This window comes from Paraburkholderia translucens (assembly GCF_020881035.1).
GTDB lineage: Bacteria > Pseudomonadota > Gammaproteobacteria > Burkholderiales > Burkholderiaceae > Paraburkholderia > Paraburkholderia translucens.
Genome location: NZ_JAJITC010000023.1, coordinates 1 through 53,352, shown reverse-complemented (window position 1 = coordinate 53,352; position 53,352 = coordinate 1). Strand labels below are relative to the sequence as shown.

The following is a 53,352-nucleotide window of genomic DNA, read 5'->3' as shown; positions in this document are numbered from 1 at the left end:
CATCGCGCCCACCATCAACACATCGCCGTGAGCGAAGTTGATGATGCCCAGAATGCCGTAAACCATCGTGTAGCCCAGTGCGATGATGGCGTAGACACTGCCAAGCACCAGTCCATTCAGGATCTGCTGGATGAAGATATCCATTTATTGCTCCTTAGCCCGTGCGACTGGATTCGCGTTTTTCATCTGCCGGTAGGCGGGGATGCGCTACGAATCTCAACGGCACTGCGGGTACTGATGTAAAAGACCGATAAGGGTTATCCGCTTCCGGCTCGCCCTGACGACCGTGATGCGGTCGCAGGCTCCCCTTGGACGGATGCAAAAACGGCACCGTTGGATGGTGTCGGTGCCGTCAGCCCGAATATCCCGTCATCACATCTTTACGACGTCGAGCACTGCCTTCTTGCCGTCCTTGAAGTCGTAGAGCGTGATGGCGCCCTCTTTCAAATCACCCTTGTCGTCGAACGCGATGTGGCCGATTACCCCGTTGTAATCGGTCGAAGGCATCGCAGCCAGCACCTTGGGCGCCTCGATCGAATTGGCGCGCTTCATTGCATCGACGATCACGTACACAGCGTCATACGTGAACGGCGCGTAAATCTGCACCGGCGTGTGGAAGCGGTCCTCGTACTTCTTTTCGAAGTCCGCTCCATTGGTCATTTTCGAAAGCGCCAGCCCTGCTTCCGAACAGACCAGGTTTTGCACGGCGGTACCCGCCAGCTCACCTACCTTGTCGGTACACACACCGTCGCCGCCAAGGATTTTTGCCCTGATGCCGAGCGCCGCCGCCTGCTTCGTAAACGGCCCGCCCGTCGCGTCCATGCCGCCGAACATGATGACGTCCGGCTGAACACTCTTGATCTTCGTGAGAATGGCCCGGAAATCCGTGGCCTTGTCGTTCGTCGCCTCCCGCGCGATGATCTTCGCGCCGCTCGCCCCGGCGGTCTTCGCGAACTCGTCCGCGAGACCCTTGCCGTAGGCAGTCGCATCGTCCACGACCGCAATGCGTTTGGCGCCCAGCGCCTTGGTCGCGTAATTGGCGAGCGCCGGACCCTGCTGCGCGTCGGTGGCGACCACCCGATAGGTGGTCTTGAACCCTTGCTGCGTATACGCAGGATTGGTCGACGACGGCGAAATCTCCACGATGCTCGCGTCGCTGTAGATCTTCGACGCCGGAATCGAGACTCCGGAGTTCAGGTGCCCGATCACCGCGGCCACGTGATCGTCGACCAGCTTCTGCGCAACGGCGGTGCCGGTCTTCGGGTCCGCCGCATCGTCCTGTGCGTCGAGCTGCAGCTGGATCTTGCGACCGTCGATCGTCAGACCCTGCGCATTGATTTCCTCGACAGCGAGGCGCGCCCCATTTTCGTTGTCCTTGCCCAGATGCGCGATGCCGCCCGTCAACGGAGCCGCATGACCAATCTTCACGATAGTCGCTTCGCTCGCCGCGGCGACCGCAGCGGCCGAAGCCGCCGTTCCCGCTTCGCCACTCGGGTTCTTGCCGCACGCGGTCAGCATCGCAACCGTGGCCGCGATGGACACGGCGTAAGCAAATTTGACTCGCATCAAGTAAGGTCTCCTGCGCCTTGCAAAATCCACTGTTCAGGACCTCAGGGCCTTGAGAACGCGCGCATTGTAACTCCAATTATGCGGGTGGCAATATTGTTGAACCGGTGGGGTTTTCCTGCATTGCAACCTCGTTTTGAAAGCCAAAACCAGCAAAAAGCGCAACCCGGTTGCGATTCATTTCTGTGCATCAGTTGCACCGACGCAGAGCCCGCCTGGCTAAGGCGTCGTGGGCGACCGACCCGAGCGCCGGATGGGCTGGGGCTTTGCGTTCGCTATAACCTTTTGGCTGCACGTCGGGAGTTCGCACAAATTCAGCGCACGATTAATTCTTCGCTCGCATTCGGCCGGCTCAAAACGGGGACGCTTCACGCGAAATTCAATAAGGAACCGGATCGCAATTCAAAATAATTTCGCGCGAGCACCGGAATTCGACGAATTCCGCTGTTGGGGCACTTAATTCACGCGGCGGCTGAACCGGCCCGATGCATAAAAAAAGCGCGCCCTCGGGCGCGCCTTCCTTTCAACCTGGCTAACGGATCGTCAGGCGGGCAAACCGAGCCCGCGCGGCAGCGGAAACGCGATGTTTTCCTCGATGCCCTCGAGCGCGCGCACATTGCGCACGCCTAGTTCGCGCAGGCGCGCAATTACCGCCTGTGCCAGCACTTCCGGCGCCGACGCGCCGGCAGTCACGCCGATGCGACGCTTGCCCTCGACCCAGACCGGATCGATCTGATCGGGGGAATCGACCATATAGGCCGGAACGCCGAGCTTTTCGGCAAGCTCGCGCAAGCGGTTCGAATTGGAACTATTGGGACTGCCCACGACGACCACCACGTCGCACTTCGGCGCCATGAACTTCACGGCGTCCTGTCGGTTCTGCGTGGCGTAGCAAATGTCCTGCTTCTTCGGCTCACGGATGGACGGGTACTTGGTCTTCAGCGCACCTATGATCTCGGCGGCGTCGTCGACCGACAGCGTGGTTTGCGTGACGAACGCGATCCGCTCGGGATCGTCGAGCTGCAACGCCTGCACGTCCTCGATGTCCTCGACCAGATGCATGCCCTCGGCCGCCTGCCCCATCGTGCCTTCGACTTCCGGGTGGCCCTTGTGGCCGATCATGACGATATCGAAACCATCCTGGCGCATCTTCGCGACTTCGATATGCACCTTGGTCACGAGCGGGCAGGTGGCGTCGTACACTCGCAGCCCGCGCGACTCCGCCTCCGAGCGCACCGCCTTCGACACGCCGTGCGCGCTGAAGATCACCGTGTTGCCCGCCGGCACTTCATCCAGGTTCTCGATGAAGATCGCCCCCTTCTTGCGCAGATCTTCGACCACATAGGCGTTATGGACGATTTCGTGACGCACGTAGATCGGCGAGCCATACAGCTTGATGGCCCGCTCGACGATCTCGATCGCCCGGTCGACGCCGGCGCAGAACCCGCGTGGCTGGGCCAGCAGGATCTCCGCTTCGGCGAGAGTCGTATCCGTGATGCTCATGTTTACAGAATCCCGATGATTTTCACTTCGAACGCCAGCGCCTGGCCGGCAAGCGGGTGATTGAAATCGAACAGGGCCGACGTTTCGCCGACTTCCTTCAGCACGCCGGCATAGCGCCCGCCACCCGGCGCGTTGAATTCGACCAGATCACCCGGCGAAAAATCCTCGCCGATCATGCTGTTCTCCCGCAGCGTGGCGAGGGACACGCGCTGGATCAGGTCCGGGTTGCGCGGACCGAACGCCTGCCCGGGCGGTAGCTGAAAGGTCGAATGGTGGCCGGCCTTCAAACCCAGCAAAATATCTTCCAGCGGCGGCGCCAGTTGACCGGCGCCGAGCAGCAGCGTGGCCGGCTTGTCGTTGAACGTGTTGATCACTTCGGCGCCATCGGCAAGGGAGAGCCGGTAATGCAGCGTGACGTGTGAACCGGGTTTCACCTCGGAAATATCGATGATGCTCATGCAATGCTCGCTCAGTCGAAGCGCGCTGCACGCGTGCGCCGAGGGCGCAGTCGACGCGTGTGGCAAACCGTGGGCGTGCCGTGCGCAAAGTGTCTATTGTAAGCCACCTAGCGAGCGCCGGCTTGAGTCCGTCGCGCGCGAGGACGGCACGGCCCGTGCGGCGCGTTGCGCCGCCAACCTTACGCGGAGGACTCAACATATATGGCTGATTTCGCCAGCACAATCGACGAAGGCACTGCAGCAACGGCGCGACCGGCGGCAAGGGCACGCGCCAGTGACGGCGCAAAAGCGGCCGCGCACGGGTCGGCCAGGCCCTCCTCGGAAGCCGCCGGTTCAAACGCCCGCGGCCGGCGGCAACTGGTCCGCGGCAAATGGCTGCGGCGCGACATGCCGCGCGAGCGGCTGATCAACCAGGGGCCCGGCGTGCTGTCGGACACCGAAATGATCGCGCTCGTGCTCGGCTCCGGCCTGCCCGGCCACGACGTGTTCAGCGTGGCACGGGCGCTGCTCGAGCGCTTCGGCTCGCTGCGCGCGATGCTCGACGCGACTTACGAGGACTTCGACGGCGTCCGCGGCATGGGTCCAGCGAAGAAGGCGCAATTGCTCGCGATCATGGAAATGGCGCGCCGCTCGCTCGTCGACAGGATGCGCAAGCGCCCGTTGATGAATTCGCCTGAAGCGGTCGAAAGCTATCTGCGCCTTCTGATCGGCGGACAGCCACAGGAGGTATTCGTGTCGCTGTTTCTCGACGCCCGGCATCGACTCATCCGCTGCGAGGAGAGCGCACGCGGCTCACTCACGCGTATGGCCGTCTATCCGCGCGAGATCGTGCGGCGGGCGCTCGCCGCGAACGCGGCCAGCCTGATCGTCGCGCACAATCATCCGTCCGGCGCCGTAGAGCCGAGCGCAAGCGACTGTCACCTCACGCAGACGCTGCGCGACGCGCTCGCGCTCGTCGACGTGCAGTTGATCGATCACCTGGTGATCGGCGCAGACAGCGTATACTCCTTCGCCCGCGCCGGTTGGCCAAGGCTCGCGCGCAAGCCCGATCGGGCGTGGGAAGCGGAAAGCCCGCCGCACGGCACCGTCCCCGGCGTCACAAATAAGGTTTGATTTTGCGGCTTTTTTTCTGCTAGAATCCCGGTTTGCCTATTTCCAACCCCCTGTTCCGAAGCCACCAAGGCGTTCCGCAAAGGTCAGGCGGCTGTGGTAGCGAGTGCATCGATTCAACGTCGGCGCAGCTTCGTGCACCTTCAGCGCGGCTCTTTTCGGGAAACTTTCACGGCGTTCGAACTCAGAATTAGCGTATTAGGAGTGCTCTCATGGCACGCGTATGCCAAGTAACTGGGAAAGCGCCGATGAGCGGCAACAACGTTTCCCACGCGAACAACAAGACCAAGCGCCGGTTCCTGCCGAACCTGCAAAACCGCCGTATCTGGGTGGAAAGCGAAAACCGTTGGGTGCGTCTGCGCGTTTCGAACGCCGGCCTGCGCCTCATCGACAAGAACGGTATCGACGCTGTGCTCGCAGACCTGCGCGCACGCGGTGAAGCCTAAGGAGTAAATCATGGCGAAAGGCGCACGCGACAAGATCAAGCTGGAATCGACCGCAGGCACGGGTCACTTCTACACGACCACGAAGAACAAACGCAACATGCCGGAAAAGATGCTGATCAAGAAATTTGATCCGGTCATCCGCAAGCACGTTGACTACAAGGAAACCAAGATCAAGTAATCTTGGCTGTCCAGCCTGACGAAGGCAAAAACACGAAAAGCCTCGCATCCCTGCGAGGCTTTTTTGTTTTTGCGCGGACCTCGCGGTATCACTGCAACGCACGCGAATCGCCCGATTCCGTTTGGCCAGCTTTCGCCAAAGCGTCACGGCGCGTATCCTTTATCGTTTTCGCGGCGCGCGGATCGCGCGCCGTCATCGCAAAACGAAAGAGGGAGATGTGGGCAATGGAATTCGATGTGGCGATTGTCGGTAGCGGTCTCGCCGGTTTGAGCGTCGCGCTCAACCTCGCGCAGACGCGGCGAGTTGCTGTGATCGCCAAACGGTCGCTGACCGAGGGCGCGAGCGACTGGGCACAAGGCGGCATCGCTGCGGTGCTCGATTCAGCAGACAGCGTCGAGAATCATGTGCGCGACACGCTGATCGCGGGTGGCGGCCTGTGCGACGAGGCCGCGACGCGCTATATCGTAGAGCGTGGGCGCGCCGCGATCGAATGGCTGATCGAACAGGGCGTGCCGTTCACGAAGGACGACGATGCCGAATTGGGCTTCCATCTGACGCGCGAAGGCGGTCATAGCCATCGCAGGATCATTCATGCAGCCGATGCGACCGGCCACGCGGTCGTCGCGACGCTCAACGAGCAGGTGCGCCATCATCCGAACATCACGCTGTTCGAAGACCATCACGCGATCGACCTCATCACGTCCGAGCGCCTCGGCCTGCCCGGGCGCCGCTGCCATGGCTTGTATGCGCTCGATTTGCAAAGCGGCCGCACCATCACGATCGAAGCGCCGCATACAGTGCTCGCAACCGGCGGCGCCGGCAAGGTCTATCTGTACACGACGAACCCGGACACCGCGACCGGCGACGGCATCGCAATGGCGTGGCGCGCAGGCTGCCGCGTGTCGAACATGGAATTCATCCAGTTCCATCCGACCTGCCTGTTCCACCCGTACGCGAAGTCGTTCCTGATTTCAGAGGCCGTACGCGGCGAAGGCGGCATCCTGAAGCTGCCCGACGGCACGCGCTTCATGCCCAATCACGACGAGCGCGCCGAGCTCGCGCCGCGCGATATCGTCGCGCGGGCGATCGACTTCGAGATCAAGAAACGGGGCATCGATTGCGTGTATCTCGACATCAGCCACCAGCCAGCCCAGTTTCTGCAAGAGCATTTCCCGACGATCCTCGCCCGCTGCCTCGAGTTCGGAATCGACATCACGAAAGAGCCGATTCCGGTCGTGCCGGCCGCGCATTACACATGTGGCGGGGTCGTCACCGATCTGGCGGGTCGCACCGATCTAGCGGGCCTCTATGCGGTCGGCGAGACATCCTGCACGGGGCTGCACGGCGCGAATCGGCTCGCCAGCAATTCCCTGCTCGAATGCCTCGTGATTGGCCGCTCGGCCGCCGAGGCGATCGAAGCGGAGGGCTTCACCGCGGCCGTCCACGCGCCGTTGCCGGACTGGGACGAAAGCCGCGTGTCCGATCCGGACGAGGAAGTCGTGGTCGCGCACAACTGGGATGAACTGCGCCGGCTGATGTGGAACTACGTCGGTATCGTGCGTACCGACAAGCGGCTCGAGCGCGCGAAGCATCGGCTCGCGCTGCTGCGCGACGAGATCCACGAGTACTACGCGAACTTCAAGGTGAGTCGCGATTTGCTGGAGCTGCGCAACCTGGTCGACGTGGCGTCGCTGATCGTCGAAGGCGCGCGGTCGCGGCGGGAAAGCCGCGGCCTGCACTTCAGCCGCGACTGGCCGGATGCATTGCCCAAGGCGCTGCCGACAGTTCTGTCGCCGAAGTATGTGCGCAGGCCGAATGCCTGACGGCATTGCGCCGAAACACGCACGGAAACGGCGCGGCAAACGACAAGGCCATTGCCGGAAAACTCCGGCAATGGCCTTGTTCAGTGATCACGAGCGCTGGCTGATGCGCCAATTGCGCGCGGCTCAAACGATCCGCATCGAGTAGTCGGTCGCGCGTACGTCCTTGGTCAGCGCGCCGATCGACACGCGATCCACGCCCGTCTCCGCGATGGTACGCACGGTCTCGAAGTTCACGCCGCCGGACACCTCGAGCACCGCGCGCCCCGCCGTGCTACGGACCGCATCGCGCATCATGTCGAACGAGAAGTTGTCGAGCAAAATCGACTGGGCGCCATGCGCGAGCGCGATTTCCAATTGCTCGAGCGTTTCAACCTCGATCTGGATCGGTACGCCCGCATCCAGCGCAAGCGCCGCGTCCATTGCCGCACCTACGCCGCCGGCAGCGGCAATGTGGTTTTCCTTGATCAGAATGCCGTCGTACAGCGCGAGCCGCTGATTCGCACCGCCGCCCACGCGCACCGCGTACTTCTGCGCCAGCCGCAAACCCGGCAGCGTCTTGCGCGTATCGAGAACGCGCGTGCGCGTGTGAGCGATTGCGTCGACATAGCGGCGCGTTGCGCTCGCCACGCCGGACAGCAACTGCAGGAAATTCATCGCGTTGCGCTCGGCAGTGAGCAGTGCGCGCGCCGGCCCGCGCAGATCGCACACCGTCGTGTCGGCGCCCATGCGCTCGCCCTCACGGTAACGCCATTGAACTTCGATGCGCGGATCGACTGAGCGCATCACTGCATCGAACCACGGCACGCCGCACAGCACCGCGTCCTCGCGCACGATGATGCGCGCGTTGCGCACCTCATCCGCAGGCACGAGACGGCCCGTCTGGTCGCCGCTGCCGATGTCTTCGGTGAGCGCATCGGCGACGTTGCGCGCGAGCGCCGCGTCGAACGCCGCGCCGTATTGCGCGCGAATCTCCGCGAAAAGCGGTGACACTGCGTCGGACCCTTCGCGCGCCGATGCCTGCTCGAGCGCCTTCTCCACTACCGTCATTACGCAGCCCCCACGTTCGAATACAGTTGCGCGTCACGCGCAAGGTCGCCGCTTGCCTGCACGCGCTTCTTGTGACGTGCCGCGAAGTCGAGCATGCGATCGATCGGTAGACGCGCGCGCGCGCCGATCGCGCGATCGACGGAAATCTCGTTGTGGCCGCGCTCGAGCACGTCAGCCAGACTCGCCAGGCCGTTCATCGCCATCCACGGACAATGCGCGCAGCTCTTGCAGGTCGCGCTGTTGCCGGCCGTCGGCGCGGCGATCAGCGTCTTGCCGGGCGCGGCGAGTTGCATCTTGTGGAGGATCCCGAGGTCGGTCGCAACGATGAAATGCGTCGCATCGAGCTTCTGCGCGGCAGCGATCAGTTGCGTGGTCGAGCCGACCACATCCGCCTGCGCTACCACGCTGGCCGGCGACTCCGGATGCACGAGCACCTTCGCGCCGGGATACTCGGCGCGCAGCAGATCGAGCTCGATGCCCTTGAACTCGTCGTGCACGAGGCACGAGCCCTGCCACATCAGCATGTCCGCGCCGGTCTTGCCCTGAATGTAGCTGCCGAGATGACGGTCCGGCGCCCAGATGATCTTCTCGCCGCGCGCATGCAGATCGGCAACGATCTCCAGCCCGATCGACGACGTCACCATCCAGTCAGCCCGCGCCTTCACGGCTGCGCTCGTGTTCGCGTACACGACCACGGTGCGGTCTGGGTGCGCGTCGCAGAATGCCGAGAACTCGTCGATCGGACAGCCAAGGTCGAGCGAACAGGTCGCATCCAGATCCGGCATCAGGATGCGCTTGTCGGGACTGAGAATTTTCGCGGTCTCACCCATGAAGCGCACGCCCGCGACCACCAGCGTCTGGGCGTCGTGATCACGCCCGAAACGCGCCATTTCCAGCGAATCGGCCACGCAGCCGCCGGTTTCGTCGGCGAGTTCCTGCAATTCTGCGTCGACATAATAGTGCGCGACGAGCACCGCTTTCTCGCGCTCGAGCAACGCGCGAATGCGCGCCTTCAGCGCCCGCTTCTCTTCCGCCGACGGCGTCTGAGGCACCTTCGCCCACGCCTGTCCGATCCCGCAGGTCGTGCCCTGCGCCTGAGGCCGATCGTATTCGACGGTCCTGATCGCCTGCTGCTCCATCATGTCCTCTGCCCTCACCTTGCCGCCGCGGCTTGCCACTCGCGCTGTCGATGCGATGGTTTTCCACTGCCCAAAAATGCAAAACCCCGCCAACGCGGGGTTTTGTGACGTTCTTGAATTTTAATGGATTTCAGGCATATCGACGCAGTCGCAGCGCGAAGTCTTGCAGCGCCTTGATACCGCTTTGCTCTGCGCGATGACACCAGTCCTGCAACTGCGCCAGCAGTTGCTCGCGCGACGCGTTGGAACGCTCCCACATCGACGCGAGTTCGTTGCGCATGTCGATGTAGGTCTTCAATTTCTGGCTGTTCGCGAAAATCTGCGGCAGCTGGCGCTTCTGCGGCTCGTTCAGGCCCGCTTCTTCCTTGTGGAACCAGCTACGCGCGCCACGCATTACCTGATACTTTTCGCGCGCACCGACTTCCTTCAGATGCGCAAGCTCCTGCCGGTAGGCACGCTTGATCGCCTTCGCGTAACGCGCCATCACTTCATAGCGGTTCGCCAGCACGGCCTGCAGCGTGTCCTGATCGAGCACGAGCTTGCCGGTGGTCAAATGCGGCGTCGGCGCGATCTTCTTCACCTTGGCCAGACGAAGCGCCTGCATGATGCGGATGTACATCCAGCCGATGTCGAACTCGTACCACTTGTTCGACAGCTTCGCCGACGTCGCGTACGTGTGGTGGTTGTTGTGCAGCTCCTCGCCGCCGATGATGATGCCCCAAGGCAAGAGGTTGGTGCTTGCATCCGACGAATTGAAGTTGCGATAGCCCCAGAAGTGTCCGAGACCGTTGACCACGCCGGCGGCCCAGAACGGAATCCACACCATTTGCACGGCCCAGATGGTCAGGCCGACCACGCCGAAAAGCGCGACGTTGATGACCATCATCAGGCTCACGCCGAGAATCGGATACTTCGTGTAGACGTTGTGCTCTATCCAGTCGTTCGGCGTGCCGTGGCTGAACTTGCGCATCGTCTCTTCGTTTTTCGCTTCAGCACGATAAAGCTCAGCGCCCTCGAGCAGCACTTTCCAGATGCCGCGCGTCTGCGGGCTGTGCGGATCCTCCTCGGTCTCGCACTTCGCGTGGTGCTTGCGATGAATCGCGGCCCATTGGCCGGTCAGCATGCCAGTGGTCATCCACAGCCAGAAACGGAAAAAATGACTGGCGATTGGGTGCAGATCCAGCGCGCGATGCGCCTGGCAGCGATGCAGATAGACGGTCACGCCGATGATCGTGATGTGCGTGACGATCAGGGTATACACGACCAGCTGCCACCACGAGAAATGCAGCAGGCCATGGACAAGGAAATCGAGCAAGGAATTCAACAAGGTAAGTTACCTGCAGAACAAGAGGTACGGACCACACGCGCCGCGTGTGTCAAGAAAGTGAAAGCATACAGAGGAATAGGACGACATTCTACTTGAAGCCTCCCAAGTGTTTGTAACAACTAGGGATTTTTTGTGCGTTGTCAATCCATAGCGACTGTCGCGGCGCGACGCCAAACGAGCGTCAGCGCGGGTGGCTGGCCCCTCCGTCGGCGGGCCCGAGCATGGAATCGGCCGTCGGATCGAGCGCAAAGTCGGTCATTGTGACCGGATGCGGCATTGCGCCGCTTGTCGGACCGACGATGACGGGTGGGGTTCATGGATGTCCCCGAATTGGCCGGCACATGCGGATTCGTCTGCTAATTCGCGCGCGCCGGCCTGAAGCCGGCTGCCTAGCTCTGGCGCTCGAGCACCGCGGCGAAGAAACCGTCGGTCGCGTGGCGGTGCGGCCACAGAGACAGGTAGTCACCCATCTCGAGCTCGATGCGCTGCTCGGCGAGCACGTCGCGCACGGGCACGAGCGTGAAGTCCGGGTGATCGGCGAGGAACTGCTGCACGATCGCCTCATTTTCCGCTTCGAGAATCGAGCATGTTGCATAGACGAGCCGCCCGCCCTTCTTCACGAGACGCGCCGCGCTCGCGAGAATCGACGCCTGCTTCGGCGCCAGCTCGGCGACCGATTCCGGCGACTGGCGCCACTTCAGGTCCGGATTGCGGCGCAGCGTACCGAGGCCGCTGCACGGCGCATCGACGAGCACCCGGTCGATCTTGCCGGCCAGACGCTTGATCTTCGCGTCGTGTTCACTGTCGATCAGCACCGGATTCACGTTCGACAGGCCGCTGCGCGCGAGGCGCGGTTTCAGCTTCGCGAGACGCCGCTCGGAGATGTCGAACGCGTAGAGCCGGCCGGTCGAGCGCATCGCCGCCCCGAGCGCCAGCGTCTTGCCGCCCGCGCCCGCGCAGAAATCGACGATCATCTCGCCGCGCCGTGGCGCGACCAGCGAGCACAGCAGCTGACTGCCCTCGTCCTGCACTTCGAGCCAGCCCTGCTGGAACGCGTCGAGCCTCGTGAGCGCCGGCTTGCCGACCACGCGTACGCCGAGCGGCGCGAACGGCGTCGCGCCCGCCTCGATGCCCGCCTTCGACAGCGCCCCCAGCACGTCGTCGCGGCTCGCCTTGATCGGGTTCGCGCGCAGATCGAGCGGCGCCGGGTAGTTCAACGCGGCGGCCAGTTGCGCGAGCTCGGCGGCCCCGAAGCGCGTGCTCAGCGCCTGGCAGATCCAGTCGGGCAAATTCAGGCGAATCCGCAGCGGCAGGTTTTCGGGGTCGATCTTCGACACATGCTCGAGCCAAGTCGCCTCGGCCTCCGTGACGAACGGCTTGAGCGCCGAGCGTCCGACCGTCTGCATCAGGCCCAGCAGTGCCATGCGGCGCGCCGGATTACCGGTGCCGCTTTCTGCGAGATGCGCGAACTCCATCCGGCGCCGCAGCACCGCGAACACCGCCTCGGCGATCACGCCGCGCTCGGCGTGGCCGAGCTTCGGATGCGCGCGGAAGAACCGGCTCGTGGTGGCGTCGGCGGGGCCGTTCAGCCGCAGCACTTCGGCCAGTAGCGTTTCAGTTTGTCCAATCAGGAAACCATGCAATCTCATGCGCCCTCTCCGGCGGTGTGACCGGCAAAGAGCCATTGCGGCTCCGACGGCGTAAGCGTGACGCGCGAGCCGTCCAGAGCGAGACGCCCTTCGACGAACCAGCGCACCGCGCGTGGATAAATGATGTGCTCGGTCGCGAGCACGCGTGCGGCGAGCGTTTCAGCGGTATCGCCCGCCTCGACGGGCACCGCCGACTGCACGACGATCGGCCCGTGATCGAGCTTTGATGTGACAAAATGCACCGACGCGCCGTGGAACCGCACGCCGGCGTCGAGCGCCTGCTGGTGGGTCTTCAGGCCCGGGAAGCTCGGCAGCAATGATGGGTGCACGTTCAGCATGCGTCCGGCGTAATGGTCGACGAAGCGCGCGCTCAGCACGCGCATGAAGCCGGCGAGCACGACGAGGTCCGGCTCGAACGCGTCGATCTGCTCGGCGAGTGCCGCATCGAAGCTGTCGCGATCCGGAAACTGGCGATGGTCAACCACCGCCGTTGCGATGCCACGCGACGCCGCGAAGGCAAGCCCCGCGGCATCGGGACGGTTGGCAATCACGGCGGCGACCCGCGCCGCCCAGCCCTCAATTGCGCAGGTGCGCACGATGGCTTCCATGTTGCTGCCCCGTCCGGAAATCAGGATGACGAGTTTTTTCATGCGCGGATTTTATCATTCGGCAATCGCCGGACCGGGACCGCGCAGCCGTCTGTTGCGCCGAGCGTTTATAATCGATTGTTTTGCGGCACCCTGGCCGCGCCCCTATTGCAACCGCTGCAACCCGTTATCGTGAGAGTCTTCCGCGGCCTTCCCAATGCCGAGAGCCGTGCGCCGTGCGCGCTGACCATCGGCAACTTCGACGGTGTCCACCGTGGCCACCAGGCGCTGCTCGCTCACGTGCGCGCGGCCGCCAATGCGCGTGGCCTGCCCGTCTGCGTGATGACCTTCGAGCCTCACCCGCGCGAGTTCTTCAACCCGGCCGGCGCGCCGCCGCGCATCGCGATGCTGCGCGACAAGCTGGAGGCGCTGCGCACCAACGGGGTCGACCGGGTCGTGGTCGAGCACTTCAATCACACGTTCGCGAGCCAGTCGCCGGACGCGTTCGTGGAGCGGATCATCGTCAACGGACTGCACGCGCGCTGGATCATGATTGGCGACGACTTCCGCTACGGCGCGAAGCGCGCCGGCGATTTCGCGTCGCTGCAGGCGGCCGGCAAGCGGTACGGCTTCGAAGTCGAACAGATGGCGACGGTCGCCGATCCGTCCGGTGCGCGCATTTCGAGCTCGGGCGTGCGCGCGGCGCTGGTCGCGGGCGACCTCGACTCGGCGCGTGCCGCGCTCGGCCGAGACTATCTGATCAGCGGCCATGTCACGCACGGCATGAAGCTCGGCCGGGATCTCGGCTTTCCGACGCTCAACCTGCCGATCGCGCACAAGCGCCCCGCGCTCGCCGGCATCTTCGTCGTCCAGGTTCACGGCATCGCCGAGCAACCGCTGCCGGGCGTCGCGAGCCTCGGCCTGCGCCCCACCGTCGACGATTCCGGCCGCGTGCTGCTCGAAGTGCACCTGCTCGATTGGCATGGCGACGCGTATGGCAAACTCGTGCGCGTCGAATTTCTGAAGAAGCTGCGCGACGAGGAGAAGTTCGTCGATCTCGAAACGCTCACCGCCGCTATCGCGCGCGACGTCGCCAATGCGCGCGCGTGGTTCGCCGCGGTCGGCGCCGGCACGCCGGGCAGCCGTTCCACCGGTTTCGCCACCTCGGCCACCGACCGAATTAGATAAACGCCGCGGTTCCGGCCGGCGCGCGGCGCCGCTCGGACCGCCGCCGCGCGCATCGAAGGGCGTCCGGGATGCACACGGAGCCGCCTGCCGGACGCGTCCCACGCTCCTCGCGCGTCGCGCGCAATCCGCGCGCCGCTACGCATAGAAACGAATTCACCGCCACCCACATCATGAGCAACAAGAAAGCCGATTCGAAACCGCAGTCCCGCTACCCGGTCAACCTGCTCGACACGCCGTTCCCGATGCGCGGCGACCTGCCCAAGCGCGAGCCGCAATGGGTCAAGGACTGGCAGGAGCGCAACGTCTACGACAAGATCCGCGCCGCCTCCAAAGGCCGCAAGAAGTTCATCCTGCACGATGGCCCGCCGTATGCGAACGGCGACATCCATCTCGGCCACGCAGTGAACAAGATCCTGAAGGACATGATCGTCAAGGCGCGCAACCTGGCGGGCTTTGACGCGGTTTACGTGCCGGGCTGGGACTGCCACGGCATGCCGATCGAAATCCAGATCGAAAAGCAGTTCGGCAAATCGCTGCCCGCGGCGGAAGTGATGCAGAAGGCGCGCGCCTACGCGACCGAGCAGATCGAGAAGCAGAAGGCGGGCTTCCGCCGTCTGGGCGTGCTCGGCGACTGGGACAATCCGTACAAGACGATGAACTTCGCGAACGAAGCCGGAGAAATCCGCGCGCTCGCGAAGATCATGGAAAAGGGCTACGTGTTCCGCGGCCTGAAGCCGGTCAACTGGTGTTTCGACTGCGGCTCGGCGCTCGCTGAAGCGGAAGTCGAGTACAAGGACAAGACCGATCCGACCATCGACGTGCTGTTCGGTTTCGCCGAGCCGGAAAAGACCGCGCAGGCGTTCGGCCTCGCCGCGCTACCGCGCAACGAGGGCGGCATCGTGATCTGGACCACCACGCCGTGGACCATCCCCGCCAACCAGGCGCTGAACCTGCACCCGGAAATCGCCTACGCGCTCGTCGACACGCCGCGCGGCCTGCTGATCCTCGCCGAGGAACGCGTCGAAGCCTGCCTGAAGCTGTACGGCCTCGAAGGCACGATAGTCGCGACGACGCCGGGCGAGAAGCTCGTGAACCTGCGCTTCAATCACCCGCTCGCGTCCGCGCATCCGGGCTACAAGCGCACCGCGCCGGTCTACCTCGGCGACTACGTGACGACCGAGACCGGCACCGGCATCGTGCACTCGTCGCCCGCGTATGGCGTGGAGGACTTCGTGTCGTGCAAGGCGCACGGCATGGCCGACTCGGACATCATCAACCCGGTGATGGGCGACGGCCGCTACATCGAATCGCTCGCGCTGTTCGGCGGCCTGTCGATCTGGGCGGCCAATCCGCAGATCGTCGAGGCGCTGCAAGGCGCCGGCTCGCTGCTGCGCACCGAGAAGTACACACACAGCTATATGCACTGCTGGCGTCACAAGACGCCGATCATCTACCGCGCCACCTCCCAGTGGTTCGCCGGCATGGACGTGAAGCCCAACGACGGCGACAGGACGCTACGCGAGACCGCGCTCGAGGGCATCGAGAACACGGCGTTCTATCCGTCGTGGGGCAAGCAGCGCCTCTTCAGCATGATCGCGAACCGGCCGGACTGGACGCTGTCGCGTCAGCGCCAGTGGGGTGTGCCGATGGCGTTCTTCGTGCATAAGGAAACCGGCGAGTTGCATCCGCGCACGCTCGAGTTGCTGGAACAGGTCGCGCAACGCGTCGAGAAGGAAGGCATCGAGGCATGGCAGACGCTCGATCCGCGCGAGCTGATCGGCGACGACGCGAACCTGTACGAAAAGAACCGCGACACGCTCGACGTGTGGTTCGACTCGGGCACTACGCACTGGCACGTGCTGCGCGGCTCGCACAAGGACGAGCTGCAGTTCCCGGCCGACCTGTATCTCGAAGGCTCGGACCAGCACCGCGGCTGGTTCCATTCGTCGCTGCTGACCGCCTCGATGCTCGACGGCCGCCCGCCCTACAACGCACTGCTCACGCACGGCTTCACCGTCGACGGCGAAGGCCGCAAGATGAGCAAGTCGCTCGGCAACGGTATCGACCCGCACGAAGTCGCGAACCGCCTCGGCGCGGAAATCATCCGCTTGTGGATCGCGTCAACCGACTATTCGGGCGAGCTCGCGATCTCGGAGGAAATCCTCAAGCGCGTGACGGAAAGCTACCGCCGTATCCGTAACACGCTGCGCTTCCTGCTTGCGAACCTGTCGGACTTCGACTTCGCGCAGCATGCGCGTCCGGTCGAAGACTGGCTCGAGATCGACCGTTACGCGGTGGCGCTGTCGGCGAACCTGCAAAACGACATCCTCGCGCATTACGAGAAGTACGAGTTCCACCCGGTCGTCGCGAAACTTCAGACGTTCTGCTCGGAAGACCTGGGCGGCTTCTACCTCGACGTGCTGAAGGACCGCTTGTACACCACGGCGGCGGATTCGGTCGCGCGCCGCTCGGCGCAGACCGCGCTTTACCACATCGCGCACGGCCTGCTGCGCGTGATGGCGCCGTTCCTGTCGTTCACCGCCGAAGAAGCGTGGAAGGTGTTCCAGCCGAACAGCGAGACGATCTTCACCGAGACCTACCACGCGTACCCGGCCGTGCCCGACGCGGGCGCTCTGCTCGACAAGTGGACGCTGCTGCGCGCGGTGCGCGGCGACGTGACCAAGGCGCTCGAAGAGGCGCGGGTCGCGAACCTGATCGGCTCGTCGCTGCAGGCGGAGGTCGAAATCCGCGCGAGCGGCGCGCGTCACGACGCGCTCGCGAGCCTCGGAGAAGACCTGAAGTTCGTGCTGATCACCTCGGCGGCGAACGTCGTCAAGGTCGACAGCGAAGCAGATGAAAGCGTCGAGGTAATCGCGTCGAAGTACCTGAAGTGCGAGCGTTGCTGGCACTATCGCGCGGACGTTGGCGCGAACGCCGAGCATCCGTCGCTGTGCGGCCGCTGCTTCAGCAATCTGTTCGGCACTGGCGAAACGAGGAGCGCGGCATAATGGCGAGAACCATGTCGAAAACGTCCACCGCAAGCGGCTCGCTGGCACCCTGGCTCGGCATCGCGCTGATCGTCATACTGTTCGATCAGCTGACGAAAATCGCCGTGCGCAAGGTGTTCGCCTACGGTGTGCCGCACGAGGTCACGCCGTTCTTCAACCTGATTCTCGTGTACAACCGCGGCGCCGCGTTCAGCTTTCTCGCGATGGCGGGCGGCTGGCAGCGCTGGGCGTTCACCGCGCTCGGCGTGGTCGCAGCGCTCGTGATCTGCTATCTGCTCAAGCGCCATAGCGGGCAGAAAATGTTCTGCACGGCGCTCGCGTTGATTCTCGGCGGCGCGCTTGGCAATGTGATCGACCGGCTCGCGTACGGCCACGTGATCGACTTCCTCGATTTCCACGTGGGTGGCTGGCATTGGCCGGCGTTCAATCTCGCCGACAGCGCCATCACGATCGGCGCGGTCCTGCTCGTGATCGACGAGCTGCGGCGGGTACGCGGCACACGCTGACGTCGCCGTGGTGGCGCACGGCTGCGGTCAAGCGAGCCGTGCGTCGCGTCCGGTTTGAAACGCGCGGCGGCGGCGACGGGCAACACCCTCGCGCCGCCGCGCGATCACGCTTTGTCGGAGGCTTTCGTTGGCAACCGCAGAACTCGCAGGCAAACACCTCGTCCTCGGCATGACGGGCGGCATCGCCTGCTACAAGATCGCCGAACTCACGCGTCTGCTGACCAAGGCAGGCGCAACCGTGCAGGTCGTCATGACCGAAGCGGCCACCCAGTTCATCACCCCCATTACGATGCAGGCGCTGTCGGGCCGGCCGGTCTACACAAGCCAGTGGGACGCGCGCGTGCCGAACAACATGGCGCACATCGACCTGTCGCGCGAAGCCGACGCGATCGTGATCGCGCCCGCCTCGACCGACTTCCTCGCCAAGCTCGCGCACGGCATGGCCGACGATCTGCTCTCGACGCTGTGCATCGCGCGCGACTGCCCGCTGCTCGTCGTGCCGGCGATGAACCGGCAGATGTGGCAGAACCCCGCCACGCAACGCAACGTAGCGCTACTGCGCGCGGACGGCCTCGAAGTGCTCGGCCCCGATTCCGGCCCGCAGGCCTGCGGCGAAATCGGCGATGGCCGCATGCTCGAAGCGGCCGCGACCTACGAGGCGATCGCGTCGTTCTTCGCGGCGAAAATCCTGTCCGGCCGGCGCGTGCTGCTGACCGCTGGCCCGACCTTCGAACCGCTCGATCCGGTGCGCGGCATCACGAATCGTTCGAGCGGCAAGATGGGCTTTGCACTCGCGCGTGCCGCGCAGCAGGCGGGCGCCGACGTGCATCTGGTGGCCGGTCCGGTCGCGCTGGAGACGCCGTGGGGCGTATTGCGCGAGGACGTGCAGACCGCGCAGCAGATGCACGACGCGGTGATGCGCGCGGTCGCGGATGCGGACATTTTCATCGGCGTCGCGGCGGTGGCCGACTGGCGCGTCGACCACGTCAGCGATCAAAAGATCAAGAAGACTGCCGAGCGCGCGCTGCCGAGCTTTTCATTCGTCGAGAATCCGGACATCCTCGCGGCGGTCGCCCGACTGCCAAAGCCGCCGTTCACGGTCGGCTTCGCCGCGGAGAGCGACAACCTCGAAGTCCACGGCGAGGAAAAGCGCGCGCGCAAAAACGTGCCGCTGCTGATCGGCAATCTGGGTCCGCAAACGTTCGGGCTCGACGACAACGAAGTGATCCTGTTCGAAGCAGGCGGCGCGACCAGGCTGCCACGCGCCGACAAGCAGACGCTCGCGCGCGCGTTGATCACCGAAATCGCGAAGCGTCTGCCGCCCGACCCCGGTCCGTTTCGCTGAGCAGGCCAACGGCGACGGACATGTGTGTCCGTGCCGTCCTGCTTGCATAGCCAACCGGAATCATCTGGAGCACTACCGTCATGACGCTACTCTCCGTGCTCGATCAAACCCCGGTGATCGCCGGTCATTCGGTGGCGGACGCGATCGCCGCGACCGTCGAACTCGCGCAGCTCGCCGACGACCTCGGCTACACGCGCTACTGGTGCGCCGAGCACCACGGCCTGCGCGGCGTGTCGAACCCGTGCCCTGAAGTGATGCTGGCGCGTCTCGGCAGCGTGACGAGCCGCATTCGCATCGGCTCGGGCGGCATCATGCTGCCGTACTACAGCCCGTTCAAGGTCGCCGAGCAGTTCATGATGCTCGAAGCGCTGTTTCCCAACCGCGTCGATCTCGGCCTCGGACGTGCGCCGGGCGGCGACATGCGTACCGCGCAGGCGGTCGCCGCTGGCACCTACAATCGTGGCGAGATTTTTCCGCAGCAGGTTGCCGAGCTGCTCGGCCTGATGCACGGCTCGCTGCCCGACGATCACCTCGCGCAAGGCGTCCTGCTCCAGCCGCAGGTCGAGACGCGCCCGCAACTATGGATGCTCGGCTCCAGCGAATTCGGCGGTCTGCTCGCCGCGCAGCTCGGCATCCGCTTCTCGTTTGCGCATTTCATCAATGCGCATTTCGGCAAACAGGTCGCGCTGGCGTATCGCGAGCGGTTCCAGCCCGGCAAAGAGTCGTCGCATCCGTATCTCGCGGCCGCGGTCTTTGTGATCTGCGCGGATACCGAGCACGAAGCCGCGGACCTCGAAAAGGCCGTCGATCTGCGTCGCCTGCAGATGGCATATGGCCTGAACGAACCCATTCCGACGATCGAGCAAGGCATCGCGCAGGAGTATGGCGAGCGCGAACAGCTCGTGATCGACCGGGAAAAGCCGCGCAGCATCATCGGCACGCCCGAGAGCGTGACCGAGCGGCTCACGGATCTGCAGCAGCAGTTCCAGGCCGACGAGCTGATCGTGCTGACCGTGGCCGGCAGCTATCGCGCGCGCCTGCGCTCCTACGAACTGCTCGCCGACGCGTTCCAGCTCGGCTCGAACAAAGCGGATTGATCACCCGGCTTTTGCCGGTCTGCCGCCTGCCTCTTCACCCAACCCCACTCACTATCGAACTTGCATGAAACTCGAACTGAAGATTCTCGATGAGCGCATGCGCGAGCAGCTCCCCGCCTACGCAACGACCGGCAGCGCGGGCCTCGATTTGCGCGCCTGCCTCGACGAACCGCTGACGCTGAAACCCGGCGAAACCGCGCTGGTGCCGACCGGGCTCGCGATCCACGTCGGCGACCCTGGTTATGCTGCGCTGATTCTGCCGCGCTCGGGTCTGGGCCACAAGCATGGGATCGTGCTCGGCAACCTGGTCGGCCTGATCGATTCCGACTACCAGGGCCAACTGATGATTTCGACGTGGAATCGCGGCGATACAACGTTCGTGCTGAATCCGATGGAACGCCTCGCGCAACTGGTGATCGTGCCGGTCGTGCAGGCGCAGTTCGAAATCGTCGATGACTTCGAGGAAAGCGTACGCGGCGCGGGCGGGTTTGGCAGCACCGGCAAGCGTTGATCGATTGCTGCGATGCGGCGGCTGGGCTTTTCAGGGCACGCCGCCAGCGGTAATTCGGAGCAAAAAAAACGGCGCGGGGTAAAACCCGCGCCGTTCTGCTTTTCGCGCTTGGCCGGCTTTACCCAACGCCGGCCTGACTGGCATCACTCGACTTCCACCGCCTCCGGATTCGGATTACGCGGCGCCGGCTGCTCGTCGAAGGTCAGTTGCACCTTGTCGTCCGCGTCGACGTCGACCGTGACCCGACCGCCGTTCATCAGCTTGCCGAACAGCAATTCGTCGGCGAGCGCGCGACGGATCGTGTCCTGGATCAGGCGCTGCATTGGACGCGCACCCATGAGCGGGTCGAAACCGTGCTTCGCGAGATGCTTGCGCAGCGCGTCGGTGAAGAGTGCATCGACCTTCTTCTCGTGCAACTGATCTTCCAGCTGCATCAGGAACTTGTCGACCACGCGCATGATGATTTCCTCATCGAGCGCACGGAAGCTGATCGTCGCGTCCAGACGGTTGCGGAACTCCGGCGTGAACATCCGCTTGATGTCGACCATCTCGTCGCCCGCCTCGCGGCGGTTCGTGAAGCCGATCACCGCCTTGCCCATCGCTTCGGCGCCCGCGTTGGTCGTCATGATGATGATGACGTTGCGGAAGTCCGCCTTGCGCCCGTTGTTGTCCGTCAGCGTGCCGTGGTCCATCACCTGCAACAGCACGTTGAAGATGTCCGGATGCGCCTTTTCGATTTCGTCGAGCAGCAGCACGCAGTGCGGCTTCTTCGTGATCGCCTCGGTCAGCAGGCCGCCCTGGTCGAAACCGACGTAACCCGGCGGCGCGCCGATCAGCCGGCTCACCGCGTGACGCTCCATGTACTCGGACATGTCGAAGCGGGTCAGCTCGATGCCGAGCGTAAACGCGAGTTGCTTCGCGACCTCGGTCTTGCCGACACCGGTCGGACCGGAGAACAGGAACGCGCCGATCGGCTTGTCGAGCTTGCCGAGGCCCGCGCGCGCCATCTTGATCGCGGCCGAGAGCGCGTCGATAGCCGGGTCTTGCCCGAATACGACGCTCTTCAGATCGCGGTCGAGCGTCTGCAGCTTGCTGCGATCGTCCTGCGACACGCTTTGGGCCGGCACGCGCGCGATCTTCGAGATGATTTCCTCGATCTCGTTCTTGCCGATCGTCTTCTTCTGCTTCGACTTCGGCAGAATGCGCTGCGCCGCGCCCGCTTCGTCGATCACGTCGATCGCCTTGTCAGGCAAGTGACGATCGGTGATGAAGCGCGCCGATAGCTCAGCTGCCGCCGACAGCGCACCCGACGAATACTTCACGCCGTGATGCTCTTCGAAACGCGACTTGAGCCCGCGCAGGATCGCGACCGTCTGCTCGACGGTCGGTTCGGTCACGTCGACCTTCTGGAAACGACGCGACAGCGCCGCGTCCTTTTCGAAGATGCCGCGGTATTCGGTGAACGTGGTCGCGCCGATGCACTTCAGCGTGCCAGACGAGAGCGCCGGCTTCAGCAGGTTCGACGCATCCAGCGTGCCGCCCGAAGCGGCGCCCGCGCCGATCAGCGTGTGGATTTCGTCGATGAAGAGAATCGCGTGCGGACGCTCCTTCAGTTCCTTCAGCACCGTCTTCAGACGCTGCTCGAAGTCGCCGCGATACTTGGTGCCCGCGAGCAGTGCGCCCATGTCGAGGGAATACACCTGGGCATCCGCCAGGATGTCCGGTACTTCTCCGCGCGTGATGCGCCATGCGAGCCCTTCGGCGATCGCGGTTTTGCCAACCCCGGCCTCGCCGACCAGCAGCGGATTGTTCTTGCGCCGGCGGCACAGCACCTGCACCACGCGCTCGACTTCCGACTCGCGCCCGATCAGCGGATCGATGCGGCCGTCCTTCGCCATCTGGTTCAGGTTTTGCGTGAACTGGGCGAGCGGCGTTTCCTTCTGCGCAGCGGCTTCGTCGGACTCGGCATTCGCGTCGCTTGCTTTCGCTGCGTCGGAACTGCTCGTCTTGGCGATGCCGTGCGAGATGAAATTGACCACGTCCAGACGCGTGACGCCCTGCTGCTGCAGGTAGTACACCGCGTGCGAATCCTTCTCGCCGAAGATCGCGACCAGCACGTTCGCACCGGTCACTTCCTTCTTGCCGTTCGAGGTGGACTGCACATGCATGATCGCGCGCTGGATCACACGCTGGAAACCGAGCGTGGGCTGCGTGTCGACGTCGTCCGTGCCCGGCACGGTCGGCGTGTTGTCATGAATGAAGTTGCGCAGGTTCTGGCGCAGGTCCTCGATATTGGCCGCGCACGCGCGCAGCACCTCGGCCGCCGTCGGGTTATCCAACAGCGCGAGCAAAAGATGTTCGACCGTTATGAACTCGTGCCTTGCCTGGCGCGCTTCCATGAACGCCATATGCAGGCTGACTTCCAGTTCCTGGGCAATCATGCTTCCTCCATCACACACTGCAGCGGATGCCCGGCCTGCCGTGCGTGGGTAACGACTTGCTCGACTTTGGTCGACGCGATGTCCCGCGTATAGACCCCACAAACTCCCCTGCCTTCGCGATGCACCTTCAACATGACCTGCGTTGCGGTTTCACGATCTTTATTAAAATATTCCTGCACGATCATCACGACAAATTCCATCGGCGTGAAGTCGTCATTCAGCAGCACCACCTTGTACATGGACGGCGGCTTGAGTTTCTGCTCCTGCCGCTCCAGTACGGTGCCGTCCTGCTTGTCCGGGATAATCGCCATACACCCATTCTAAACAACTAGGACAGGCCCGCAATCCTGTCGAAACCCGGCCACCCGGCCGATGAGCCCGTTCGCTGCCGCCCGGCCGGTCACGAGGTTGTCATGATTGCCCAGGTAGACGCGTTTTCGACGGGCCGATTGCGGTGCCGGCCCCCATCCTGTCATGCGCGGTGCGTACTGCACCGCAGTCGGATCGAGTATCGCACAACCTGCCGGTCCTGGCTGGAAACGCTGGCCGCACTGGGCGCCGGCACCTTGGGCACGCTCAGCATGTGCGTCGATTATGCGACTTTTCAAGCGATGCCGCTTGCGCCACCGCACATAACGGAAGCGGGAAAAACCCTGGAAAGCAGCCGGTTTGCAACGCGACAACGACGTCTCAAAAATGTTCTTGACACTCGAATAAAGAGCCCCAACAATCAAGCTGGCACTTTTTTCACTAAGCCATAATTTCGAAAAAATGCCGAAGGTGAGCTTGTGAGGAGGAAGCGGCTGCCTCGTGTGGTCGTGGCTTTTCGAGGGCTCGTGGTAGTGACATGAGTTACAGGGGAAGTTGGAATGGCAACTGGTACGGTCAAATGGTTTAACGACGCGAAGGGTTTCGGGTTCATCACGCCTGACGAGGGCGGCGAGGATCTGTTTGCACACTTCTCGGCCATCCAGATGAATGGCTTCAAGACGCTGAAGGAAGGCCAGAAGGTCACCTTCGAGGTTGTGCAAGGCCCCAAAGGCAAACAGGCATCGAACATTCAGGCACCAGCCTGAGGCGTTCGTTTCCTGACCTTTTTGAAACCCGGCTCCGTGCCGGGTTTCTTTTTTGCGGCGGCTTTCCGGCCGGAAAGCCGCGCGAAAACTCAGGGGAAAAGAATACCCCCGCCGCCTGCTGGCGATGGGGATTTTATGCAAAACGAATAATCCCGGCGAAATCAATTACATATTTTCAATCATTACTTGCCCAAATGCGGAGCACGACACCTGGGTTGCGCCTTCCATCAGACGGGCAAAATCGTAAGTGACGCGCTTTTGCAGAATCGATTCTTCCATCGAACTGATTATCAGATCCGCCGCTTCGAACCAGCCCAGATGGCGCAACATCATTTCCGCCGAGAGGATTTCCGAGCCCGGATTCACGTAATCCTTGCCCGCGTATTTCGGCGCCGTGCCGTGCGTCGCTTCGAACATCGCGACCGAATCCGACAGATTCGCGCCGGGCGCAATGCCGATGCCGCCCACCTGTGCGGCGAGCGCGCTCCGAAACGTAGTCGCCGTTCAGGTTCAGCGTGGCGATCACATCGTATTCGGCCGGGCGCAGCAGAATCTGTTGCAGGAACGCGTCGGCGATCACGTCCTTTACGACGACGTCGCCGCCGGTCTTTGGATTCCTGACTTTCATCCACGGTCCGCCGTCGATCAATTGCGCGTCGAACTCCTTTTGCGCTAGCGCGTAACCGTAGTCGCGGAACGCGCCTTCGGTGTACTTCATGATGTTGCCCTTGTGCACCAGCGTAACCGAGCGGCGTTCGTTATCGATCGCATACTGGATCGCCTTGCGCACGAGACGCTCGGTACCTTCGCGCGACACCGGCTTGATGCCGATGCCCGACGAATCCGGGAAGCGAATCTTGTTCACGCCCATTTCTTCGCGCAGGAACCTGATGACCTTCTTCGCCTGCTCGGATTCGGCCGGCCATTCGATGCCCGCGTAGATGTCTTCCGAGTTCTCACGGAAGATCACCATGTCGATCTTCTCGGGCTCGCGCACCGGCGAGGGCACGCCCTTGAAGTACCGCACCGGGCGCAGACACACGTAGAGGTCCAGTTCCTGGCGCAACGCGACGTTCAACGAGCGGATGCCGCCGCCGACCGGCGTGGTGAGCGGCCCCTTGATCGATACGATGTATTCCTTGACCGCCTGCAGCGTTTCGTCTGGCAGCCATACGTCCGGGCCGTACACCCTGGTCGCCTTCTCGCCCGCGTAAATTTCCATCCAGTGAATTTTCTTCTTGCCGCCGTACGCCTTTGCAACCGCCGCATCCACGACCTTGAGCATGACCGGCGTGATGTCCAGACCGGTGCCGTCGCCTTCGATATACGGGATGATCGGCTCGTCGGAAACATTGAGCGAGAAGTCGGCGTTGACGGTGATCTTCTCGCCACCGGCCGGAACCTTGATGTGCTGATACGGCATGATCGGACTCCAGTGAAAGCTTTGCGAATGCTGATGGGAGACTGCGAAAACGACGCCTTCGCCGCGCGATGCCGAACGTCCGCGAGCGGCCTGGGCGCTATTCTAGCCGACCCCTTGCGCGCGACACGGCCGTCCACGGCTGCGGCTTTTCCGAGATGGCCGACGGCTCGGGCGCGCCGCACTCCTCTATAAGATACAGGGATCGGCATCCCGATTTATGCATTATCATCGCGCCGTCAGTCGCCCTGCAGTATCGCTTTCGTATGCGCCTTCTCGCCCTCAACAAACCGTTCGGCACCATCTGCCAATTCTCGCCGCACGAGACGCGCGCGTCACTTGCCGACTGGGTCAAGGTGCCCGGCGTCTACCCGGCCGGCCGGCTCGACTCCGATAGCGAAGGACTGCTGCTGCTCACCGATGACGGCGCCCTGCAGGCGCGCATCGCCGAGCCGCGCCACAAGCTCGTCAAACGCTACTGGGCGCAAGTCGAGGGTGCGGTCGACGACACCGCGTTGAAAAAGCTCGCGCGCGGCGTCGATCTCGGCGACTACGTGACGCGCCCATGCCAGGCGAGCCATGTCGAGCCGGACAGCTCGCTGTGGACGCGCACACCGCCGATCCGCTATCGCGCTGCGATCCCGACTACGTGGATCGAGCTATCGATCACCGAAGGCAAGAACCGTCAGGTACGTCGCATGACGGCCGCGGTCGGTTTTCCGACACTGCGCCTCGTGCGCGTCGGCATCGGCGCGCTTGACATTTTTTCACTCGGACTGCGACCCGGCGAGAGCGTCGAGTTGCGAGCGAACGCGCCGTGGGATGGCATCGCCTGAACGCTATTTGACGATTGCGTGTGCCGGCCACAGCATGGCTTGGCCGCCTCGCGCACACGCGAACGTGCGTTCGCGTGATCACTCACATGCACGTTTCATGTTTGTGACAATCAGCGCTAACTCGTTGTAGCGTCAAGCAAAATAATGCGTGAAACGTGGGCCCGGACGGCGTGAAACATATTGGCTCACGCAAGCCTTCGCAATGAAGTTTGGCCGCTGTTCACCACGCGAAAAATTTCCGCTCGCTTCACGTCAACCGCCGCACGACTCCACGCGTTATTCGACGCAGATGCCGCCGAAGCTATCCGGCATTCAGCCTTAAAGACCTTTGCATACGCCGCTTTGCGCGGCGAGTACGAAAGTCCGAGCGCTAGCAGACGCGTCGAAAATTTTGTTCGATGCGGCTGTCAACCGAAAGGTGGATGGCACGTTTACCGACCTGACTCTACATAAGCCGGGTCATTTGGTTAATTAACTCAAGCTGAGGATTCACAAAATGAACAAACTGATCGCCGCTCTGGTCGCTGGCCTCTTCGCAACGGCAGCATTCGCACAAGCATCGGCACCGGAAGCAGCTTCGGCAGCTCCGGCAGCAGCAGCAAAGAAGACCACCAAGCACGCTCACAAGAAGTCGCACAAGAAGGCAGCAGCAGCTGCTGCAGCTTCGGCAGCTTCGGAGTAAGTTGCTTGTAAGAACGCAGTCAAGAACTAGCTTCATTGCCGTTCTTACGGCGTTGTAAGGCAGATCACCGCAAGGCGATCTGCCTTTTTGTTTTTGACGCGCTCGCGTAACATGCGCGAGTTCATTTCAGCAAGGAGTCTTGCCGTGCGATTTATCATGCGCTCGTTGTTGGCGCGCTTCGCCGTTGCCGTTGCACTGCCGCTCGCGGCGCTCTCGTTCGCCGCCACAACCGCCCCCGCCCAGGCGCAGCAGATGCCGCCGGGCGCCAAGCAGCCGGGCGACTTTCCGCGCGTCAGGCTGACCGCGGGCATGTTCGTGATCGACGCGGCCGTCGCCGCCAACGATGCGGACCGCGAGCAGGGCTTGATGTATCGCACGAAGCTCGCGCCGAACGAAGGCATGCTGTTCGTGTTCAACGAGAACGCCGGCCACTGCTTCTGGATGAAGAACACGCTAATCCCGCTGTCGATCGCGTTCATGCGCGCCGACGGCACGATCACCGACATCGCCGAGATGCAGGCCGAGACCACCAACAACCACTGCCCGACGCACAACGGCGTGTTCGCGCTGGAAATGCCCAAGGGCTGGTTCTCGGCGAAGGGCATCAAGCCGGGGATGCAGATTCAGGGTTTGCCGCCAGTGCCGGGTATCACGCAGTAAACGGCTCGCCGCCGGGCTCTCCGGCCGCCTGAGCGGTTCGTCCGCCCCGCCGCGCCGTCCCGAAAAAGCCGGCGCCTCAGCTCGAGGCGCCGGCTTTTTTTCGCCCGTGCAGCCCCGCGCGGCCAGCCTCCGCGCCGGCTGGCAGGATTCATGCAAAAGACCAATCGACGCGCTATCCTTGTATTCGCGACAAAGCAGCACCCCGACTCCCCGGGCGGCCCACGCGGCCGCCCGGCATGCGTTTCAGGCGCGCCATTACAAGGAGATTCAACGTGCCCCGCAAGACTCCCATCGAGCGCTACCGGAATATCGGCATCAGCGCTCACATCGATGCCGGCAAAACCACCACCACCGAACGGATCCTGTTCTACACCGGCGTGACCCACAAGATCGGCGAGGTTCACGACGGTGCGGCGACGATGGACTGGATGGAACAGGAGCAGGAGCGCGGCATCACGATCACGTCGGCGGCCACCACGGCGTTCTGGAAAGGCATGGCCGGCAACTATCCCGAGCATCGGATCAACATCATCGACACCCCCGGGCACGTCGACTTCACGATCGAAGTCGAGCGCTCGATGCGCGTGCTCGACGGCGCGTGCATGGTGTACGACTCGGTCGGCGGCGTGCAGCCGCAATCGGAAACCGTGTGGCGCCAGGCGAACAAGTACAAGGTGCCGCGCATCGCGTTCGTCAACAAGATGGACCGCGTCGGCGCCGACTTCTTCCGCGTGCAGCGGCAGATCGGCGATCGCCTGAAGGGCGTCGCCGTGCCGATCCAGATTCCGATCGGCGCGGAAGAGCACTTTCAGGGCGTGGTCGACCTCGTGAAAATGAAGGCGATCTACTGGGACGACGACAGCCAGGGCATCAAGTTCGAGTACCGGGACATTCCTGCTGAGCTCGCGGCCACCGCTCAGGAATGGCACGACAAGATGGTCGAGGCCGCCGCCGAGGCGAACGAGGCGCTGCTCGAAAAGTACCTGGGCGGCGAGCACCACCTGACCGAAGAAGAAATCAAGCACGGCATCCGCGCGCGCACGATCGCCAACGAGATCGTGCCGATGCTGTGCGGCAGCGCGTTCAAGAACAAGGGCGTGCAGGCGATGCTCGACGCGGTGATCGACTATCTGCCGTCGCCCGTCGACGTGCCCGCGATCACCGGTCACGACGAGCACGACAAGGAGATCGAGCGTCATCCGAACGACGAGGATCCGTTCTCGGCGCTCGCCTTCAAGATCATGACCGACCCGTTCGTCGGCCAGCTGATCTTCTTCCGCGTGTATTCGGGCGTGGTCAATTCGGGCGACACGGTCTACAACGCGGTCAAGGAAAAGAAGGAGCGCCTCGGCCGCATCCTGCAGATGCATGCGAACGAGCGCAAGGAAATCAAGGAGGTCTACGCGGGCGACATCGCCGCGGCCGTCGGCCTGAAGGAAGCGACCACCGGCGACACGCTCTGCGATCCTAACCATGTGATCATCCTCGAAAAGATGATCTTCCCTGACCCGGTGATCTCGCAGGCCGTCGAGCCGAAGACCAAGGCCGACCAGGAAAAAATGGGCATTGCGCTGAACCGTCTCGCGCAGGAAGACCCGTCGTTCCGCGTGCAAACCGATGAGGAATCCGGACAGACGATCATCTCCGGCATGGGCGAGCTGCACCTCGAAATCCTGGTCGACCGGATGAAGCGGGAGTTCGGCGTGGAAGCGACCGTCGGCAAGCCGCAGGTCGCGTATCGCGAAACCGTGCGCAACAAGGTCGAGGACGTCGAAGGCAAGTTCGTCAAGCAGTCGGGCGGCCGCGGGCAGTACGGTCACGCAGTCATCACGCTGGAGCCGAGCGAACAGGGCAAGGGCTACGAGTTCGTCGACGCGATCAAGGGCGGCGTGATTCCACGCGAGTTCATCCCGGCCGTCGACAAGGGCATCCAGGAAACGCTGAAGGCCGGCGTGCTTGCAGGCTACCCGGTCGTCGACGTGAAGGTCACGCTGACCTTCGGTTCGTACCACGACGTCGACTCGAACGAAAACGCGTTCCGCATGGCCGGCTCGATGGCCTTCAAGGACGCGATGCGCAAAGCGAGACCGGTGCTGCTCGAACCGATGATGGCCGTCGAGGTGGAAACGCCCGAGGACTTCATGGGCAACGTGATGGGTGACCTGTCGAGCCGGCGCGGCATGGTGCAGGGCATGGAAGACATCGCGGGCGGCGGCGGCAAGCTGGTGCGCGCGGAAGTGCCGCTCGCCGAGATGTTCGGCTACTCGACGTCGCTGCGCTCGGCCACCCAGGGCCGCGCCACCTATACGATGGAGTTCAAGCACTACGCTGAAACGCCGGGCAACGTCGCCGAGGCCGTGATCAACGCCAAGAAGCAATGACGCTGAAGCGGCGGCATCGAGGGCAACGATTTGAAGCCCGCTCCCGGTGAGCGGGCTTTTTTTTCGCGGCGCCGTTCGCGTCCTCATGGCGCGCAGCCGTTTTTTGAACGTGCCAGAATGTCGATCATCGATATGGCGCGCCCCTCATTCGTAAGACCGAAGCGTACGACTCGAACGCGGCACGCAAGCCGAGGAGGAGACTCGATGAGCCAGGATCACGAACATCCGCATTACCGGGCCGAGCACGAGGCCATGGGGCCCGGCGCGCAGGTCGACTGGCGCGAGCACGGCGTGAAGGTCGTCCGCGGCGATCAGCTCGACACCAACACCGCGCAGACGCCGGGCATGAACCGGGCGGCGGCGATCAACGCGGCACGCGTCGGCGCGCAGAAGATCTGGGCCGGCACCGTGACGATCCACCCGAACGCCAAGACCGGCGCGCATCATCATGGCGCGCTCGAAAGCGTGATCTACGTAGTGCGCGGCCATGCGCGCATGCGCTGGGGCGAGCGTCTGGAATTTACCGCCGAGGCCGGTCCCGGCGACTTCATCTTCGTGCCGCCCTATGTGCCGCATCAGGAGATCAACGCGAGCACCGACGAGCCGCTAGAATGCGTGCTCGTGCGCAGCGACAACGAAGCAGTCGTCGTCAATCTGAACATCGACGCGGTCGAGCAGCCGGAAACGGTCTACTGGGTCGATCCGATCCACAAGCATCCACACGATCACTAAAATAGCCTGCCCATACATTCGCCCGCGCCACATGACGCCTACTGCCTCGCTGCGCCCTCGCCTCGTCGCCCTCTACGCGGTGCTGATCGCCGCCAACCTCGGCGCATGGCTATGGGCGCTGATCGCGTTTCGCCACTATCCGCTGCTGCTCGGCACCGCGCTGCTTGCATACGGTTTCGGTCTGCGTCATGCGGTCGACGCCGACCACATCGCGGCGATCGACGCCGTCACGCGCAAGCTGATGCAAACCGGCAAGCGACCGGTCGGCATCGGGCTCGCGTTTTCGCTCGGCCATTCGACGATCGTGATCGCAGCGACGCTCGGCATCGCATGGACCACGCATTCGTTGCATGGGCGCTTCGAGAGCTTAAGGGAAGTCGGCGGCATGCTCAGCACGCTGGTCTCGGCGACGTTCCTGCTGGTGCTGGCGGCGGTCAATCTCGTGATCCTGCGCGATGTGTGGCGGCGCTACCGGAATGCGCACCATGACGGCGCGGCGAGCACAGTGTCCGCCGATTCGCTCGCCCCTGCCGGCCTGCTGTCGCGCGCCTTGCGGCCGTTGTTCCGAATGATCACGAAAAGCTGGCACATGTACCCGGTCGGCGTGCTGTTCGGGCTCGGCTTCGACACCGCGACCGAGATCGGCCTGCTCGCGATCGCCGCGTCGCAGGCGGGCACCGGCCTGCCGCTCTATTCGATTCTCGTGTTTCCGGCGCTCTTCACGGCAGGCATGACGCTCGTCGATTCGACCGACAACGTGTTGATGGTCCATGCGTACGGCTGGGCGATGGACGACCCGAAGCGCAAGCTGTACTACAACGCAAGCATCACGCTCGTGTCCGCGGTCGTCGCGATCGTGATCGGCGGCGTCGAGGCACTGGAACTGCTGTCGGACCGCCTCGGCTGGAACCGCGGGGTCTGGGGCGCGCTCACGGGCTTCAACGAACATTTCGGCGCGCTCGGCTACGGCATCGTCGCGACGTTCATGGCGTGCTGGATCGGCTCAGTGCTGTTTCATCGCTGGAGACGGCCGGACGCGGCGGCAAGATGAATTGCCGCGGTACAACACGTTCTACCGACTAGCGCGTGGCCTCCGACCTGAGAAGCGATTTTGAAGCTTCCGGGAGTCATGGTTTATCAGGCGATTGCGGACTGCCGATAGCTGCGAGAATTGCAGGCCTGCATGTTTCAGCGCCGCAAAGGTCACAGTTGTTTTTGGTGTGTTGTGGACATGACCCTTCGATCGCGGAATGCCGCTCAACGGATTGAGGCCCGTCTGTCGACAGCAATATGGAAAACCTTCGACGTCTGCTATTCGATCGTTATCTCGATCCGAGCTGCGAAAGCGCGTCGATACCGTGCATGGTGTCGGTGAATTTTTCCGCTTGACCAGAAACATTGCGTGAGATCCTCATTTCGACCACAAAACTACAGGCACGCGGAAGGAAGCACTACAACAGAGGTATCGTGGACTAGGTTGCCAGGTATTGACCCAGTCAGGGTTGTGGCATCACCGCTCTACTCCACTCATGCCGCTCCTCCTCAGGACAACTCACGGGGAGATCAATGCCAGGCGTTTGGCAGATCTTCCCCAACAGTCCCAAAGGTGCGATTTTCCCGATTACTTCTAACGCTCCCGGAACGCCTCGCGCGCTTTGAAAATCGGCTTCAACAGGTAGTCAAGAATGGTTTTCTCACCAGTACGAATGTCGACCGTCGCGACCATACCCGGCAGAATCGGTAGGCTCTTCCCGCCAGCATGCAACTCACTCGAGTCTGTCAGCACGAGCACGCGGTAGTAGGTCGCATCGGGCCGGCCCGCTGCGGCCTTCTGGTCATCTTTGAGGGTGTCAGGACTGATGTGCTCCACCTTGCCGGTCAGGCCGCCATAAATGCCGTAGTCGTAGGCTGTAATCTTCACCGTGGCCGGTTGACCGGGATGCAGGAATGCGACATCTGAAGGCTTGATGCGTGCCTCGACGAGTAACTGGTCTTCCAGCGGAACGATTTCCATAATGTGCTCGCCCGGCTGAATGACCCCCCCAATCGTATTGACGCGCACGTTCTTCACCGTGCCATATACGGGTGCCACCACCGTCGTGCGTTGCAGGATATCGGCGCGGCCCACCACGGTTTCGCTGGTTTGCGCCAACTCCAGTTCCAGCTTCGTCAGTTCCGAGTTCGCATCGGCCTGAAACTTGTTGCGCCGCTCGACGATCTGCGAGCGCAGATCGTTTGCCTGACGGCGCATGCGGAGCAGTTCGACTTCGGACACCAGCCCTTTGGCCGCCAGCGGCTCGGCCAGCCCAATTTCCTTGACCGAAAGCGAGTGGCTTTTTTCCAGCGCGGCTACGCTGTCGTCGAGTGCGCGGCGTCGCGCGTTGTATGCGAGCGTCTCCTGCTTCACGACCGCAGGCACGGCTTTCACGTCGTCCGCAAACGTCAGTGGTTGCCCGTACGCCTCGGCGCGCAAACGAGCGATCGTCGCCTTCAGGCCGACCGATTTCGACCACGCTTCACGATAGCTTGTCTCTGCACGCGTTGGGTCGATCTTTGCCAATACCTGGCCCTTTTTGACGATATCGCCTTCACGTACTTCCAGCTGCTCGAGAATCCCGCCTTCGAGACTCTGGATGACCTGCTCGCGGCTCTTCGAAATGATGGTTCCATCGCCGTGCGTCATCTCTTCCACACGAGCAAAATGCGCCCAGGTCAGCCCGCCTGCCAGAATCGCGAGAATCACATAAAGCATGATCATCGAGCCAGGAGTCGACTGCGAGAGCAGAGATTCCTGGATGTCGCTCATAAATGCGGCGTCGCCTGGGGTGAGCCTGACATCTTTCGCGCCGCGTCTAAACATATTGAACTTCATTGAGATTGCTCCTTGTTCGGCGCGCCTCGGTGCTCGCTACTGGCTTCCGCAGTGGCTGCTGACGCGGCCCTTTTTGCCGCCAGAATCCTGATATCCGTGGTGACGGCTTTAGGCGCCGCGGGCGTAGCGGCTGAGCTGGAAGCGCTAGTGGCCACCGTTCCCGGCGGAGTGCGCTGTTGCACGTGCGGCTGCGATTTATCCACTCCGGCCGCTTTATCCTTGCTCGACAGCGCGGCGAGGATCTTTTGCTTCGGACCGTCTGCCACGACTTTGCCCTCCTCGACGACGACAATCCGGTCAACCAGTGCCAACAAGGATGGCCGATGAGTTACGACAACGATCGCCTGTCCGACCGTTGCACGCGCGAGGTGCTCGAGGAAAACCGCCTCCGTCTGGCTGTCCATCGCGCTGGTCGGCTCGTCGAGCAACAGAAGCTGCGGCCGCGCAAGGAGGCTGCGAGCTAACGACACCAGTTGACGCTGGCCGCCAGATATGCCCAGACCACCTTCTCCGATAGGAAGATTGATGCCCTTTGGATGGCGGCTGGCGAAGTGGTCGAGCCCGGTCAGACGCATCACGCGCAAAAACTCGTCAGCGGTCGCTTCGGGCCGGCCGATCATCACGTTTTCGCGCAGGGTACCGTGAAAAAGACGAGCATCCTGGCCCACATAACCCACGGCTTTACGCCAGTCGGCCAGGTCAATCTGGTCAACATCCAGACCGTCCGTGAACATCTGACCGCCGACCGGTCCATAAAGACGCGCCATCACACGCAGGAGGGTCGATTTACCGCTACCGACGCGGCCCAGAATCGCAACCCGCTCACCAGCTCCGATGCTCAGATTGACGTCCTTCAGAACCGACAGATTCGATTGCATGTCTGGCGCCGGGTATGAGAAGCAGACATCCTTCAGCGTGATTTGTCCCGAGAGCGAAGGCTTGGGCAGATAGGTACGAGATGGGTCACGATCAACGGGCATCGACATCAGGCTGTTCAACGAATGCAACGCGGCCTTCGCCTGCTGGAAGCGCAAGGCGAGTCCCATCACCTGGCCCAGCGGCGCGGTGATTCGACCGGCCAACATCACGGTACCGATCAGTGCGCCTTGCGTCAGCTCGCCTGCGCCAATCAGGTACACGCCCAGCACGACCAGCACTACCGTCTGCAACTGCTGCAACAAGGTGATGAAGCTCATTGCCTTGCTGGAGATCTGGCGCGACTTCATCGACGAGGATGCCGCCATCCCGCTGAAGGTCTCCCAACGCTTTTGCATATGGCCTTCACCACCCACCGCCTTGAGTGTTTCGAGACCTTCAACCGACTCGATCAGTACGCCCTGCTTGAGCGATGCCTCCTTGAGATTCTCTTTCATGAGTCGGGCAAGCGGCCACTGCACGAATAGACTCGCCCCGATGATCAACGGAACCATCAACAATGGTACCCAGCCCAGCGAGCCTCCGACCGCGAACACCACGCCCACGAAAACGAACACGAACGGCAGATCGGAGATGGCTGAGAGCGTCGCGGAGGTCGCGAAGTCTCGCACCGACTCGAACTCGCGCAGCTGGTTGGCGAACGAGCCTGCCGACGCCGGCTTGTGCTCCATCCGGATGGATAGCGCTCGCCGGAATAGAAGTGTGCCCATGATCAGATCCGCCTTCTTGCCGGCGACGTCCAGCAAATGGCTACGGACATGACGAGAGATCGCCTCGAACAGCATTGCAATGCCAACCCCGACCGCGAGCGACCAGAGCGTGACGTACGCTTGGTTCGGTACTACGCGGTCGTACACATTCATGGTGAAAAAGACGGTGGCGAGGCCAAGTACATTGATGAGCAACGCGCCAAGCGCGGCACTTGCGTAGTAGCGCCGATAGCGCCATAGGGTACCCAGTAGCCAATGGCCGGCTGGTTCGACGCTGCCCTCTTCGCGCAACTCCACTCTGGCTGTCGGCTTGACCAGAATGGCGTAGCCGGCATAGATCTCATCCATTTCCTCTTGGGTGTACTCCACGGGCTCTTGCCCGATTTCCGGCACGATCACCTGATACAGCAGGCGGCTTTTGCTTTCCTTATCCGGATTCGTCCGCCTACCCAGCAACACGCAGCCGCCCATCCGGCGATGCAGCAAAATGACCGGCAGCACGTGCCCCGGCAGCAGTTGCAAGCGGCGCTCCACGAGGCCCGCGGTGAGGCCCGCATTCGAGAGCGCGCCGAGCGCCAGCGACGGGGAAAGCATGCCACTCTTCGGCAGACCAGCGGTCAGTGCCTCTGCCGTCTTGCCGCAACCGTAGCGCTCGCAAATCCACATTACGGAGCTGAGCAGGCCGTCTTCATTGGTCAGGGTTTGCGCTGCAACCTGCATATCAGGAAAAACGTCTTGAGTCATGATCGGAACCGATTAGATTGATCGTTGCGGCGCGATACCTGAATCGTAATGGGGACGTACAGAACGTTGAAACGATCCTTGTCGTCCAAGTGGCGATTCGGCTACTTCGCGTGATTGATGAACGAAACACAAAATGTCGCGCTGGTTCTCATTGTCCAAAAATAAGCCAGTTGAAAAAATCAGACGGTCGCATCGACTCGGCAGGACCAGTACGAATTTTTAGCTTGTCCGCCTTTCATCTCAACGCGGTTGGACCAAGCAGCGTTAAAACGGAGCACTTACTGGAGTGGCTTGTAAGCCAAGGCGAAACCCGCTTACTGACGTCTTTTGCACAGCGAATCCACGCACGACCACATTCTGAAAAAGCGTTTGGCGAAGAGTTCCAGCCGCCGCAAGCCAGGCCGTGACCCGAGGCGAAGGTGTTAGCGCTGTGCGTAATTAGTCTTCCGGGCGCAGATAACTGATTCAGGATCTGGTTGGAAAGGCGGCTTTGCCCGCACCTCTGACCTGGGGCAACGACTCCAGCTCTCACGTCGTGAACTGGCTCTCGAAGATGCCATCAATCGCTGGATCCATTCGATCTGCTCATGCTGAATGATCTCGCGTGTGTTACCAATGGCAACGCCGAGACCTCTATTCGAATTGAACTCATCAGCTACAGGTATGAGTACCGTCCCGTCCACATGACAGCCGGTCAGTCCTTCGAGGAATGGAACTTGGTCTTCCTTGATCCAACGATAACGTAGGCGGCCGTCGGCCGATTGGTTCATCACTCGACCATCCCAGAGCTTACTGTCGAAGTCTATCGCCGACGTACCGCTCTTCGGCGCAAGCTGTAGAGATCCGTACGTCCTACAAGCTTTACAGCACATCACAACGTCGGCGTACCGCTGCGCAATCAGGATATCTCGCCGCAGACCGATCGACGCGCGACGATCGCCCGCGGCGAACGATTTCTGCATCATCAATGTCGCCGCGACCTTCTCATCTTGTTTGCTGCACTTCCTCATCCCGATTGTCGCGCCACAAGAGCACTAGCTTGCCCCCGGTTTCGTGTCATCCCGCCCGTCATTGCGGTCTTCGTCAACCGGCTCGTCTGCAAGCGCCGCCCCAATCGAGTATTTGATCAGCTCGGTGTCAGTCTCCACTCCAAGCTTGCGCATCGCACTGGTTTTTTGCGCGCTGATGGTCTGTTTGCTGCGCTTGAGTTGCGCCGCAATTTCGTTGACGGAGAGTCCGGATACAAATAGTCTGATTACTTCAGATTCACGCTTGGTGAGCGCCCGGCTACTGGAACCCATGGATTCGACGTCGAGCTGCCAGACAATCTTAGAAATGGTTGGGGAAAAATAACGACCATTCGCGTACGCGCCATGAATTGCGGCTAGCAAATGGTCGGTCGTATCGGCCTTGCTGAGAATGCATTGAATGTCGAGCTTGAGAATAGAGCGAATCACACCGGGATTGTCAATCATGGTCAATATCACAATCCGTAGAGCGGGGTACCGGCGTCGCAAGAATGAAAACAGTGTGATGCCATCGCCGTAATCGCCTCCGGGCATCGCGTAGTCGGATACGAGTACGTCGCAGGGCTGCTTGCCAAGTGCGGCAAGTAATTCGGTCGAATTGCCAACCGTGTCAACAACTTCAAGCGTGCGGTGCTTCTTGAGTGTATGAAGTAGTCCGGCAACGACAGCTGGATGGTCATCGGCGAGAATGACCCGGATGGTGAAATCATCCATTTGAAGGTTTCCTGCTTCTAAATGTAGTCACACACATTACAGACTTCGAATAAATCGGTAATAGTTGAAAGGTGGCCGCGTAAATTTGGCCAGCTAGGCAAGCGGATTGATCGGGGATTGGGCGAACAATAGCGCGGGTAATGGAACCTGAAACCATGGCGAGCAAAACGCGACAGACGCGCCCCCGGGTGTTCAAAGCCAAAGAGGCGCGGGCACCGGGTAAAGTCGAGCGCGCACGGGCCCAACTGGCGCGGCAGTTCGATAGGCATCCGAACCAGATCACGAGATGGAAGCGACAGATGCCGGAGCGCGCGAGGGACTGATCCGGCAAGGCAGGCGCGCCGGCGAGCGAGGACCCGGCAAACCTCGAGGCACTGTCTGCCGATATTGGCAACTTGACCCTGGGCAATGTTTCCCTGGAAGGGGCTCCGTCTGTCTGACGCCGATGATGCACTGGGCGAGCCGCAAGGTACTCGCGCACGAGGCCCCCTTCACCCCAATAGCGACGCGCGATATGGAGATACTGGAAGAAACGCGCGCGCCCTATAGGTGGCTCGATATCGTCAGCACCACTCAGAGCAGCCAGTTCGCTGCGGGCGCGGGCGCCCAAGTCGCGCTGAGCCGGGGTATCCGGCCGTCGACAGACGGCTGTGGCGGCTGACGTGATAATGTGTTCGTCGAACGAGTCTGGCGCGGCCTCAAGTACGAGGGAGTCTATCTGAAGGCCAAAGAGTCGGTCAGTCATGCTCAGCGCTCCATTGGCGAATACATAGAGCTCTACAAGCGAAATCGGCCCCATTCGAGCCTGGCAGATCAGGCAGCAGATGATGCATATTTCGCAACGCTGCCTAAGATCAAATCAGGAGCATGATTGCCTCGGACGCTCCACCCGCTCGCGCGTTGCGGGCTCCTCCGGTTCAACGATAGTGCCCACTCTGAAAAATTCCTAGGTGTCCGGACGTTGAGTGATTATGTCAGAATATCGCGCACAACTATCGCGGCAGCACAAAAATAGGCAACCCGTCAGGAAGACGACCGACCGCACTGGAATTTGTCAAATCGACACCCCACAGAGCCTTAGCTGACAAAGCTTCCCCCGATCCAACTGGTTACAAACAAGAACAAATCACTCGACCTGTGAATATCTGTCGAGGCCGCCTCCGTAGCAGCCGTTCCGCACTCAGCTCCAGGAGCGTGTGCGCGCGTCCGGTCACACAATTGCCTAACGGGTCCACTACATACGGCCTTCCCGATGCAGCAGGCGCGCCGACATACTGAGTTCCGGCGAACGGAAATTCCATGCCCCGCTCGCCGGCCGCGGTGTGTAATAGGCGCTTGATCGCGCGATTCCGACCAGCTGTGTCTGTTGCAGACCAGACAGCACATGCGTACGGTCGATCATCGCTTTCGCAACCTTGCCTTGGTGAACGCTCAACTGCCGGTGCGACCCGTCTCCAGCCAGTCAAGCAGCGCGCCTGCCGATGCATATTCCTGCAGCACCGCCGCGTAACCGCCGAAGCGATTCGTGACTTCGCTCACCCTGTTGCCATAGTGATCGTTCTCCGCGAGCAACACATCGAGCAGGGTTCGTTTGCCCAAGTGGTACCACTGTTCGAAGAAGGCCTTGCGAACCTGATCGGTCTCGGCGGAAAGTCGTTCGTATTGGTCCGCGCGGCTAAGCATGGTGTGCGCATCCTGATCTGCCGCACGAATGCCATACTCGAGGTCACGCCGCTGCTGATCGACGCGCTGCCACGCGGCCTGTGCTCGATGCCCGGCCGCGGCCGTCGCCGCCTTCGTCGAACCGCCACGAAATGCCGCCCAATTGAGCGTCAACATGGTCTGCCATGGCGCTCGTTGTCCCGCGCCTCCGACGCCGGCATTTGCACTGACAGTCCAGTTGACCGTTGGCAGCCCCGACGCTTTCACCGCCTTTGCATTCAGGTCGGCCGCATTGGCCTCGGATTGAATCTGACGTAGGCTCGAGTGAGTGTCCACCTGCTGCAGAAGTTGCGGCAGATTGCCCGGTTGGATGGGCCAGTCGCGCGTGCGAGGAATCGGTGGCGTGGTCTCACCTAACAGCTTTTGTAGCTTCAGTTCCGCATCGCGCACCTTGGCCTGCGCGGAATCATGCGCGGCTTCAGCCTGCAACAGACGGGCCTTCGCCTGAGTGAGTTCGCTGCCGCGACCTCGGTCGACGGCCACGATTTCATCGAGCATTTTTACGAGCGTGGCCATCCGCTCCACGAATCGTTGGCTCAAGTCAACGATCGCACATTGTTTGCCCAGCTCGACAAGCGTGCTGGTCACGTCGAACGCATTCTGCTCACGCGCCGCAGTGTAATTGCTGCGCGCAGCATCCGAGAGATGCTCACGGCTTCCGATGGTGTTTTTTGTGCGGCCCCAGTCGTACACCGTCGTCGAGATGGTCGCCGTCACCACATTGCCGCTATTGTCGCCATTCCGATTGCCCGGACCAAATTTAAGGCTCTGTGTCTGCGAGCCGATGTCAATTTGTGGCCACCGTTGCCCCTTCGCTTCGTCGACATCTGCATTCGCGGCTTCATAGGCGGTATATGCCTGCCTCACTTCGGGACTGCGTTGCTCTGCCTTCTCGACAGCGTCACGGAAGATGCGACGTAGCGTGGCGGAATCGACTGAAGGCACGTTATCGGTACTGGACGGTTGCGTTTCGAGCCACTGCGCGAAGGTCGCTGGGGGCGCGCGGTTGGTCGACGTAGACAGTTGTTTCGCTTTCGTCGAACCGGGTTTCGGTGCGATTGTGGCATCGCTTACCAATGTCTGATCAGGCTTCGTTTGCGCAGCGACAGGACCACTCGCCACCGCGCCAAGCAGCGCCAAAATCAGCCATCCGGTTGGGCGGCGTGCCAATCCCGGACGGTCTCCCTCCTGGTTCAAAGCCTGCAACGCGGCTTGCGCTTCGGGTCGAGTATGTTGGGTCATGATCGGAACCGGTCAGATTGATCGTTGCTACGCGACAGGTGAACCGCAGTCCCCAACTTAGAGAACGATGGAATATTCCTCGTCTAAAGGGTCGGTTCGGTTACTTCGCGTGACTGATGAAACGAAACAGGAAATTTCGTACTGGATCTCATTGTCGGAAAATCAGTCCGTTGGCGAAATCAGACGGCCGCACCGAACTGGCAGGACCAGTACGAATTTGCATATCGCCTTGACTTCGAATGCTGGTCCAATTGCACCAGCGCCACCTTCGAGTTGAATGCCGTGGAGTGCGCACGGTCGATCGAGTTTTCGCAATTTTCGAGTTCGTCGTTGCCGCCCGTCGCGACCAAGGCTGAGCAACGCAGGCTCTCAGTTTGAGCGCTGAAAGAGATGGCATCGTCGCGCCTGCAAGCTGACTAGAAGCGTCTGAAGGGGCGCTGGAAATCAAAGCCACCCGCAACCTCGAGACCCACTGGTATCTGGTCGCCTATTTGCCGTAACGTGGACTCAACGCCGATTCAGCGACCTGCTGCCGTCCGACTTTGCAAAACCAATGTGGCCACCGCAAGCCCCGCCTGACATCGTGACCCCGCGCTAGGCGTGAACCCGGGTGCTCCTCCGAAACCCTGCACGAATGGCACCGACCGATGAGAATCGCTTCGGGGAGGTGATGTTAGTCCGCTTACTGGACGAATCTTGTCACGGTATGCTTAATTCACCTTACGTCGGGAGAACTCGCTCGTGTCTCCAAGGCTTCCGTCGTATTGGCATACCTGAAACTGGTCTGCCAGAACAGCTTCCGCGCAGCAGAACGCGGCCTGCTTACTGGCCTTAGGCGAAACGGCTGTCCGGGCGACTCAGCAGGCCGTAGGACGCTTGCGGTAGCCATCGAGGAAACGCGCGATCCGGTGGATCGAATCGGCGAGGTCGTCGACGTTCGGCAGGAACACGACGCGAAAGTGATCCGGCGTCTTCCAGTTGAAACCGGTGCCCTGCACGAGCAGCACGCGCTCTTCGAGCAGCAGGTCGAGGATGAACTGCTGGTCGTTCTGGACCGGATACACCTGCGGGTCGAGGTGCGGGAACATGTACAGCGCCGCCTCGGGCTTCACGCAGCTCACGCCCGGGATCGCCGTCAGCATCTCGTAGGCGATGCTGTTGAACGTGACGGTCAGCACGTCTTCGGACAGCGACGCCATCGAGGTGTGCGTCTTGCCGTCGTAGACGATCTTGTCGTAGACCTCGTCGGCGAAGATCACGAGGCCGTGCTGGCGCGCGATCTCGATCAGGCCAAGCAGCAGTTCGTCCGAATACAGCGCGCCGGTCGGGTTGTTGGGGTTGATGACCACGAGCGCGCGCGTGTTCAGCGTGATTTTTGCGCGGATGTCGTGGAGATCGGGCATCCAGCTATTCGATTCGTCGCAGATGTAGTGCACTGGCGTGCCGCCCGCGAGGCTCACGCCGGCGGTCCACAGCGGGTAATCGGGCGCCGGCAGCAGCACCTCGTCGCCGTCGTTGACGAGGCCCTGCAGCGCCATCACGATCAGCTCGGAGGCGCCGTTGCCGATGTAGATGTCGTCGAGTTCGACGCCGTGCACGCCCTTTTGCTGCGTGTAATGCATGATCGCCTTGCGCGCGGCGAACACGCCCTTCGAATCGGAGTAGCCCGACGAGCCCGGCAGGTTCAGGATCATGTCCTGAATGATCTCGTCGGGCGCCTCGAAGCCGAACGGCGCCAGATTGCCGATGTTCAGCTTGATGACGCGGTGGCCCTCTTCTTCGAGCCGCTTCGCATGTTCGAGGACAGGCCCGCGAATGTCGTAGCAGAGCGCTCTTCGCTCGTGCCGGACGACGCCGCGGGGTGCTGTTCGTCGTACGTGACAGCATTCCCTCCGAACGAGATTCGCCCCTACTGCTTGACCAATCACATAGCCCCCTCTTTGGACAGAAATCTGGCTCGCAAACCGCGTTCGAATAGCCTAAACTGAACTCACCATTTAAGGAGTGGTAGTTCAGTTGGTTAGAATACCGGCCTGTCACGCCGGGGGTCGCGGGTTCGAGTCCCGTCCACTCCGCCAGCACACCAAAGGCGAACCTCTGTTTCGCCTTTTTAATTGGTCCATCGTGCGGCGAGCACGAAGGCAATACCACGCCAGAACACGAATACGGCCAGGCGCTAGAGCGTGAAGCTAAGGATAACGTAGGGGGGCTGGCTCTATGTGGCGTTCGCAATCGAGGTCGCGGCCGGCGCGTCAACTCGTCAACGACCACGGACTTCGTTCCTAATGCACTTGAACAGGCGCTGTGCGCTCATCGCCTGGACCATGACGGGGCGCCGCGCTATCACTCCCACAGCGAGTCGCGATACGTCAGCTTGCGCTACAGCGACCGGCTGCAGACAGGCATGGAACCGTCTGTCGGTAAAGAGATGCCATTTCAATGTGCTCGTCGCAATGATAGATACCCTGTTCAAGGCCGAAGTACCGGCAGGATTGGTCCGAGCGCGCGAGTAACCTATAGCGATACATGTACCCGCAGGTCAATAAGGACGAAGTCGGGCTGATGAACGTTGGCTCACCCAGCGACTCCGTCGTCCTTCAGCGTGAGTGACAATACCTTCACGACCAGTTCCTCATAGCTGATACCAACCGCGCGAGCGGCCTTCGGCGGAAGCGAATGATCTGTCATTCCAGGCGCAGTATTTACTTCGAGAAAGTACGGATTGCCGTCACCGTCCAGCATGAAGTCGGCGCGCCCCCAGTCGCTGCAGCCGAGTACTTCGAACGCGCGACGCGCGAGCGCCTTCAGGCGCACCTCTTCTGACGATGCCAGTCCGCACGGAATCAGGTACTGCGTATTGTCGGAGATGTACTTCGCGTCGTAGTCGTAGAATTCGCCTCCCGGCACGATGAGAATGACTGGCAAATCGAGGTCACCCGCAATGCATGCAGTGTATTCCCCACCCCCTTCGATGCTCTTCTCGACCAGCACTATCTTGTCAAATTTTGCCGCTTCAGAAATCGCTGCAGGCAGATCCTGAGCAGCCTTCACCTTGATCACCGCGACGCTCGAGCCTTCGCTGGCCGGCTTCACAAAGAGCGGCAGGCCGAGTTGCGCGATGATCGCCCGCGCGCGCGCATCGAAGTCGTCGCCGCGCATCACAGTCTCGAACGGCGGTGTTGGAATCCCCAACTGCTGCCACACCAGTTTTGCGCGAAACTTATCAAGTCCGAGTGCCGAACCGAGCACGCCGCTCCCCGTGTAACGAATGCCGTAAAAGTCTAGTGCGCCCTGAATCTGCCCATTCTCGCCGTAGCCACCATGCAGCACGTTGAACGCGCGCACAAAGCCCTCGTCCTTCAGAGCTGACAGCGGCCGTACGGACGGATCAAAAAGATGTGCGTCCACTCCACAATCGCGCAAACCTTGCAGCACGAGACGACCGGAATTGTTCGACACTTCACGCTCGGCGGACACACCGCCCGACAGCACCGCCACCTTGCCGAATCGTTTCGGATCGATACCACTCATACTCCCCCCTGTTTCTGCGCGAGGCACCCAAGCCGCCTCTGCGAAAACCACGCTCATCGCGATCACCTCGCTGCGAGCGCGCACCACTACCGCGCGCGTCCCCCGCACAGGTTCTGTCCCGAACTGTCGGCAGTCGCGTCGAGAATTGACACGGTCACGTCCAGCCGGAAATCAGGCTAATCGAAGCCCGGCAGGCAACGAGCAGCAAGTCGCCCACCATTGAACTAGTCTACGAAAAAAGCCTGAGAGTAGCCATTAGCAATCCGCAGAGATCTTGGCGTGGGCGTCACGGCCAAGATGCCCGCATCAAAGAAAGCTTGCGGCTCAATTTCCTGGGGCAACGCCCCGCACTACGACTATTGCGGACAGTGTTTCACTGGAATTCGCACCTGCCCGACGATCTACCGAACCTGCTGCAAGTCCAGTTTCGCAAGCGCCATGCGAATTTCCTCCGCGGACTTTCTCTGGGCCAACAGCGCCGCTGCGCGTTTCGCGTGTCTGGCGAGCAGGTGACGTTGCGGCCCGGGAGCATAGGCGTAGATATGATGCGGTCTAAGGCCGGCGCCGCGCAGACGGCGGACGTAGTGCAACTGACTGTAAAAAGGAACGATACGATCCTCCGGATCCGAAATCAGATAGATCTCCGGAATCGGGTCCCGACGAACACGCCCGATTTCGTCGACAGGATCGTAATAATTCTGCGCGTCGTAGAGAAGTCGACCGGGAATTTCCCGTCTGGATTCCCAGTACGCCGTGACCTGTTTCACTGAAACAAGGCCGGAAGAAACCACAGATGCCGCGATGTCCTGGCGTCTGTTCAGCAGCGCGGCGACGATCTGGCCTCCTGCGGAATGTCCGGTCAGGATGAATGATCTAATGTTGTAACGCTCCTTGAGCATGGTCAGTGCGCGCTCCATCAATTCAATCTCGCGGTGCGTGCGCCTCAGGTTATGGTCGCCAGAGGAGCCATAGATGCCCGGGCGCGCAAGATAGACCGCAGGGAGGCCGGCATCAGCAGACCAGTCAGCCATCTCCTTACCAATCTCCATAGGTGATGCGGACCGGTAGGATTGCGCAATGTACCTCACTCCCTTCGCCGTTCTCAGCATGACATCGCCGCTGAAATAAACAAGTACTGTGGAATTCTCGCCTCCGGAAAGTCCATGCGTGTAGTACCGGATGCAATCTCCCTTGCCGTTGACTTCGACCCAGAGGCTATCGGGAACTCGTGCACAGTGCTCCGGGGAGCTAAATGAGCCATTCAGGGCTTGTATAACGTCGAACGGCTCGCTTCCCACGGGGGTATGGAGCTCTCCGGGCCGTGGATCCTCGAACGGCCCCAGTGCGGGCCGTCCTCCCAGAGCGGGTTCGGTCACGCCCCAAATGCCAAAGGCAACGAATAGGAAACGCCGGAGTCTCCAGCGTAGAAGGTGCGACAAACGTCGAAAATATCGACCGGGCCATTGCATGAGTGAAATTCCGTGAGAATGTATAGGGCGAACGCAGCTGATCAAAGGATCGCCATGCGCGCGCACGACCGACCCCGCGCCGGGGGTCATTGCGTCAAGCGTGATAGGGGTGCTTTGCCCGCGTGCATGAAGAAAGTCAGACGGCCTGCTTCTGGGCAGATGCCTTCATCCACGTCACGATGTGGTGTATGCCCGTGCTGTTGGAGCCCTTGAGCAACACCACATCCTCGTCGGCCAGCTCTTCGTGAAGTGCAGATTTCAACTCATCCAGAGAATGGGTGTGACGTCCACGGCAGGCATTGGGCAGTCGCTCCCAGAAGTCGGTATAGAGTTTGCCCATCACATAAACACGATCGATTGCACAACGCTCAATCACCGCAGCGAGTTCAGTGTGACGCAGTGGCGCCTCGGGACCGAGTTCAGCCATCTCACCTAGAACAGCGACCCGCCTGCCGGCGGACTTCATGTCCCTCAAATGTTCCAAGGCTGCCCGCATCGAACCGGGATTGGCATTGTAGGCATGGTCAACGACGGTCAGGTGCCGGCCGTCGAGCGTCAGCTCAAGCTCCTCGCCCCGACCGGACAGGGCTGCGAAGTTTGCGATCCGGTCCAGCGCGGGCTCAAGTGGATAGTTGAGCGCCAAAACCGCAGCGAGGACGGCCACGCTGTTCAGCGCCATGTGCAAGCCAGCAGCCCCAATCGCGTAGGTGACATCGCGCCCTCTGATGCGGACAGTAGCCGATTGTTGCGCCGCGTCATGCCTCACGAGTTGCAAATCGCACTCGGCAGTCGTGCCATAAGTAACAATTTTCAGATCCCGCTCCATGGCCGCGTGAAAGACAGTGTCCCATTCCAGCATGTCGCGATTGAGTATCACGGTACTCCCCGCAGACATGCCAAGAAAGATCATGCTCTTGGTCCGGGCAATGTCGGTGATTGTGCTGCTTTTGCCGAGGTGCGCTGGCTGGATGTTGGTGAAAATGCTGATGTCCGGTCGAGCAATGAGCGCGCTCTTCTTCATGTTGCCCACGGCAACTTCCAGGACGACGTGAGGGGTATCCCACGTGATCGACGCAAGGTTCCAGCTCAAACCGTGGGGAAGGTTTGCGTTGAACGCACTCGCCGCCGTCTGGCCGTAAGCATTGAGGGTATCAGCCAGCATGGCCACGAGCGTAGTCTTCCCTGCGCTTCCGGTCACCGCCAAAACGGTACCGCTCATCTGCTGGCGTGCGTAGGTGCCCATCGCAAGAATTGCCTCCCCCGTATCTGCGACATGCAGTACAGGCAAATCCTTAAGCTGAGCCTGCACATCGGGATCGCTCGCGATAACACCCACCGGGCGCGTGAGCATCTGTCGAATGACGGAAACAGGAATCCCGCGGTCAGCCTCGCGTACTCGGGCCACCACGACGTTTCCGGCCTGCATGGCAGGCGCGTAAATGCAAAGGCCGCTCGCGGTCCACCCCGGTGACGGCGCAGTAAGCCATGTCCCCTGCGTGACTGACCTGATCACCGAGGCGTTCCATTCCCGCCCGGCCGCGGAGGACGCCGGCTGTTGCTGCTTATTCAGATAGTTCAAATAGGCGACAAAGCCGGACAGATAGTGCTCAACGTCGTCGATACGAATCCGGAAGGCGTGATGACGGATGAAGAAGCTTCCTGTGATTCTGCCCGGATTGGCGAAGTACATGGCGAGTTCCGGCCAGAAATAGCCATTCAGAAGGCGCTGTGCCCGCGCATGCAGTGCCTGGAAAAATTTATCCAGATCGACCCCGGCAAGGAGGTGTTCCAATTCGGGCTGCTGCCGCAGACGACCGATCATCTGCTCGGCAGCGGTCATCAGTTCAAGCAGGGTCGGAAACGTGGTGATTCTGCCGATCACGAAATCGAGATAGCCGGCGAAATTCTGAATTCCGAACTTGTAATACGCCTCCAGTGGTCTGTGACGAGTCAGTTCGTTCACGCAATAGCTAAGCCAGTGATCATGCGCCTTCCAGTGGTTCGCCTCGATGAAAAAGCCGAACGCCTTTTCTACTGCTGCGAGCCACCTCGCATCGTTAGTCAGGCCATAAAGGCGCATCAGGCCGAAGGCCGCTTCCCCGTCGTAATAAATGATCCGGAACGCCTGTTTCACCGACAGATCCGGATAGTTCAGTACGTGACTGAACTTGCCGGTGTCCGCATCCTGCATGAAAAGGATGCCTGTCGCGAGTTGCTCAAGCAGATCCATATATTCGCGCGAGCCGGTCAGTTCGCTATATTTGACCAGCGCCAGAAGGCACACGCCGTTTCCACCCAGTTTAATTTCGGCCTTGGCGTCAACAAGAAACGCGGCCCGGGCGCCGGAGGGCAATTTCACCGGCATGATGAGTTCGTTGACGAGATAATGCAGAGCTGCATCGATTGCTATCTTGAGGTCGCTATCCCGGGTCACTTCCCAAGCCTCTAGCATTGCGTAGACCGAACTTGCATGGCGCAGCGTGTTGTAAGTCCCAATGGCGCGATCGAAGCAGGGGTGCCAACCATAATGAAAGCGTCCGTCTTGCTGTACCTGTCCGGCTAGATAGCGGCTTCCGGATGCGACGAGCTCCCTGACGTCTGCCGGCTCGAGATGTTCCATGACACGGCGCCCCGCATTCGGACCCGTTCCATGCAAAAGATGTACTTCCTGCGATTGCCGACTCGTGAACGCCCCCCGGGACGAGAACACATACACATCCCGCGCGTCTGCGAAATCCACGTTGGCAAGTTTGTGCCGGTTGGCGGCATACCGTTCGAAGTTCTTCATGTTGACAACGGCATGCGCATGGGCCGCGCCACCATACAGCATGGCGTTGGCATTCAGTTCAGTCTCGAGGAAAGCGTGCGTGAAACTGCTGTCCAGCGACAGGCCGCTGCGAAAGTAGTTGCGTTTGGTCTGTTCGAGGCGCTCCCGCAGTGCTCTCCATGTCGTACCCTCAACGTTTTCGACCCAGTCCACCCGAAGCCACTGGACGGTCACCCCGGTCGTGCCGACAGCCTGCGCGGCCCGCTCCATGCCGAGGGTCCACGCCTCGTCAAATGTCGGGGCCGTTGTGCTCACGACGTCGGCTCGCCGCTGCCCGTCGCTCCATGAAAAGAACAGGACAAAGGACGGCCAGGGCGCTGCCAGGCGATCGACCTGCGGTTCAACGGCAGAGCGCAGTCGTGCAAACAGGGCAGGAGAATCTGTCGAAGTGAACGCGGTGGGCAACATGGTTTTACTCTCGGCTAAGAGGGGGGCAATGCGTCTACGGCCCGATACCTGACGACAGCGCTTCGTCGGGGAGCGGACAATGAAATCTGACCGACGACGATTGACTAATTCAGTATATACATTTGGTGAACGATTCTTTTGCAGGGGTTCGAGCCTGCAATCGAAAAAACTGAGCCCCTGAAATCTCACCTTCCGGAGGGGGCGTCGTGTATCGGCGCTATCGGTTTTTCGCCCGCGGACACGAGCTCCCGTCGCCACTGCTCGATAAACTCCCGTTTGCGCACCCGGGATGCAAAGGTGAACTCGTTGAGCATTCTGTTGAAGAACTCCTGATCACTGTCTTGCAATGCTGCATAAGCAAGCAATACATTGATTGCAGGAATTGCCGGTTGTCTGGGCATTCTCTACTCCGTACTTGAGGCCCTCGTCGTTTCGTTTTGTCTGTGGCAAAAGACAGACTAACGATAAGAAGACGTTGAAAAATTGCGCTTTCGGACCGCTAACTTTTCTGACCTGCTGGCGTCAGCTTCCTGTCATGTCTCGCCCAACAGGAAACTGACGCCTAAAGAACTCATAGACGATCCGAGGCCACTCCTCGAACTACCGCTGCCTGCACGAACACTGCGCAATCGACAGTATGGGGAGCGCAAGCCGACATCCGACCGCCCCGTTCCGCGGGCATCATGTTCGGACTGCGCTCAGGTATTGCGTGAAATCTGCACCCCCCAGAGAGGGGGATACGGTTACAGAACCGCTTACTGCAGACGGGTCGCCACATGGCAGAAGGAACACGCGTGGAAACGCATCTACCAAAGCTGGTCCCTCGAACGTTCGATTGCATCGCTTCGCGCGTTTCGACGCCTGAAAGTTCGCTACGTACGCGACGCGCCGCAAAGCGGTTTTGATTCATTTCGTAACAGCTGCTTGGCGGGAACGCGACCTCACCAAATGAGGAAGGTCGCTCGCCACATGAGCCTGTGCCCGCCGTGCCATCAGGTCGGATGGGACATGTTCACACGTACCACCACGCGGCGGTTGGGCGCGTTGCAGTCAATCTTCTGCTGCCTCGTACCGCTGCATTCCGTCACTACAGGATCGGAATTGCCCGCACTTTCAGCTGTAATCTTCAACGTCGGGATGCCGTGTTCAATCAGCATCCGGCGAACTGTCATCGCACGCTGCTCGCCGAGTTTCTGCGCCGCTGCGTCCGAGCCGATCAGGTCTGCGTGACCAATCACCGTGACGGCTTCCAGCGATGCGTTGTCCGCGAGAATCTGCTCGGCAAGACGCGAAATCTCCGCCCGCCCTTCGCCAGTGATGTCCCGACCGCCAGACTTTCCGAAGGCGAACAGTGTGTCGCCCTTGAGCGTGTAGTTTTTAATCACGGCAGAGCGTGCAGCCGCGGCAGGTTGTACCAGGGGGACTGACGGATAGTCGCACACCTGAACTGCAGACGCGCGGGAGAGCACGTGCATTTGCGCGCGCATGCCCTGCAACTGGGCTTCGGCTTCGTTGCGCGGCACCGTCACCGGTACACCATTGCTGCCAGCCGGAGCGACCTTCATGAAGTAGGTCATGCCGCCCTTCAGTTCAGCGCGGGAGCCACCGGTGGTCTTGCCTTTGTACAGCGGTGCATCGTGGATGTGCGCGCCGAGCGTGTGTTCACCGGGCTTCACGCAGAAGATGCTGTAGCCGTTGGGCAGCAACGCGGTCTGCAGGTCGCCATCAACATAGACACCAGCGGCAGCCGACCGGCCCGCGCCAGCGGATGTGTCACGGTAGTAGACGACCTGCGCCTGCTGCGGGCCGACCTGTCCGACGGGCGCGTACGTCTGGCCGAATACCTTGCCGGGCTGTGTACCAGCACCGGCCATCGGCGCAGCAGCGGGTGCGGCCGCCACGGCAGCCGGCGGTTGCTGGTTAGAAGAAGTTTGTTGTGCGACGGCGGGCAAGACGCCTGCAGTCACGAGCAATGCGCCCGCGAGCGCACGCTTGAGGGTTTGATTGAAAGTCATGGTAAATCATCCAGACGGTCCCCGAACAGCTAGTTATCGTCCGGGGGACAAGTTTAATGGTTAGGTTGAAATTCCGGGGTCCGCGACGCTGGTCATGCGTCGCGGACCATCCAGAGGTCAGTGGTTCAGCAACGTTGTGTCGACACCATGCTGTACCAGCAGTTCGGCGTTCAGACCCGAGTGGTAGAAGACGTCATACGCGACCCCGCTCACAGTCGTGGTGCCAGACTGTTGCACCCAGTCGCCAACATCGCCTCCGTTCGGCAGCAAGTCGGACAGCTCGACCTTGTCGCCCGCATTGCCCTTCACCATCACCTGCGTGCGGCCGTCGGCAACGAACAGGTCCTGCCCGCCCAGGTTAAGCACATCGGCCAGCGAAAGCTTGAGCGTGTTATTGCCCGTACCGGTGATGTCGAGCACTTCGATCGAATTGAGCGTCAAGTGAGGGGTGTCTCCAAGGTCCAGATTTTGCCCTGCACCGGTCAACTTCAGCGTGTCGATACCGCCTCCGCCCTGGAGTATGTCTCGCTGCTGCTCCACTTCGCCGATTGCCTTCGTGTCGCTTATCGTGAAGACGTCGTTGTTGTCGGTGCCGACGTATAGCGCTGCATGTCCATCTACGTTGATTTGCAACGGAGCCCCTACGTGACCGTACCAACCAGAGGCATTGCCAGCCGTATCCATAATCTGAATCCCCCAACTGGCACCTGATTTAATCGCATCGATCTCGCTCTGGTTGACAGTGAATACCATGCTCCCCGAGCTGATCTCGCCAGCAGTCAAATAATGATAAAGGGTTGCATTGCCCACTACCACGACAACGGAATCGCCATTCACAAGGCCTCCAGGCAGTTGAACGTAAAACGCCCCATTGCTATACGTGGCCGAACTGACCGCTGCCGGGGCAGTCGTATCGAGCGTTACGTTTTGCGACACCACTTTGCCGCAATTGCCTGCCGCATCGACCACGCGCGTCTGGATCGTCCAGGAGGCGTAATGCGACGTGTTGTCCTGGAATGCCCAGTGTCCCGCGTTATCGGTCAGCGCGTCCTGCCAGGTCTTTCCACCGTCAACTGACACCTGAACCTTCTCGTTTGCGGCGAGTTTTGCGGTCAATGCGCCATAGATAAGGCGCCCCGCCGAACCATCATTGGTAATGAAGTCCCACGGCCATATGCCCGCGTCTTTGCCCATTCGATCGAAGGTCGCCTGAGCACTTGGCGCCACCGTATCGACGGTCACGGCCCAAGAGTCCGACGATGGGCTAACGTTGCCCGTTGCCGGATTCGTCGCGGTCGCCGTGAGGCTGTGCGATCCGTCAGCCAGGTTGGTTGACGGCGTAAAGCTCCACTGACCGTTGCTGTCCGCCACCGCCGTACCAATCAGACGGCCGTTGTCGTACACCGACACAGTCGAGCCCGCCTCAGCCGTACCCCGAACGGTCGGCCGCGCATCGTCCGTTACCCCGCCATCGTTCACTGGACCCTGGATCAGGCCAACATCGTCAATCACCGTAGTGATGACCGGTGCTGCCACGCCAGTATCCACTGTGATTGCCCAGGAGTCCGACGACGGGCTGACGTTGCCCGTCGCCGGGTTCGTCGCAGTCGCCGTGAGGCTGTGCAATCCGTCAGCCAGGTCGGTTGACGCCGTAAAGCTCCACTGACCGTTGCTGTCCGCCACCGCCGTACCAATCAGACGGCCGTTGTCGTACACCGACACAGTCGAGCCCACCTCAGCCGTACCCCGAACGGTCGGCCGCGCATCGTCAGTTACCCCGCCATCGCCCACCGGCCCCTGGATCGGACCCACATCGTCGATCACCGTAGTGATGACCGGTGCTGGCACGCCAGCATCCACTGTGATCACCCAGGGGTCCGACGTTTCATCGACCGTTGTTCCGACGTACCACACAGTGAATTCATGCAAGCCATCGGTCAGCTCTTTCGACGACGTCCACGTCCAGTCGCCGTTCTCGTCCGTCCAAACCATAGCGACGACGACGTCGTGGTCACCGATTACCACCATTTTGTTCGGCTCACCCTTGCCCACCAGCGTCGGCCTGTTGTCGTCGGTCGTGCCACCGTTTTCGATTGGACCCTGGATCAGACCCACGTCGTCAATCACCATCGTGATGACCGGTGTTGACGGGGTTGTGTCCACGATCACCGTCCACGGATCCGACGGATCGCTTTCGTTGCCCGCAGGATCGCGCTCCACCAGCGTGAACTCATGCTCGCCTTCTTCCAGCGGCGTCTCCGGCGTGAAGCTCCAGTTGCCCTCCTCGTCGACCTCAGCCTCGCCAATCGGCGTGCCGTTGTCGATCACGACGATCGTGTCGCCCGGCTCACCCTTGCCCACCAGCGTCGGCTGCGTGTCGTCCGTGCTCTCGCCATTGCCCACCGGACCCTGGATCGC

41 protein-coding genes, 1 tRNA gene and 1 pseudogene are annotated in these 53,352 nt (G+C 61.6%); 19 read left to right on the top strand and 24 right to left on the bottom strand.

All coding sequences use genetic code 11. The features are described from left to right. From LJ655_RS28095 to LJ655_RS28080, 4 genes are all read right to left on the bottom strand, one after another. Positions 1-144, bottom strand: a 144-nt coding sequence (locus LJ655_RS28095; protein WP_413232143.1) for an ABC transporter permease subunit, incomplete at its 3' end; no start/stop codon positions are given. Between the two features lie 228 nt (positions 145-372). Further along, complete coding sequence (locus LJ655_RS28090; protein ID WP_230564425.1) at positions 373-1,566, bottom strand: branched-chain amino acid ABC transporter substrate-binding protein; 1,194 nt, start codon at positions 1,564-1,566, stop codon at positions 373-375. Positions 1,567-2,109: 543 nt separating this feature from the next. Next, positions 2,110-3,069, bottom strand: coding sequence for a 4-hydroxy-3-methylbut-2-enyl diphosphate reductase (gene ispH, locus LJ655_RS28085; RefSeq protein WP_230564424.1), 960 nt, complete (start codon positions 3,067-3,069; stop codon positions 2,110-2,112). A 2-nt stretch (positions 3,070-3,071) separates the two neighbouring features. Further along, positions 3,072-3,527, bottom strand: a complete 456-nt coding sequence (locus LJ655_RS28080) for an FKBP-type peptidyl-prolyl cis-trans isomerase (protein WP_230564423.1) — start codon at positions 3,525-3,527, stop codon at positions 3,072-3,074. Positions 3,528-3,728: 201 nt separating this feature from the next. Between LJ655_RS28080 and radC the strand changes: the two genes are divergently transcribed. The 4 genes from radC (at position 3,729) to nadB (ending at position 7,084) form a co-directional block, all read left to right on the top strand. Next, the gene (gene radC, locus LJ655_RS28075; RefSeq protein WP_230564422.1) at positions 3,729-4,640 is read left to right on the top strand and encodes a RadC family protein; all 912 of its coding nucleotides are present in this window, start codon (positions 3,729-3,731) and stop codon (positions 4,638-4,640) included. A 209-nt stretch (positions 4,641-4,849) separates the two neighbouring features. Next, positions 4,850-5,083: a 50S ribosomal protein L28 gene (gene rpmB / locus LJ655_RS28070; RefSeq protein WP_007180631.1), complete on the top strand. Its 234-nt coding sequence runs from the start codon at positions 4,850-4,852 to the stop codon at positions 5,081-5,083. 10 nt (positions 5,084-5,093) lie between these two features. After that, positions 5,094-5,261, top strand: a complete 168-nt coding sequence (rpmG, locus tag LJ655_RS28065) for a 50S ribosomal protein L33 (protein ID WP_008919555.1) — start codon at positions 5,094-5,096, stop codon at positions 5,259-5,261. Positions 5,262-5,485: 224 nt separating this feature from the next. Beyond that, complete coding sequence (gene nadB, locus LJ655_RS28060) at positions 5,486-7,084, top strand: L-aspartate oxidase (protein WP_230564421.1); 1,599 nt, start codon at positions 5,486-5,488, stop codon at positions 7,082-7,084. 123 nt (positions 7,085-7,207) lie between these two features. Here nadB and nadC read toward each other — a convergent pair whose 3' ends face one another. The 5 genes from nadC to purN form a co-directional block, all read right to left on the bottom strand. Then, positions 7,208-8,131, bottom strand: a complete 924-nt coding sequence (gene nadC, locus LJ655_RS28055; RefSeq protein ID WP_230564420.1) for a carboxylating nicotinate-nucleotide diphosphorylase — start codon at positions 8,129-8,131, stop codon at positions 7,208-7,210. Continuing rightward, positions 8,131-9,270: a quinolinate synthase NadA gene (gene nadA / locus LJ655_RS28050; RefSeq protein WP_230564428.1), complete on the bottom strand. Its 1,140-nt coding sequence runs from the start codon at positions 9,268-9,270 to the stop codon at positions 8,131-8,133. The genes nadC and nadA overlap by 1 nt, the downstream gene beginning before the upstream one ends. A gap of 130 nt (positions 9,271-9,400) precedes the next feature. Next, the gene (locus LJ655_RS28045) at positions 9,401-10,597 is read right to left on the bottom strand and encodes a DesA family fatty acid desaturase (RefSeq protein WP_230564419.1); all 1,197 of its coding nucleotides are present in this window, start codon (positions 10,595-10,597) and stop codon (positions 9,401-9,403) included. 389 nt (positions 10,598-10,986) lie between these two features. Then, positions 10,987-12,246: an RsmB/NOP family class I SAM-dependent RNA methyltransferase gene (locus tag LJ655_RS28040; RefSeq protein ID WP_230564418.1), complete on the bottom strand. Its 1,260-nt coding sequence runs from the start codon at positions 12,244-12,246 to the stop codon at positions 10,987-10,989. Further along, positions 12,243-12,896 carry a phosphoribosylglycinamide formyltransferase gene (purN, locus tag LJ655_RS28035; RefSeq protein ID WP_230564417.1) on the bottom strand — a complete coding sequence of 218 codons (654 nt, stop codon included), beginning with the start codon at positions 12,894-12,896 and terminating at the stop codon, positions 12,243-12,245. Before purN ends, LJ655_RS28040 begins: the two co-directional genes overlap by 4 nt. Before the next feature lie 129 nt (positions 12,897-13,025). Between purN and LJ655_RS28030 the strand changes: the two genes are divergently transcribed. From LJ655_RS28030 to dut, 6 genes are all read left to right on the top strand, one after another. Continuing rightward, the gene (locus LJ655_RS28030) at positions 13,026-14,021 is read left to right on the top strand and encodes a bifunctional riboflavin kinase/FAD synthetase (RefSeq protein WP_230564416.1); all 996 of its coding nucleotides are present in this window, start codon (positions 13,026-13,028) and stop codon (positions 14,019-14,021) included. A gap of 170 nt (positions 14,022-14,191) precedes the next feature. Continuing rightward, positions 14,192-17,029, top strand: coding sequence for an isoleucine--tRNA ligase (gene ileS / locus LJ655_RS28025; RefSeq protein WP_230564415.1), 2,838 nt, complete (start codon positions 14,192-14,194; stop codon positions 17,027-17,029). Continuing rightward, positions 17,029-17,535, top strand: coding sequence for a signal peptidase II (gene lspA / locus LJ655_RS28020; RefSeq protein WP_230564414.1), 507 nt, complete (start codon positions 17,029-17,031; stop codon positions 17,533-17,535). Before ileS ends, lspA begins: the two co-directional genes overlap by 1 nt. A 127-nt stretch (positions 17,536-17,662) precedes the next feature. Next, positions 17,663-18,880 carry a bifunctional phosphopantothenoylcysteine decarboxylase/phosphopantothenate--cysteine ligase CoaBC gene (gene coaBC / locus LJ655_RS28015; protein WP_230564413.1) on the top strand — a complete coding sequence of 406 codons (1,218 nt, stop codon included), beginning with the start codon at positions 17,663-17,665 and terminating at the stop codon, positions 18,878-18,880. 80 nt (positions 18,881-18,960) lie between these two features. After that, positions 18,961-19,977: an LLM class flavin-dependent oxidoreductase gene (locus LJ655_RS28010; protein WP_230564412.1), complete on the top strand. Its 1,017-nt coding sequence runs from the start codon at positions 18,961-18,963 to the stop codon at positions 19,975-19,977. A gap of 64 nt (positions 19,978-20,041) precedes the next feature. After that, entirely contained in the window at positions 20,042-20,488 is a 447-nt protein-coding gene (gene dut / locus LJ655_RS28005; protein ID WP_230564411.1) for a dUTP diphosphatase, read from the top strand. A gap of 143 nt (positions 20,489-20,631) precedes the next feature. Here dut and clpA read toward each other — a convergent pair whose 3' ends face one another. Further along, positions 20,632-22,929 (bottom strand): ATP-dependent Clp protease ATP-binding subunit ClpA, encoded by a 2,298-nt coding sequence (gene clpA / locus LJ655_RS28000; RefSeq protein ID WP_230564410.1) that lies wholly within the window; start codon positions 22,927-22,929, stop codon positions 20,632-20,634. Continuing rightward, complete coding sequence (gene clpS, locus LJ655_RS27995; protein ID WP_008919570.1) at positions 22,926-23,240, bottom strand: ATP-dependent Clp protease adapter ClpS; 315 nt, start codon at positions 23,238-23,240, stop codon at positions 22,926-22,928. Before clpS ends, clpA begins: the two co-directional genes overlap by 4 nt. Positions 23,241-23,798: 558 nt before the next feature. On the opposite strand from clpS, the gene LJ655_RS27990 reads away from it, so the two are divergent. Next, the gene (locus LJ655_RS27990; protein ID WP_007180614.1) at positions 23,799-24,005 is read left to right on the top strand and encodes a cold-shock protein; all 207 of its coding nucleotides are present in this window, start codon (positions 23,799-23,801) and stop codon (positions 24,003-24,005) included. Positions 24,006-24,170: 165 nt separating this feature from the next. On the opposite strand, the pseudogene icd reads toward LJ655_RS27990, so the two are convergent. Beyond that, positions 24,171-25,428: pseudogene (icd, locus tag LJ655_RS27985) on the bottom strand (NADP-dependent isocitrate dehydrogenase). Between the two features lie 263 nt (positions 25,429-25,691). Between icd and LJ655_RS27980 the strand changes: the two are divergent. The 6 genes from LJ655_RS27980 to LJ655_RS27955 all read left to right on the top strand — a co-directional run bounded on the left by LJ655_RS27980 (position 25,692) and on the right by LJ655_RS27955 (position 31,767). Then, positions 25,692-26,261, top strand: a complete 570-nt coding sequence (locus LJ655_RS27980) for a pseudouridine synthase (RefSeq protein WP_230564427.1) — start codon at positions 25,692-25,694, stop codon at positions 26,259-26,261. Positions 26,262-26,757: 496 nt separating this feature from the next. Then, positions 26,758-26,943, top strand: a complete 186-nt coding sequence (locus LJ655_RS27975; RefSeq protein WP_230564409.1) for a hypothetical protein — start codon at positions 26,758-26,760, stop codon at positions 26,941-26,943. Between the two features lie 144 nt (positions 26,944-27,087). Next, positions 27,088-27,603, top strand: a complete 516-nt coding sequence (locus LJ655_RS27970; RefSeq protein WP_230564408.1) for a DUF192 domain-containing protein — start codon at positions 27,088-27,090, stop codon at positions 27,601-27,603. Between the two features lie 272 nt (positions 27,604-27,875). Continuing rightward, the gene (fusA, locus tag LJ655_RS27965; RefSeq protein ID WP_230564407.1) at positions 27,876-29,984 is read left to right on the top strand and encodes an elongation factor G; all 2,109 of its coding nucleotides are present in this window, start codon (positions 27,876-27,878) and stop codon (positions 29,982-29,984) included. A gap of 204 nt (positions 29,985-30,188) precedes the next feature. Next, positions 30,189-30,716 (top strand): cupin domain-containing protein, encoded by a 528-nt coding sequence (locus tag LJ655_RS27960; protein WP_230564406.1) that lies wholly within the window; start codon positions 30,189-30,191, stop codon positions 30,714-30,716. A gap of 31 nt (positions 30,717-30,747) precedes the next feature. Next, on the top strand, positions 30,748-31,767 hold the full coding sequence (locus tag LJ655_RS27955) for a HoxN/HupN/NixA family nickel/cobalt transporter (RefSeq protein ID WP_230564405.1): 1,020 nt from the start codon (positions 30,748-30,750) through the stop codon (positions 31,765-31,767). Between the two features lie 576 nt (positions 31,768-32,343). Here LJ655_RS27955 and LJ655_RS27950 read toward each other — a convergent pair. The 4 genes from LJ655_RS27950 to LJ655_RS27935 form a co-directional block, all read right to left on the bottom strand. Next, positions 32,344-33,588 carry an HlyD family type I secretion periplasmic adaptor subunit gene (locus LJ655_RS27950; RefSeq protein WP_230564404.1) on the bottom strand — a complete coding sequence of 415 codons (1,245 nt, stop codon included), beginning with the start codon at positions 33,586-33,588 and terminating at the stop codon, positions 32,344-32,346. Further along, on the bottom strand, positions 33,585-35,978 hold the full coding sequence (locus LJ655_RS27945) for a type I secretion system permease/ATPase (RefSeq protein ID WP_230564403.1): 2,394 nt from the start codon (positions 35,976-35,978) through the stop codon (positions 33,585-33,587). Before LJ655_RS27945 ends, LJ655_RS27950 begins: the two co-directional genes overlap by 4 nt. Positions 35,979-36,400: 422 nt before the next feature. Then, positions 36,401-36,943 carry a hypothetical protein gene (locus tag LJ655_RS30445; protein ID WP_425605845.1) on the bottom strand — a complete coding sequence of 181 codons (543 nt, stop codon included), beginning with the start codon at positions 36,941-36,943 and terminating at the stop codon, positions 36,401-36,403. 69 nt (positions 36,944-37,012) lie between these two features. Then, positions 37,013-37,720 (bottom strand): response regulator, encoded by a 708-nt coding sequence (locus LJ655_RS27935; RefSeq protein ID WP_230564402.1) that lies wholly within the window; start codon positions 37,718-37,720, stop codon positions 37,013-37,015. Between the two features lie 670 nt (positions 37,721-38,390). Between LJ655_RS27935 and LJ655_RS30440 the strand changes: the two genes are divergently transcribed. Continuing rightward, the gene (locus LJ655_RS30440) at positions 38,391-38,591 is read left to right on the top strand and encodes an integrase core domain-containing protein (protein WP_425605844.1); all 201 of its coding nucleotides are present in this window, start codon (positions 38,391-38,393) and stop codon (positions 38,589-38,591) included. A 560-nt stretch (positions 38,592-39,151) separates the two neighbouring features. Here LJ655_RS30440 and LJ655_RS27930 read toward each other — a convergent pair. Both LJ655_RS27930 and LJ655_RS27925 read right to left on the bottom strand, forming a co-directional pair. Next, entirely contained in the window at positions 39,152-40,684 is a 1,533-nt protein-coding gene (locus LJ655_RS27930; RefSeq protein WP_230564401.1) for a TolC family protein, read from the bottom strand. An 857-nt stretch (positions 40,685-41,541) separates the two neighbouring features. Continuing rightward, complete coding sequence (locus LJ655_RS27925) at positions 41,542-42,501, bottom strand: aminotransferase class I/II-fold pyridoxal phosphate-dependent enzyme (protein WP_230564426.1); 960 nt, start codon at positions 42,499-42,501, stop codon at positions 41,542-41,544. 184 nt (positions 42,502-42,685) lie between these two features. Here LJ655_RS27925 and LJ655_RS27920 point away from each other — a divergent pair. Beyond that, a tRNA-Asp gene (locus LJ655_RS27920) sits at positions 42,686-42,762 on the top strand. A gap of 496 nt (positions 42,763-43,258) precedes the next feature. On the opposite strand, the gene LJ655_RS27915 is transcribed toward LJ655_RS27920, so the two are convergent. The 6 genes from LJ655_RS27915 to LJ655_RS27890 form a co-directional block, all read right to left on the bottom strand. Continuing rightward, positions 43,259-44,215 (bottom strand): D-alanine--D-alanine ligase, encoded by a 957-nt coding sequence (locus LJ655_RS27915; RefSeq protein ID WP_230564400.1) that lies wholly within the window; start codon positions 44,213-44,215, stop codon positions 43,259-43,261. 401 nt (positions 44,216-44,616) lie between these two features. Further along, the gene (locus LJ655_RS27910) at positions 44,617-45,246 is read right to left on the bottom strand and encodes a hypothetical protein (protein WP_230564399.1); all 630 of its coding nucleotides are present in this window, start codon (positions 45,244-45,246) and stop codon (positions 44,617-44,619) included. 574 nt (positions 45,247-45,820) lie between these two features. Beyond that, positions 45,821-48,919 (bottom strand): UDP-N-acetylmuramoyl-tripeptide--D-alanyl-D-alanine ligase, encoded by a 3,099-nt coding sequence (locus tag LJ655_RS27905; RefSeq protein ID WP_230564398.1) that lies wholly within the window; start codon positions 48,917-48,919, stop codon positions 45,821-45,823. 185 nt (positions 48,920-49,104) lie between these two features. Further along, on the bottom strand, positions 49,105-49,320 hold the full coding sequence (locus LJ655_RS27900; RefSeq protein ID WP_230564397.1) for a hypothetical protein: 216 nt from the start codon (positions 49,318-49,320) through the stop codon (positions 49,105-49,107). Positions 49,321-49,911: 591 nt separating this feature from the next. Continuing rightward, positions 49,912-50,934: an OmpA family protein gene (locus LJ655_RS27895; RefSeq protein ID WP_230564396.1), complete on the bottom strand. Its 1,023-nt coding sequence runs from the start codon at positions 50,932-50,934 to the stop codon at positions 49,912-49,914. A 117-nt stretch (positions 50,935-51,051) separates the two neighbouring features. After that, positions 51,052-53,352: Ig-like domain-containing protein (locus tag LJ655_RS27890; protein WP_230564395.1), on the bottom strand; the 2,301-nt coding region annotated here is incomplete at its 5' end.

What these genes read in the sequence shown, in the direction of transcription:
- LJ655_RS28090 (WP_230564425.1), bottom strand. Translation starts at nt 1,566, where the DNA reads ATGCGAGTCAAATTTGCTTACGCCGTGTCCATCGCGGCCACGGTTGCG.
- ispH (WP_230564424.1), bottom strand. Translation starts at nt 3,069, where the DNA reads ATGAGCATCACGGATACGACTCTCGCCGAAGCGGAGATCCTGCTGGCC.
- LJ655_RS28080 (WP_230564423.1), bottom strand. Translation starts at nt 3,527, where the DNA reads ATGAGCATCATCGATATTTCCGAGGTGAAACCCGGTTCACACGTCACG.
- radC (WP_230564422.1), top strand. Translation starts at nt 3,729, where the DNA reads ATGGCTGATTTCGCCAGCACAATCGACGAAGGCACTGCAGCAACGGCG.
- rpmB (WP_007180631.1), top strand. Translation starts at nt 4,850, where the DNA reads ATGGCACGCGTATGCCAAGTAACTGGGAAAGCGCCGATGAGCGGCAAC.
- rpmG (WP_008919555.1), top strand. Translation starts at nt 5,094, where the DNA reads ATGGCGAAAGGCGCACGCGACAAGATCAAGCTGGAATCGACCGCAGGC.
- nadB (WP_230564421.1), top strand. Translation starts at nt 5,486, where the DNA reads ATGGAATTCGATGTGGCGATTGTCGGTAGCGGTCTCGCCGGTTTGAGC.
- nadC (WP_230564420.1), bottom strand. Translation starts at nt 8,131, where the DNA reads ATGACGGTAGTGGAGAAGGCGCTCGAGCAGGCATCGGCGCGCGAAGGG.
- nadA (WP_230564428.1), bottom strand. Translation starts at nt 9,270, where the DNA reads ATGGAGCAGCAGGCGATCAGGACCGTCGAATACGATCGGCCTCAGGCG.
- LJ655_RS28040 (WP_230564418.1), bottom strand. Translation starts at nt 12,246, where the DNA reads ATGAGATTGCATGGTTTCCTGATTGGACAAACTGAAACGCTACTGGCC.
- purN (WP_230564417.1), bottom strand. Translation starts at nt 12,896, where the DNA reads ATGAAAAAACTCGTCATCCTGATTTCCGGACGGGGCAGCAACATGGAA.
- ileS (WP_230564415.1), top strand. Translation starts at nt 14,192, where the DNA reads ATGAGCAACAAGAAAGCCGATTCGAAACCGCAGTCCCGCTACCCGGTC.
- lspA (WP_230564414.1), top strand. Translation starts at nt 17,029, where the DNA reads ATGGCGAGAACCATGTCGAAAACGTCCACCGCAAGCGGCTCGCTGGCA.
- LJ655_RS28010 (WP_230564412.1), top strand. Translation starts at nt 18,961, where the DNA reads ATGACGCTACTCTCCGTGCTCGATCAAACCCCGGTGATCGCCGGTCAT.
- dut (WP_230564411.1), top strand. Translation starts at nt 20,042, where the DNA reads ATGAAACTCGAACTGAAGATTCTCGATGAGCGCATGCGCGAGCAGCTC.
- clpA (WP_230564410.1), bottom strand. Translation starts at nt 22,929, where the DNA reads ATGATTGCCCAGGAACTGGAAGTCAGCCTGCATATGGCGTTCATGGAA.
- clpS (WP_008919570.1), bottom strand. Translation starts at nt 23,240, where the DNA reads ATGGCGATTATCCCGGACAAGCAGGACGGCACCGTACTGGAGCGGCAG.
- LJ655_RS27990 (WP_007180614.1), top strand. Translation starts at nt 23,799, where the DNA reads ATGGCAACTGGTACGGTCAAATGGTTTAACGACGCGAAGGGTTTCGGG.
- LJ655_RS27980 (WP_230564427.1), top strand. Translation starts at nt 25,692, where the DNA reads ATGCGCCTTCTCGCCCTCAACAAACCGTTCGGCACCATCTGCCAATTC.
- LJ655_RS27975 (WP_230564409.1), top strand. Translation starts at nt 26,758, where the DNA reads ATGAACAAACTGATCGCCGCTCTGGTCGCTGGCCTCTTCGCAACGGCA.
- LJ655_RS27960 (WP_230564406.1), top strand. Translation starts at nt 30,189, where the DNA reads ATGAGCCAGGATCACGAACATCCGCATTACCGGGCCGAGCACGAGGCC.
- LJ655_RS27955 (WP_230564405.1), top strand. Translation starts at nt 30,748, where the DNA reads ATGACGCCTACTGCCTCGCTGCGCCCTCGCCTCGTCGCCCTCTACGCG.
- LJ655_RS27950 (WP_230564404.1), bottom strand. Translation starts at nt 33,588, where the DNA reads ATGAAGTTCAATATGTTTAGACGCGGCGCGAAAGATGTCAGGCTCACC.
- LJ655_RS27945 (WP_230564403.1), bottom strand. Translation starts at nt 35,978, where the DNA reads ATGACTCAAGACGTTTTTCCTGATATGCAGGTTGCAGCGCAAACCCTG.
- LJ655_RS30445 (WP_425605845.1), bottom strand. Translation starts at nt 36,943, where the DNA reads ATGATGCAGAAATCGTTCGCCGCGGGCGATCGTCGCGCGTCGATCGGT.
- LJ655_RS27935 (WP_230564402.1), bottom strand. Translation starts at nt 37,720, where the DNA reads ATGGATGATTTCACCATCCGGGTCATTCTCGCCGATGACCATCCAGCT.
- LJ655_RS27930 (WP_230564401.1), bottom strand. Translation starts at nt 40,684, where the DNA reads ATGACCCAACATACTCGACCCGAAGCGCAAGCCGCGTTGCAGGCTTTG.
- LJ655_RS27915 (WP_230564400.1), bottom strand. Translation starts at nt 44,215, where the DNA reads ATGAGTGGTATCGATCCGAAACGATTCGGCAAGGTGGCGGTGCTGTCG.
- LJ655_RS27910 (WP_230564399.1), bottom strand. Translation starts at nt 45,246, where the DNA reads ATGGCTGACTGGTCTGCTGATGCCGGCCTCCCTGCGGTCTATCTTGCG.
- LJ655_RS27905 (WP_230564398.1), bottom strand. Translation starts at nt 48,919, where the DNA reads ATGTTGCCCACCGCGTTCACTTCGACAGATTCTCCTGCCCTGTTTGCA.
- LJ655_RS27900 (WP_230564397.1), bottom strand. Translation starts at nt 49,320, where the DNA reads ATGCCCAGACAACCGGCAATTCCTGCAATCAATGTATTGCTTGCTTAT.
- LJ655_RS27895 (WP_230564396.1), bottom strand. Translation starts at nt 50,934, where the DNA reads ATGACTTTCAATCAAACCCTCAAGCGTGCGCTCGCGGGCGCATTGCTC.